This is a genomic window from Streptomyces sp. NPDC056373, from assembly GCF_042262425.1.
In the GTDB taxonomy this organism is placed as follows: Bacteria; Actinomycetota; Actinomycetes; order Streptomycetales; family Streptomycetaceae; genus Streptomyces.
This window is the reverse complement of record NZ_JBHJPX010000011.1, coordinates 159,997-217,027: the sequence shown is the minus strand read 5'-3', so window position 1 is coordinate 217,027 and position 57,031 is coordinate 159,997. Positions and strand designations below refer to the sequence as shown.

Here is a 57,031-nt window from a genome sequence, read left to right as displayed (position 1 = left end):
GCCTGAACGGCGAGGAGACCTCCGGCCGGGCGGAACCGGTGCTGGCGACCGCGGTCGGGCGGCTGCGGTGGGCGGCCGGGCACCTGGTGATCGCCTTCGGCGGCGCCGCCCTGATCATGCTGCTGGCGGGGCTCGGCTTCGCCGTCGGCTACGGCAAGGAGACCGGCCCGATCCTGGCGGCGTGCCTGGTGCAGCTCCCGGCGGTGTGGGTGGTCGGCGGGGTGGCGGTGCTGCTGCACGGGGCCCTGCCCCGGGCGGCCATGGCGGCGTGGGGGGTCGCCGGGGCGGTGCTGCTGGTCGGCTGGGTCGGGCCCGCGCTGGACGTACCGCAGGTCGTGCTGGACGTCTCGCCGTTCGGGCACGTGCCGAAGCTGCCGGGCGGGTCCATGGAGTGGGGGCCGGTGGCCGTGCTGACCGGGGTGGCGGTGGTGCTGGTGGCCGCGGGCCTGGCGGGGCTGCGCCGCCGGGACATGTCGGCCTGAGCGGCGGCCGGAACCGGTCGGCGGCCCGCGTACGTCCATGCCGGGCATGGGACAACGTACGCAGGCCGCCGCGGGATGTCTGACCGCCGCCCTCGGGGCCGGCGCGGGACTCGCGGTGTGGGCCGTCGGTGTCCGGGGGCGGTTCCGGCGGTTCGAGGCGGCCCCGGACTGGAGCGTGCTCTACGCCGAACTGCCGCTGGCGATCCTCGGCGGGGTCGCCGCCGCCCTGACGGCCTGGGCCCTGCTCCGGCGTCTCAGACCACGACGCTGAGGCCCTCCAGCCCCCTGATCACGAAGTTCGGCTTGCGCACCGGCTCCGCGGCGAGCCGCAGCGTCGGCGCCCTCTCCAGCAGCGCCCCCATCGACGCCGCCAGTTCGATGCGGGCCAGCGGTGCGCCGATGCAGTAGTGGATGCCGGCGCTGAAGGAGATGTGGGGGTTGTCGGTGCGGGTGAGGTCGAGGGCCGACGGGTTCTCGAACACCGCCGGGTCGTGGTTCGCGGAGCCGAACAGCATCGCGATCTCCGCGCCCCGTGGAATCGTCGTGCCGTCGATCTCGACATCGTCCAGGACCCAGCGTTCGAAGAGCTGGAGCGGGGTGTCGTAGCGCATCAGCTCCTCGATCGCGGACGGGATCAGCGTGTGGTCCGCGCGCAGCAGCTCCAGCTGGGCCTCGTTGCGGAACAGCGCGTACCAGCCGTTGACCGTGGCGTTCACCGTGGCCTCGTGACCGGCGTTGAGCAGCAGGACACAGGTGGAGATCATCTCCTGCTCGGTGAGCCGGTCGCCCTCGTCGTGGGCCTCGATGAGCCCGGAGACGAGGTCGTCGCCGGGCTCCTTGCGGCGCGCCGCGATCAGCTCGCGCAGATAGCCGGAGAACTCGGCCGACGCGCGGACCGCCCTGGCCGCGGTGTCCTTCGACGGGTTCAGCTCGTACATCCCGCAGATGTCCGCCGACCAGGGGCGCAGCGGGCCCCGGTCGGACTCCGGGATGCCGAGCATCTCGGCGATCACCGCGACGGGGAGGGGCTCGGCGACGTCCGTCAGCAGGTCGCCGCCGCCCGCCGCGACGAGCGAGGACACCAGGTCGTCGGCCAGGGCGCGCACGTACGGCTTCAGCCCCTCCACCGTGCGCGGGGTGAACGCCTTCGACACCAGGCGGCGGATCCGGGTGTGGTCCGGCGGCTCCAGGTCGAGCATCCCGTGGTCGTTCAGCGTGTGGAACGGCTCGTGCTCCGGCGGGGGCGCCGTACGGCCGAACTCCTCGTGCGTGAACCGGTGCCGGTACGTCCGCCCGAGGCGCCGGTCGCGCAGCAGGGCCGAGACGTCCGCGTGGTGCGCGACGAGCCACTGGTTCGTGGGCTCGAAGTACCGCACGCGGCCCTGGGCGCGCAGGTCGGCGTAAGCGGGGTACGGGTCGGCGATGAACGCCGGGTCCCACGGGTCGAAGCCGAGGTCGGAGACAGCTGCCATGAACGGACGCTAGCCCGGCACCCCCCTCTCTGACCAGGGGCGGCGCCCCCGGGTCACCCCGGGGTCACCAGCCGCGCCTCGTAGGCGAACACCGCCGCCTGTGTCCGGTCCCTGAGCCCCAGCTTCACCAGGATCCGGCTGACGTGCGTCTTGATCGTCGACTCGGCGACCACCAGCCGCTCCGCGATCTCCGAGTTCGACAGCCCCTGCGCGATGAGCACCAGCACCTCCGTCTCCCGGTCGGTGAGATCCCCGTAGGCCGCCTGCGCGGAGGGCATCAGGGGCGGCTTCTCGGAGAGCTTGGAGAACTCGGTGATCAGCCGCCTGGTCACCGACGGCGCCAGCAGCGCCTCCCCCGACGCCACCACACGCACCCCGTCGGCCAGCTGACGAGCCGAGGCGTCCTTGAGGAGGAAGCCGGAGGCACCCGCGCGCAGCGCCTGGTACACGTACTCGTCGAGGTCGAACGTGGTGAGCACCAGCACCTTGGCCGCGCCGTCGGCGGCGACGATCTCGCGGGTCGCCTCGATGCCGTTCAGCTCTGGCATGCGGATGTCCATCAGCACCACGTCCGGGGCGAGCTCGCGGACCCTGGCGACGGCCTCCCGGCCGTTCACCGCCTCGCCGACGACCTCAATGTCCGGCATCGCGTTCAGCAGGACCGAGAAGCCCTCGCGCACCATCATCTGGTCGTCCGCGATCAGCACCCGGATGGTCATGACCCGCCCTCGTCCGGCAGGGCGACCGGCAGGAACACCGCCACCTCGTAGCCTCCCTCGTCCGTACGGCCCGCTGTCATCTCGCCGTCCAGCATCGACACCCGCTCCCGCATGCCCGTGATGCCGTGCCCCGCGCCGGGAGAGGGCTTGATCAGGCTCGGGTTCGGCGGCGGGCCGTTGACGATGCGCAGACCCAGACCGCCGAGCACGTACCCGATCTCCACCCGGGCGGTCGCGCCCGGCGCGTGCCGCAGGGAGTTGCTCAGTGCCTCCTGCACGATCCGGTACGCCGACAGCTCCACGCCCTGCGGCAGCTCGCGCACCGCGCCGGTCACCACCTTGTCGACGCCCAGTCCGGCTTCCCGCACGTTGGCCAGCAGCCTCTCCAGGTCGGCGAGCGTCGGCTGCGGGGCGTCCGGGGCCTCGTAGTCCTCGGCGCGGACGACGCCCAGGACGCGGCGCAGTTCGGTCAGGGCCGCCACCGCGTTCTCCCGGATCGTGGCGAACGCCTTCTCCAGCTCCGGCGGCGGGTTGTCGACCCGGTAGGGCGCGGCCTCCGCCTGGATGGCGACCACCGACATGTGGTGCGCGACCACGTCGTGCAGCTCGCGGGCGATGGTCGTGCGCTCCTCCAGCAGGGTGCGGCGGGAGCGCTCGTGCGCGGTGACCGTCTGCTGGGCGGTGACCTCCTGCTCGGCGTTGCGGCGGATGTGCCAGACGGTGACGCTGAGCAGGATCAGCGCCGAGAGGATCAGCATGGCGCCGGAGTTGCTGCCGTACACGTCGTACGGGCCGATGCCGCTGTCCGCGACTACGGCGTACAGCGCCGTCAGCACCCACATCCACCCGGCCGTGCGCGGCCTGGTGCGCATCGCGACCACCGTCAGCACGGTCAGATGGCCGGCGAAACTGCCGGCCGCCCATGGCCATTCGAACCAGCGGCCGCCGAGCACGGCCACCACCGGGGTGGAGACCATGGACGCCCAGAACGCCCCGACCGGCCGCACCATGGTCAGCAGTACCGGTATCGCGCAGAACAGACCCATCAGCGCGGCGGGTCCACCGGAGTCGACGGTGGCGAGTGCCGTGGAGATCAGGGCCGCCGTGACGATCAGGGCGTGCGGCATCCAGGCCGCGTACTCCCGCGTTCGCCCCGGCAGCCGCCGGACGAAGCGCCCGTCCGTGCGCCGGCCCGGCAGCGGCCGGTAGGCGAAGGCGTCGTGGATGAGGTCCTGGCGCAGTCCGCGCAGGGAGTCCACCGCCACCCGGTACTCCGGGCTGCGGGGCCCGGCCCCGTCCCCCGGCGGCATCGTCTGTGTGTGAGTCGTCTCGGTCACGTACAGAACGGTAAGCGCGTCCCGGCCCCCGGTCGTCCCCAGTGAGAGGGGTTCCACAGCGTCCCCCTCAGGTACTACGGGCAGTCGCCGCGCCGTCCCTCAGTACCCCGACGGCCGCACCAGCCCCGACTCGTAGGCGAACACCGCCGCCTGGGTGCGGTCCCTGAGGCCCAGCTTCACCAGGATCCTGCCGACGTGGGTCTTCACCGTCTGCTCGGCCACGAACAGGTGCCGGGCGATCTCCGCGTTCGACAGGCCCTGCGCGATCAGCGACAGCACCTCCGTCTCCCGCTCCGTCAGATCCCCGACGCGTTCCTTCAGGGGGGCGCGGGGCTTGCCGTCGAGCCGGGAGAACTCGGCGATCAGCTTGCGGGTGATGACCGGGGCCAGCAGCGCCTCCCCGGCCGCGACCACCCGGACCGCCTCGGCGAGCTGCTCGGACGAGGCGTCCTTCAGCAGGAACCCGGAGGCTCCGGCGCGCAGCGCGTCGTACACGTACTCGTCGAGGTCGAAGGTGGTGAGGACCAGCACCCTGATGTCCGGGTGGGCGGCGATGATGCGCTCGGTCGCCTCGATGCCGCCGATGCCGGGCATGCGGATGTCCATCAGGACGACGTCCGGCGCGAGCTCCGCGGCCAGGGCGATGCCGCCCTCACCGTTCTTCGCGTCGCCGACGACCTCCATGTCGGGCTGGATGCCGAGCAGCACGGTGAAGCCCTGCCGGACCATCGCCTGGTCGTCGACGATCAGAACCCGGATGGGTTCGCCGGTACCGCTCGTCATGAGGTCCTTCTCCGGGAGGCGGTGGGTGGGTGGGTGCCCGCGGTGTCGGCGGGCGGGGTGTCCGGGAGGAAGGCCGTGACCTTGAAGCCGTCCCAGTGCCACGGGTGGGCCGTCATCGTGCCGCCGAGCATCGCGACCCGCTCCCGCATGCCGAGCAGACCGTGTCCCGCGCCGGTCGACGGCGGGGGCGGCCCGGTGGGGCGGCCGTTGACGATCTCCACCTCCAGGCCGTCCGGCTCGTAGGCGAGACGGACCGTTATCCTCGCGCCGGGCGCGTGCCGCAGGGCGTTGCTCAGCGCCTCCTGCACGATCCTGTACGCCGACAGCTCCACGCCGGGCGGCAGCGGACGCCGCTCGCCCCTGATGTCGGTGACGACCTCGCGGCCGACGGCCCGGGTGTTCTCCACCAGCGCGTCGAGCCGGTCGAGCGTGGGCTGCGGGGCATGCGGAGAGGTCTCGTCACCCGCGTCGGCGAACGGCTCCCCCGGCCCGGGGTGCTCCGAGCGCAGCACGCCCAGTACGCGGCGCAGTTCGATCAGGGCCTCCAGGGCGTTCTGGCGGATGCCCGCGAGGTTCTCCCTGAGCTCGTCGGGCGGGTTCTCCACGAGGTGCGGGGCGACCTGTGCCTGGATGGAGATGACCGACATGTGGTGGGCGACCACGTCGTGCAGCTCCCGCGCGATGCGGCTGCGCTCCTCCAGCAGGGTGCGGCGGGTGCGTTCCTCGGCGGTGAGGGTGGTCTGTTCGACGAGCTGCGCGCGGGCCTCGCGTCGGCCGCGCAGGGCGGTGCCGACTATCACGACGACCGTGAACAGGGAGACCGCGAGCACACCGGTGGTGTCGTACGGCTCCTCGGCCCCCAGGCTCTCCACGACGTAGGTGAGGAGCCAGGTCACCGCCAGGGCGGCCACCGCCGCGCGGGTCGGCACCCGCAGGGCGAGCAGCAGCAGCACGAACAGCTCGGCGATGATCCCGGCCGCGGTCCAGGGCCAGGTGTAGGTCTCCAGGTCGAAGCCCATGCGGGTGCGCACCGTGACGGCGCCCAGGGTGAACAGGCCCAGGGACAGCCACCAGGCCGGCACCGGGCGCCACAGCCCCAGCACCACGGCGCCGCCTTGCCCGGCCGCGATCAGCAGAGCGAGTCCGGGACCGAGATGCCCGTTGTCCGCCATGTCACCCGTGCCGCCGAGCGTGATGCCGAAGGCGGCCAGGCACACCAGTCCGTGCGGCAGCCAGCGCAGCCAGGTGGAGGGCGGCAGCGGATCGGCCCGGACGGTCCACAGGTCCTCGCGCACGCCCCGCAGCCAGCCTTTGACGCGCGCTCGCGGCGCGCGGCCCACCCCCGTGTCCGTCACGCGGCCCAGCCTAGACATGACGCGCCTCCGTCGCCGGGTTCCGGTCGGACGGACGGTGCGCCCGCACCACCCGCGACCCGCGGCCCCGGCCCTCGCCGCTCAGCCCCTTGCCACCGCTCAGCCGCTCGGCGCCGCTCGGCCGCTCGGCGCCATTGACCTCGAAGGAGCGGAAGGCCACCCAGCAGACCGCGAGGGCGAGCAGGAACACGGGCAGCCACAGCAGCCGGTGCCCCACCCAGGCCAGGCCGTCGGGCGGCGTGTGCAGTCCGGGCAGCCGGCCCGCGAGGAGGCCGGTGGCGGTCGTCGCCATCAGGGCCGTCTGGTGCCAGAGGAAGACGGTCATCGCCGTCAGGTTGACGAGTGCCACCGCCGCCCACGCCGCGGGCCGGCGCATCGCGTGCCGCAGCCGCTCGCGCAGCAGCAGGGCGCCACCGCACTGGGCCAGGCCGAACGTGACGACGGCCAGGGTAGGCGGATACAGGTTGGAGACGCTCTGGCCGGGGACGCCGACCATCGAGGCCGGATATCCCGCCCACGCGACGAGTCCCGCGGTCGCCGCCGCACCGCCGACGAGGAGGATCCAGCCTGCGCGACGGCGCTCCAGCTCACCCCGGGTCCAGGCAGCGCCCAGGGCGAAGGGCACCGCCCAGCCGGCCGCCACGTTCACCCAGCCGAGCCAGGCGGGGCCACCGAGGCCGAAGCGCAGCAGGTCCACGTGGAGTACGACGGCCAGCGGCCAGAGCGGGTTGAGCCGGGCGAGCAGCGGAGTGGCCGCCGTCAGGCCGGCGAACACCAGGAGGAACCACAGGGGGGACAGGGCCAGTTTCACCAGTGTGCGGACCGTGCCGTACTCGGTGCCCGACAGCAGCAGCGCGACGGCGGCGACCGTCCACAGGCCGAGGACGGCGGCGACCGGCTTGGACAGCCGGACCAGCCGGGCCGTCAGCCACTGGCGGTACGGGACCGAGCGGGCCCGGGCCGAGGCGTGACTGCGGGTGGCGACATGGCCGCCCACCAGGAAGAACACGGCGAGGGTCTGGAACATCCAGGAGACGGGTGCCAGCCACGGCATGTGCTGCAGCGGGCTCGCCGTGCGCAGGGTGCGGCCGTCGGACACCAGGGCCGTGACGAGCCAGTGCCCGAGGACGACGCCGAGGACCGCGGCGGCCCGCAGGGCGTCCACGGCCCGGTCGCGGCCGGGCGGGGTGGCCGCACCGACCCGGACGGCGCCTCGGTGCGCTCGCTGCCGGAGGGCGCGTACGCCGATGTCAGTCATGGGTCACCGCCTTGGTCTCGCCCAGGACGATCCGGGCCAGGTTGGTCAGGGAGGTCGAGCCGGGCTCGAAGTACGTGCTGTGGCGGGCGTCGCCCGCCGCGAAGACCCGGGCGCCGAAGGCCGGGGTGACGGGGTCGGTGCCGAAGCCGACGCCGGTGCCGAACAGGTCCACGCTGAGATGCGGTACGTGCTCCACCCAGTCGTCACCGCCCCGGGCCGCCCAGACACGGGCCCGGGTGTGCAGGCCGGTGACGGAGTCCGCGCCGGTGCCGGGGCTGCCGACGAGCGCGATGTCGTCGACGGCGAGCCCGGCGGCGGAACGGCCGCAGACGACCGAGCCGTACGAGTGGCACAGCAGCGAGATACGGGGCCGGGGGCCTGCGACGGCCCGCAGGTCGGCGACGAGCGCCCGCAGGTACGGAGCCGCTTCCTGTGCCCTGCCGGTCGTCGTGACCGTCGTGCTGACCGTGCCCGGCGTCTCGTAGCCCAGCCAGGCCACGACCGCGGTGCGGGTGCCCGCCGGGGCCTGCCGGGCGAGCTGCCGGTGCAGGGCGGCTGCCGCCGCGCGGAACCGGCCGTAGGTGTCGAGGCTGGTGTCGGAGCCGGGGACCAGGACGGCGACGCGGTCGGCCCGGGCGAGGTCGCCGAGGACCTCTGTCACCCGGCCGGATCCGCGGCCGTCGAAGTGCAGCAAGTGTCTTTTCGGCGAGGCCAGACGACGGTCCGTCGCGGCGCGGTCCCGGTCGTGATGGGCCGCCGCCATGCGGGCCGCCTCGGCGGCGTTGGCCCGGTTGGCCGCGTAGGCCTCGCCGAGCGTCGCAGCGCGCAGGGGTGCGAGCAGGGCGGGAGCCGGGGCGGGGGTCTGTGGCCGCACGGCCGCGGAGAGCGGGAGCACCACCGCCCCCGTCACGAGCGCGGCGAGCGTGGCCCGGCACCATCGGCCGGCCCTCCGCCGGCGACCGGAGCGGCGCATGCCGTCATCACGGCCGTCATCACGGCCGTCGGCACGGCGGTACTTCGGCGCGGACCCCATGGTCGTCCCCCTCCAGCGCACCCGGCCATCGGGTCTGCGTGAAAGGGAAGTTACGGAGCGGGAGACCTCGCCCGCGTCCCGCCCGGGAACTCACCTGCGGCGTAGCTCTCAGGTACTACGGGTACGACCAGGGGACCGCTCCCACGGGTCCTGCGGACCGTCTCAGGACGCTGTCACGAAGCCGCGCGCAGCGCATCGCGCCTGCCGCGCAGCGCACCGCTCACGCCCCGCAGCTCACCGCTCACGCCCCGCAGCTCACCGCTCACGCCGCGCAGCTCACCGCTCACGCCCCGCAGCTCACCGCTCACGCCGCGCAGCTCACCGCTCATGCCGCGCAGCTCACCGCTCATGCCGCCCGGCGCACCGCTCACCAGGCCAGTTGGGCGATCTCCTCCACGACGACCGCGCACGCGTCCGCCGCCGGGTCGATCAGCGGGAAGTGCCCGACGTCCTCCAGCAGCGTCACCCCCACCATCTCCCCGGCCTTCGCCGCCGCTTCCGCGTACGACTCCGCGACCGCATGCGGCACGTCCAGATCCGCACGGCCCTGGACGAGGGTGGTGGCGATCCCGGTGGGCAGCAGCAGCGCCGGGTCGGCGTACGGCTGCCGCTCGGCGAAGTGCTCGTCCCCGCCCAGGAGTTGGCGGGCGGCACCGCCGCACACGTCCAGCTTGTCGGCGATCGCGAGGTCCGCGATCGGGGCGAGGGCGACGACGCCGCGCAGCGACACCGGACTGCCGCTGCGCCAGGGCGAGTCGGCCGGCAGGACGTGCCGGGCGGCACCCCACAGGGCGAGATGCCCGCCCGCCGAGTGACCGGTGAGGACCGTACGGCGCGGGTCGGCCTGCGGCAGAACCTCCCGCACCAGCGCGGGAAGGGCGTCCAGCGCGGCGGCGATGTCGTCGAAGGTGTCGGGCCAGCGGCCCGCGACGGCGTCGCCGTCGCCACCGCGCCGGTACTCGACGCCGGCCACGGCGAACCCGCGGCGGGCGAGGAAGTCCGCGAAGGGTGTGATGTGCCGCCGGTCGTACGGTGCCCGCCAGGCACCGCCGTGCAGCACGACGACGACCGGGGCCGGACCGGGGCCGCCCGCCCGGCGCGGCGCGAAGAAGTCGATCAGCTGGTCGGGGTGGTCGCCGTAGGCCGCGGTGGCGTCGGGGTCGACGGGCGTGTGGGAGAAGGCCGACTCCTCCTCGGCAGCGGCCCGTGCTGCTGCGACGTCGTCCGTCATGCTCCAACCCTCCAGCGAAGAACCGTACGCGGCGGGCCGGTTGAGGGCCGCGCCGTTGGCCGGGACGGTACCAGGCGCGTGACATGCGCCGACATGCAGATGTCACGCTCGGTGAAGTCCGCACGGCCCCCGCGGGGCCGGGGCATCGCCGTGGCGTCCACCACCCTGGCGTCCCGGCCCCGTCGCGCCGCTCAGGCCAGCGTCTGCGCCAGCACCCGCGCCGCGCGCTCCACGTCGGAGAACCCGACGTACAGCGGTGTGAACCCGAAGCGCAGCACGTCCGGCGCCCTGAAGTCGCCGACCACGCCCTGCTCGATCAGCCGCTTCATCACGTCACCGGCGTCGGCACAGCGCAGCGCGATCTGGCTGCCCCGCTCCTCGTGCGCCGACGGCGTCACGCACTCCACCCTGCCCTCGGGCACATACGCCGCCACGCACTCCAGGAAGAAGTCCGTCAGCGCCAGCGACTTGGCCCGCACCGCCTCGACCGACACCCCGTCCCAGACCTCCAGGGCCGCCTCCAGGGCGAGCATGGAGAGGATGTCGGGTGTGCCGACCCGGCCGCGCAGGGCGCCGGGGGCCGGTTCGTAACCGGTGCGCATCCCGAACGGCTCGGCGTGCGAGTTCCAGCCGGGCAGCGGCGAGTCGAAACGGTCCTGCAACTCCCGCCGCACATACAGGTACGCCGGTGAACCGGGCCCCCCGTTCAGGTACTTGTAGGTGCAGCCGACCGCGAGGTCCACGCCGTGCTCGTCCAGTCCGACCGGCAGCGCACCGGCGCTGTGGCACAGGTCCCAGACGGCGACCGCCCCGGCCTCGTGCGCGGCGGCGGTCAGTTTGGGCAGGTCGTGCAGCCGGCCGGTGCGGTAGTCGACGTGGTTGAGCAGGACGGCGGCGGTCCGCTCGCCCAGCGCGCCCGGCACGTCCGCGGGTGCCACGGGACGCAGGGTGCAGCCGGTCATGCGGGCGGCGGACTCGGCGATGTACCCGTCGGTGGGGAAGGTCGTCGCGTCGACGAGGAGCTCGTCACGGCCCTCCCCGGCCATCCGCACCGCGCCCACGAGTGCCTTGAAGACGTTGACGCTGGTGGAGTCGCCCACGACGATCTGCGCGGGCGCCGCACCGACCAGCGGGGCGATCCGGTCGCCGATCCGCTCGGGCGCCGTCCACCAGCCGCTCTCCTCCCAGGACCGGATGCGCAGCTCGCCCCACTGGCGGCGTACGACGTCCTCGACCCGGCCGGGGACCACGGCCGGCAGCGCGCCGAGGGAGTTGCCGTCGAGGTAGACGCCCGCGGCGTCAGCCGCACGATCAGAGCCGGTGTCGAGCACGAACTCCTGGCGTTTGCCGCGCAGTTCGTCGACGGCGTCCAGCTGGTGGGCGCGTTCCGTCAGTTCAGACATAGGACCGGGCCGTCCACAGCTCGGGGAAGACGTTCTTCTGCGCGCGCTTCTCCAGCCAGGCCACCCCGGCGGAGCCGCCCGTGCCGGTCTTGGCGCCCATCGCGCGGCGGGTGGCGACGAGATGGTCGTTGCGCCAGCGCCACACCAGCTCGGCGACGTCGCTCAGCGCCTCGCCCAGCCGGGCGACCTCGTCGCTCTCGTCGCCCGAGTAGACGGCCGTCCAGGCCGCCTCCACCTCCGGCGACGGCTCGTAGCGCTTCGAGACGTCGCGCCGCAGCACGGCCTCCGGGATGTCGTGCCCGCGCCGCGCCAGCAGCCGTACGACCTCGTCGTACAGGCTCGGCTCGTGCAGCGCCTTCTCCAGCTCGGCGTGCACACGCGGTGCGCCCCGGTGCGGGACGAGCATGGACGCGGACTTGTCGCCGAGCAGGAACTCCATGCGCCGGTACATCGCCGACTGGAAGCCGGAGCCCTCGCCGAGAGCGCTGCGGTACGAGTTGAACTGGGCCGGCGTGAGCTGGGCGAGCGGCTTCCAGGAGTGGTTGAGCGCCTCCAGCTCGCGGACGGACCGCTTGAGCGCGGCGACGGCGGTGGGGATGTCGTCACCCCGGAGCGCGCCTGCGGCCGTCTCCCACTCGTGGACGATGACGGTGAACCACAGCTCCATCACCTGGGTCGTCACCAGGAAGACCATCTCTCCGGGATCGTCGGAGAGGGTGTGCTGGAGGTGGGTGAGTACGTCCGCCTTGACGTAGTCCTCGTACGGCGTCGTGCCGTGGAAGTCGAGATGCGGGGTCTCGGGCTCGTGAGCCTCAAGGGACATCGCTGTCTCCTGCGTATTACTCCGGGTAGCGGTCCGCCCCTGCCGAATCCGACACGGGGGCCCCGGTCCCCAGGGGGCATCTTGCGCAATCGTCCTGCGAAACGCAATCGTCCCCCGAAACCGCGAGGCCCGCCCTTTCGCGGACGGGCCTCGCGTACACCGGCCGGGTCTCAGCCCAGGACCTGCGCCGCCGTCGGCGAGGAGTCCTTCAGGAACTGGGAGCAGCGCTCGTACTCCTCCTGCTCGCCGATCGCCTGCGCGGCGCGGGCGAGGGCGTGCAGGGCACGCAGGAAGCCGCGGTTCGGCTCGTGCTCCCACGGCACCGGGCCGTGGCCCTTCCAGCCGCTGCGGCGCAGCGCGTCCAGGCCGCGGTGGTAGCCCGTGCGGGCGTACGCGTAGGACTCCACGGCCGCGCCCCGCTCGAACGCCTCGTCGGCGAGCTGGGCCCAGGCGAGCGAGGAGGTGGGGTGCGCACCGGCGACGTCGACGGACGCGGCACCCGCCGCGAGCATTTCCCGCGGCCCGGGGTCGTCGGGGAGATGGGTCGGGGGCGGACCCCCGAGAAGGTTCTCGTGAATGGACATGCCTCAAGTCTGAGGCATGAACCGAACCGCGGGCAGCCGCCCAGGTGCGCAGCGCCCTGACCTCAGCACCGACGCCCAGCGGCTAGGACAACCGCTTCCGCACCGGCTCTCCCTCCAGCGGCGGTGCCATCACACCGCCGTGCCGCAGGCACTCCGGCCGCTTGCAGTCCGGCGGGGGTCTGCGGACCACCGCGGCCGCGATCACCGCGCCGGCCACCAGCGCCCCCGCACACCACCCCATGGCCTTGCCGAACGCCGCGTCGAAGGCCGCCGGCTCCCGGTACGCCTCCTCCCCCATGCCCGCCAGCAGCGGCAGCGCCGCGACCGCCATCAGGCCCGCCGCCCGGGCCGCCGCGTTGTTGATGCCGCTGGCCAGCCCGGCGCGCACCACGCTCACCGAGCCCAGCACGGTCGCCGTCAGCGGTGCCACCAGTGTGACCATGCCCAGCCCGAGCACCAGCAGCGCCGGCAGCACGTCGGCGAGGTAGGACGCCCCCGGCCCGACCCGCAGCATCAGCAGCATCCCGGCCGCGCACAGCAGCGGCCCCACGGTCAGCGGGATGCGCGGCCCGATGCGGTCGGCCAGCTCCCCGGAGCGCGCGGACAGCAGCAGCATCAGCACGGTCGTCGGCAGCAGGGCCGTACCGGCGGCGAGGGCCGAGTAGCCCACGACGACCTGGAGCTGGAGCGCGGCGAGGAAGAAGAACCCGCCGAGCGCCGCGTACACGCACAGCGTGACGAGGTTGACGGCCGTGAACTGCCGGGACGCGAAGATGTCCGGCGGCATCATCGGATCGGGCCTGCGCCGCTCGACGACGACGAACGCGACGGCCGCCGCCAGCCCGGCCACCGCCGACACCACCACGACCAGGCCGCCCTCACCGGCCTCGATCAGCGCGTACGTCACCAGCGCGAGCGACAGCGCCCCCAGCACGGCCCCGAGCACGTCGAACCGCCCGTGTGCCGAACCGTCCCCCGACTCGGGGACGTGCCGCAGCGCGACCGGCACGCACACCAGGGCCACCGGCACGTTCAGCAGGAACACCCACCGCCAGCCCGGCCCGTCCACCAGCCAGCCGCCGACGAACGGCCCGACCGCCGCCCCGATCCCGCCGAACCCGGACCACAGGCCGACGGCCCGCCCCCGGTCGTCGGGGTGGAAGGACGCCTGGATCAGCGCCAGCGACCCCGGGGTGAGGAGCGCGCCGCCCACCCCCTGCAGGGCCCGCGCGGCGATCAGCACGCCCGCGTTCGGCGCGATCCCGCACAGCAGCGACGCCAGCGCGAACCACACCACGCCGACGACGAACACCTTGCGCCGCCCGAACCGGTCCCCCAGCGCCCCGCCGAGCAGGATCAGCCCGGCCAGCGTGACCATGTACGCGTTGACCGTCCACTGCAGGGCGGACAGGCTCGCGTCGAGGTCGCGCCCGATGCGCGGCAGCGCGACGTTGACGACGGTCGAGTCCAGCATCGCCATGCTGGAGCCGAGGACGGTGGTGAGCAGGACCCACTTGCCCTGCGGGGAGGCCAACCGGACATCGGGCATGCAGGGAGCATACGGAAGAGCCCGGCACCTCAGGAGGTGCCGGGCTCCGACGTGTGCGAGCGGACCGGAACTACTTGATCTTCGTGCCGGTCGAGCGCAGGTTGCCGCAGGCCTCGACGACGCGCGCGGACATGGAGGCCTCGGCCAGCTTGCCCCAGGTGCGCGGGTCGTAGGTCTTCTTGTTGCCGACCTCGCCGTCGACCTTCAGGACACCGTCGTAGTTGCGGAACATGTGGTCCGCGACCGGGCGCGTGAACGCGTACTGGGTGTCGGTGTCGATGTTCATCTTCACGACGCCGTTCTCCAGCGCGGTGCGGATCTCCGCCTCCGTGGAGCCGGAGCCGCCGTGGAAGACGAAGTCGAACGGGGAGCCCTTGCCGAACTTGGCGGCGACGCCCTCGTTCAGCTCCTTCAGCAGCTCGGGGCGCAGGACGACGTTGCCCGGCTTGTACACGCCGTGCACGTTGCCGAAGGACGCGGCGAGCAGGTAGCGGCCCTTCTCACCGAGGCCGAGGGCCTCGGCGGTGCGGATCGCGTCGTCGACCGTGGTGTAGAGGGAGTCGTTGATCTCGTGGGTGACGCCGTCCTCCTCGCCACCGGTCGGGGTGATCTCCACCTCGAGGATGATCTTCGCGGCGCGGGCCTGCTCCAGCAGCTCCTGCGCGATGGAGAGGTTGTCGGCGAGGGTCTCGGCGGAGCCGTCCCACATGTGCGACTGGAACAGCGGGTTCAGACCGGCCTCGACGCGCTTCTGGGAGAGCGCCAGGAGCGGGCGTACGTACCCGTCGAGCTTGTCCTTGGGGCAGTGGTCGGTGTGCAGCGCGATGTTCACCGGGTACTTCTCGGCGACGATGTGCGCGAACTCGGCCAGGGCGACCGCACCGGTCACCATGTCCTTGCTGTACTGACCGCCCAGGAACTCGGCACCACCCGTGGAGATCTGGACGATGCCGTCGCTCTCCGCCTCAGCGAAACCGCGCAGGGCCGCGTGCAGGGTCTGGGTGGAGGTCACGTTGATGGCCGGGTAGGCGAACTTTCCTGCCTTCGCCCGGTCCAGCATCTCGTTGTAGACCTCGGGAGTTGCGATGGGCATGCGTCCGCTCCTTGTATCTGCGGGTTGACGTACTGCTGTGTCTAACGGCCCTGACCTAGACCTTGGGGTGCGACGTCATCGTCGGCCCCATCTTTCCAGACTTGGCCGGAAGGTCCAGGCCACCGTCCACGCCCTGGTCAGTACCCGGTCAGTCCAGGCCCAGCTCGTCCTTGGAGAAGGCGAAGAGGTACGGCACCCCGGCCCCCTCCTGGATCTTCTCGGCGGCGCCGGTCGCCCGGTCGACGATGGTCGCGACGGCGACGACCTCGGCCCCGGCCTCGCGCACGGCCTCGACGGCGGTCAGCGGGGAGCCGCCGGTGGTGGAGGTGTCCTCGACGACCAGCACGCGGCGGCCCGCGATGTCCGGACCCTCGACGCGCCGCTGCAGACCGTGCGCCTTGGCGGCCTTGCGCACGACGAAGGCGTCCAGGCGCTTCCCGCGCGCGGCGGCCGCGTGCAGCATGGCGGCGGCGACCGGGTCGGCGCCCATGGTGAGCCCGCCGACCGCGTCGAAGTCCAGCTCGGCGGTCAGGTCCAGCAGCACCTGGCCGACCAGCGGGGCGGCCTCGCCGTCGAGCGTGACGCGCCTCAGGTCGACGTAGTAGTCGGCCTCGAGACCCGACGACAGGGTCACCTTGCCGTGCACCACGGCCTTGTCCTTGATCTGCTGCAGCAGCGCGCCGCGTGTGTCCGTCATGCCGCCCAGCTTAGATGCGGCGCCAGCTCCAGGTCGTCGAGGCCTCCAGCGGCTCCAGGGGTGTGACCAGGTGCGGCAGGGTGTTGAGGCCGTTGGGCGGGCCGGTCTGCGGCTCCACACACACGGCCTCCCGCTGCTCGTCGTAGACGACGACCCACTCCTCGCCGCTGGTCACCTTCAGCTCCAGCTGCCCGGGCCAGGTCAGGGTCGCCTCGACGCCGCCGGGCATGCCGAAGCAGTCGTCCCAGGGGCCGGGCTTCGGGTCGAGGCGGTTGCCGGTGGGCAGGTGGTCGTCGCCGCGCTCCTCCTGCCAGGCGGGGTCGAAGTCGAGGGTGACGTCCTGGCCGCCGAGGTTCCGGTTGAACCAGGGGTGCCAGCCGATCTGCGCCGGGAAGGACGAGTCGTACGTCTCGACGGACATGGTGAGCGTCAGCGCGTCCTCGGCGAGGGCGATGATCTGGGTGACGCGACCCGGGTAGGGCCAGGGGTCGACCAGCTCGCAGGTGAGGACGGCCTCGTCCGCGCTGGTCCGGGCGGTGCGCCAGACACGGTCGCGGACGGTGCCGTGGATGGCGTGGGGCGGGGCGTTCAGCGGCAGCTGCCGCACCTCGGCGCCGTCCAGGAACCGTCCGTCCCGGGTCCGGCCGCACCAGGGCACCATCGGGAAGCAGCCGAAGCGCTCGCCCTGGCGCAGCAGTTCGACGCCACCGATCCGCAGTCCTCCGACCCGGCCGCCGTTGCCCGGCTGCACGGTCACCTCCGCGTCACCCGCGGTCAGCGTGATGTCTTCGTCACTCACGGGACGACCCTACTGCGGTGATCAAGAGGGCCTCACCGGTCGCGCGCCGCTTCGGCCACGTGTGCCCGGGGCGGGACGGTCCGGGGCGGGACGGTCCGGGGCGGGACGGTCCGGGGCGGTCCGGGGCGGGGCGGTCCGGTCCGGGGCGGTCCGGCCGCCGCGTGGGTCAGCGGCGTCTGCGCAGGGCCCGGACCGCCACGATGGCCGACGCCAGGGCCAGGGCCGCCGCGGGGGCCGCCCAGCGCAGCGGGGCCGGGGCCGTCACGGTCTGGGGCGCGGGCACGGGGGCGTACCGGCCGCGCGGCGGAGCGTGGTCGACCTCCTCGGCGCTGCGTCCGATCATGGTCCGTCGCGCGTGCGCCGCCTCGGCGATGTCGTCGTCCTCGTCGATGTCGTCTTCCTCGTGGTCCACGGGCCCCGGAGAGGGGGGCGGGGCGTCGGCGCCGAAGCCGGGGGGACGCTCGGGCGCCGGCGGGTGCTCGGTGAGCCCGGGGTCGGAGGGACGCTCGGGGGCCGGGGGGTCCTCGGTGGGACCCGGATCCGAGGGTGCCTCCGCGCTCCCCTCGGCCCGGGGCTCGGGCGGGGGCGGTGGTGCCTCGTCGTCCGCGCCGGGCGTCGTCTCGTGGTCCGTCGTCGCGCGCGGTTCGAAGTCCTGCGTGGCGGGGGGTGTGGTGGTCTCCGGCGCCGCTGCGGCCAGGTGCTCCGCGAAACGGTTCAGCAGCCGGGTGACCGCCCCCTCCACCGCGTCCGCCGGGAGGTCCTTGATCCGTCCGTCCGCGGTGGCCGTGCCCTCGTACACGACGGTGCAGCCGTCCTGCGCCGCGCGCAGGGCGATCCGCAGGGCGAGCTTGACCGAGCCGCTGCCGCGCGACTCCTCCGCCTCGCCCTCGACGGCGTAAGCGCCCTCGCGCCGGGACACCCGCAGGGCACCCCGGTAGGTGACCGAATGGCTGCCGACCCGGATCTTCAGCCGCCCGGTGACGGGCTCGGCGCCGGCGTCCTGCTGGAGCCCGGGAACGGCCCGGGCGACCCTCGCGGGGTCGTCCAGCACCTCCCTCAGCCGCTCGGCCGGAACCGGAACGAACACCTCGTGCTCCATGTCGACGGACTCTACCCAGCACAGCCCGGAACGCACCCCCGGCTGAGGGATTCACCCCCCGATCCACACCCACCAGGCGTATCCTCCCGGCCCGGCCCACCGGACGGATCCCGCGAGGCCGGCCCACCGGACGGATCCCGCGAGGCCGGCCCGGCGGACGGATCCCGCGAGGACAGCCCGGCGGGCACGGCCCCGCTAGGAGATCCCGCGAGGCCGGCCCGGCCGACACTGCCCAGCCCAGCCCAGCCCCTCAGTAGCGCGGATGCACCAGCGTCGACGGCGGCAACCCCGCGATCCGCGTCCTGCGCGCCGCCCGCTCCCCCGCGGCCAGGGACGCCTGGGTGAGGACACGGGGCCGTGGGCCGTCCGGGTCGATCCGCAGCCGCGGGTCCGTGCGGGCGGCCAGGACGAAACCCCAGTCGCGGGGCGCCCGGGAGCGGTCGGCGGGGGTGCGGTCGGGCCCGGCGGCGAAACCGGTGCGGCGGCCGCCCGTGCCGTACGGGGCGGTGCGGAAACCGGCCGCGCGCAGGGTCGCCTCCACCGTCCAGTACACCCGGGGCCCGGCCGCGACCGGCCCGGCGTGCACCACGAGCCGCCCGCCGGGGGCCAGCACCCGCCGCGCGAGGCCGTAGAACTCCTGCGAGTACAGCTTCGTGCTCGCCGTCATCCCCGGGTCCGGCAGGTCCGACACGACCACGTCGTACGTCGCCGGAGTCGCTCCGCGCAGCCAGCCGAAGGCGTCCTCGGTCGTCACGTGCACCCGCGGGTCGCCGAACGCGTGCCGGTTGAGCGCGGACAGGGCGGGGTCGGTGCGGGCCAGCCGGATCACCTCGGCGTCGAGTTCGACGACGTCGACCCGGTCCACTCCGGGATGGTGCAGCACCTCGCGGGCGGCCATCCCGTCCCCGCCGCCGAGAATGAGCACGCGCCCGTGCGGCCCGCTCATCGCGGGGTGGACGAGGGCCTCGTGGTAGCGCAGCTCGTCCCGTCCGCTGACCCGCAGCCGGCCGTCGAGGAACAGGTCGAGGGGCCGCCCGCGCGTGCCGCCGGTGAGGACGACCTCCTGCACCTCGGTCCGGAGCGCCACCCGGACGTCGTCGCCGTAGACAGCCTGCCGCGCGGCCCGTTCGAAGTCGTCGACGAGGACGGCGGCCGAGGCGAGGACCGCGAGGACGAGGACGTTGCCGACCAGCAGCAGCCAGCGGGCGCGCCGGGTCAGGTCCCGGCGGAACAGGCCGAGCACCAGCGCCCCGCCGACGACCGCGTTGACCGCGCCGGTGAGCAGCGCGCCGGTCAGCTGCCCGAGGAACGGCAGAAGGAGGAAGGGGAAGGCGAGACCGCCGACGAGGGCGCCGACGTAGTCGGCTGCGGACAGGTCGGCGACCGCGCCGCCCGCGTCCTGGCGGCGGATCCGCTGGATCAGCTCCATCAGCAGCGGGACCTCGGCTCCGATGAGCAGCCCGGTGGCCAGGGAGAAGGCGACCAGCAGGCAGCGCGGGCCGTTGGCCCACATCCCGCCCCAGTCGCCGGTCCAGGCGAACACCGCGTACAGGGCCATCGCGCTGCACCCGCCGACGAGCGCGAGGGCGGCCTCGACGGCACCGAAGCCGGCCGCGGCGAGCGGGCGCAGCCGTTTCGCGGCGAGGGAGCCGATGCCCATGGCGAACACCATGACGGACAGCACGACGGACGCCTGGGTGACGGAGTCGCCCATCAGGTACGAGGCGAGCGCGACGAGTTCCAGTTCGTACACGAGTCCGCAGGCCGCGCAGACGAACACGCCCGCGAGGACCAGGAACCGTCCGGTGCCGGGCCGCACGGGCAGCCGCGCCGGGCCGGTGGGGCCGCCCGCGGCGCTCCGGGGCGGCGGGCAACCGGGCGGGGCGGGCGCGTGCGACTCGATCACGCTGCGACGTTACGTCACGCCTCGACTGCGGTTCGTCACCCACACGTGTGGTGCTGGTTTACCGGGCCCGGACACCGGTACGAGATCGGGTTCACCGCATGCGGCTCCGCGGGCCGGGCGGCGGTGGACAGCCAGGTGGGCAGCGGGGGCGGGCGGCCGGGGTGGACAGCCGGTGGGCGGCCGGGGCGCCGAAGTCGCCGTCGAGCCGGGTCAGTCGACGAGCACCGCCGCCGGCACGCGCACGCCCACTCTCGTGCGGGTCGCCACCAACTGCCCGTCCTGCGGGTAGGCGTGCCAGGTCCGCCAGTGCACCTGGCCCTCGTGGTACTGGGCGAGCAGGGCCGTGAAGGCGTACGGACTGCCGGGGAAGACACCGGCGAGGCCGTGCGGGTGGTCGGCGACGAGGGCCAGCAACTCCTGGGCGCGGCCCGCGAAGGAGCCGGGCGAGAGGACCTCGACACGGGCCGCGAACTCGTACTCCCAGTCGTCCACCCGCTTGGCGACGCCGAGCGGAAGCGGGGTGCTGCTGCCCGCGATGCACGCCACCGTCTCCGAGCAGATGCCCCGCTCCTCCTCCAGCAGGACCTGGTGGGACGCGCCGAGGAGCCGCAACTGCAGTTTGGTGTCCGCCAGTTCGAGGTCGAGCGCGGCCAGTGCGGGGAGCGGCTCGCGCCCCAGGGCCCACGCGAGATCGGCCGCGCGCGTGTCGGTGTAGGAGGTGTTCAGGGTCGTGAGCATGGATCGGCTCCGCAAGCACACAAGGAGAGGGAGTGGGGCCGCTGCGCCCCGGTGGCACGGCACCGGGGGATGTCGGCCCGGGTCAGCCCGGTCGGCCGGTTACAGGAAGGTGTCCGCAGATCGTCCGAGGGGGCTGCGTCGGTGACTTAGAGGGAATCATGAACGGTGACGCCGCCACAGCGTTTTTACCCAAGTTCGTAGGGTTTCCATCCCTCAGAGGGCTCCACAGCTCAATTGTTCAACCACGGCGTGCGCCGGTGCCGGGGAGGCGTGCGCCGGTGCGCCGTGGCTCACGCCCGCAGCCGGGACGCAGGGGGCGTCCGGGATTCCGGCGAGATCCTGAAATGGCCGTCGAGGGCGCGCAGTTGTCCGAGGCACACCATGCCGGGTGCGAGTTGTCCTACAGACACGGGACGTTGCGGACGCCCGCCCGAAGCCGCCCGACAGACATTCGACGGGTCGTCCGTCCGGGACGACTGGCCACTGGCCCCCTGGCCCCCCTGACCCCCTGGCCCACCGACCACTGCTCCCATGGCCTCCTGCCCGGCCGGCCCGCTGCCCGCCGGCCTCCTTGCCCCTTGCCCCTTGCCCCTTGCCCCTTGCGACACGGCAACGCGGGGGCCGCCCCAGGTGCGGACCCCGCGTTCGGTGGATTGCGGCTCCCCCGTCGTGAGGACGGCCGACGTCAGTCAGCTGCCTCCGCCGCCGCAGCCACCGCCACCACCCCCGCAGGACGACCCGCCCCCGCAGGACGAGCCGCCGCCGCAGGAGTGGCCCCCGTGGTGTCCGCCATGGTGTCCGCCGCCGGACGAGCCGGAGTCTCCCCCGCCCGCCCACCAGCTGCCGCCGGCGCTGCTGCTGCTCGAACCGGTGGACGCCCACCCGCCACGACGCGTCGCCCCCCGGGAACCGCCCCCACGGGCCTTGGAGACCAGCGCCCCGACCAGGACGACTGCGACCACTACCAGGATGATGCCGACGATCATGGCGTCACCCTCCTTCCATGTCCCCCGAAGCGGCCCCCCGTGGGCGCCTCGCTCTTGCGTGAAGCGGTGATGCCCTTCCCGCTCACGGCCCAACACAGAGTTGAGGAACTCCAGAGCTTCGGCGCAGGATGACCGGCATGACCTCCAGCGCGCGCCCCCTCCTGAACCGCCGGCTCGCCGAGTTCGGGACGACGATCTTCGCCGAGATGTCCGCCCTCGCCCTGAGCACCGGTGCCATCAACCTCGGGCAGGGCTTCCCCGACACCGACGGCCCCGAGGAGATCCGGGAGGCCGCCGTGCGGGCCCTGCGGGACGGCCGCGGCAACCAGTACCCGCCGGGTCCCGGCGTCCCCGAGCTGCGTACCGCGGTCACCGCCCACCAGCAGCGCCGCTACGGCCTGGCCTGGGACCCCGACACGGAGGTCCTGGTCACCGCCGGTGCCACCGAGGCCATCGCCGCCGCCCTGCTGGCCCTGGTGGAGCCCGGCGACGAGGTGATCGCCTTCGAGCCGTACTACGACTCCTACGCCGCGTGCATCGCGATGGCCGGTGGGCGCCGGGTGCCGGTCACCCTGCGGGCGCACGAGGACGAGGGCCGGTTCCGTCTCGACCTCGACGAGCTGCGCGACGCCGTCACCGACCGCACCCGGCTGCTGCTGATCAACACCCCGCACAACCCGACCGGCACGGTCCTCACCCGCGAGGAGCTCGCCGCGATCGCCGAGCTGGCGGTGGAGCGCGACCTGCTGGTGGTGACGGACGAGGTCTACGAGCACCTGGTCTTCGACGACGCCGAGCACGTGCCGCTGGCGACGTTCCCGGGGATGCGCGAGCGTACCGTCACCATTTCGAGCAGCGGGAAGACGTTCTCGTTCACCGGCTGGAAGGTCGGCTGGGTCAAGGCTGTTTCGCCTACCTATTGGATGCTGGCCGCGTGAGTACCCGGTCGGGCATCGGCGAGGATTGCCCCGGAGAACCGACGAACACCCGAGTAAGAACGGTGGAGACATGAACGGCAGGCCGCTGCTGAACCGCAGGCTGGACGGACTCGGGACGACGATCTTCGCGGAGATGTCGGCACTGGCGACCGCGACGGGCTCGATCAACCTGGGCCAGGGCTTCCCGGACACCGACGGCCCCGAGGAGATCCGCGAGGCCGCCGTCCGCGCCCTGCGGGAGGGCAAGGGCAACCAGTACCCGCCCGGCCCAGGCATCCCGGAACTGCGCGCCGCGATCTCCGACCACCAGCAGCGCTTCTACGACCTCGCCTTCGACCCCGACACCGAGGTCCTGGTCACCGCCGGCGCCACCGAGGCCATCGCCGCCACCATGCTGGCGCTGCTGGAGCCGGACGACGAGGTCATCGCCTTCGAGCCCTTCTACGACTCCTACGCGGCCTGCATCGCGATGGCCGGCGCGAAGCGCGTACCGCTCACTCTCCGGGCCCCGTCCTTCCGCCCAGACCTGGACGAGCTGCGCGCCAAGATCACCCCGCGGACCCGCCTCCTTCTCCTCAACACCCCGCACAACCCGACCGGGATGGTCCTCACCGCCGACGAACAGAGCGCCATCGCCGCACTCGCCATCGAGCACAACCTGCTCGTCGTCACCGACGAGGTGTACGAGCACCTGGTCTTCGAGGGTACGCACCGCCCTATCGCGGCCCTGCCCGGCATGCGCGAGCGCACGGTCACTATCGGCTCGGCCGGCAAGACCTTCTCCTTCACTGGATGGAAGGTTGGCTGGGTCACGGCGAACAGCGCGCTCGTCTCCGCCGTCCGGACAGCCAAGCAGTACCTGACGTACGTCAGCGCGGGCCCGTTCCAGTACGCGATCGCCGCGGCGCTGCGCCTGCCAGACTCGTACTTCGAGAGCTTCCGCGCCGACCTCCGCCGCAAGCGCGACCTGCTCGGCGACGGGCTGCGCGCGGCCGGGTTCGAGGTCTACCAGCCCCAGGGCACGTACTTCATCACCACCGACATCACGCCCTTCGGCGAGAAAGACGCCTACGCCTTCTGCCGCGCCCTCCCCGAGCGCTGCGGCGTCGTCGCCATCCCCAACTCCGTGTTCTACGACGACCCGGACGCCGGACGCAGCCAGGTTCGGTTCACCTTCTGCAAGAAGGACGACGTTCTCCAGGAAGCCGCCGACCGCCTGCAACGCTTGCCGTCCTGAACTCACGCCCGCTTCGTCCCGAATGAGGTTCGGGCGTGATCATCACCGGCTGGTTTGCTGTTTTGCCTGGTCAGGGCGTTGGGGTGCGGTGGTCTCAGGTGGTCCTGAAGGGGTTTGGGGAGCGGGTTGGCTCCCAGATGGCTCCCAGCGGGACCTCAGCCAACGGCCGCTGAGTCCGCGTTTCGCGCCGTGTCCGCGGAGGCCGACGAGGCGAGCAGGCTTACGGATCTACGTGTCACAGAGGGTGATGCTCCTGGGCGGCTGATCGCCGGACCGGTCAGGGCAGCCCAGTCCTACCTGGAGACTGGCAGACTGCGATCGTGATACGCGAACCAGCAGAACTGCAGATCGATGACGACGGCCGTGTGTCCCTGCCGCTGGGACTCCTCGCGGAGGCTGGCCTGGATGCAGGCGGCCGGATCCTGGCGTTCAGCGACGGCGACGGGCGCATTGTGCTGCAGCGAGAGGCAGACGCCTTCAAGGCACTGCTGCAGGACGGGACTCTGTGAGTGGAGATCCCGCCGCCGCTAGGCCACTCCCGTCGCAGCGGTCGGGAATCGTCGGCGTGCGACCGGGTAGCGTCGGTGAGTGCGAGGCTTGCGGCTGCCCGTCCGCACCATGGGGAAGTGCCGAGAATAGAGCTGGAGGGATAGGAATGGGTCCTCGCCAGGCGGGACGACCCGGAGGAAGCTGTCCCTAAGCTGCTGGAGATATGAGCGAGCAAGGACTACCAGAAGCGCCGGCCGATCAGTGGACACCACCGGAGGGGTCGTGGGCGTCGTCGGCCGCGAGCCGGCGGAGCATGCTTGGCAACCGGAATCGCGATACCGCGCCCGAGCTGCTCCTCCGCTCGCTTGTCCACGCCGCTGGACTGCGCTACCGGGTGGCTGCAAAGCCGCTCCCGAAGACGCGCCGCACGGCCGACATAGTCTTCCGCCCGGTGAAAGTCGCAGTCTTCATCGACGGCTGCTTCTGGCACGGCTGCCCGGAGCACTTCGTGATGCCGAAGACGAACCGGCCGTACTGGGAAGAAAAGATCGGCCGGAACATCCAGCGCGACCGAGACACAGACAACCGCCTCGCGGAGGCAGGCTGGCTGGTGCTCCGCTTCTGGGAACACCTCGAACCAGAGGCGTGTGCCGCGACTGTCATTGAGGCAGTGGCCGCCCGGCGGCAGGAGGTCCAAGCCTCGAAGCATCCGAGGAATACCTCCTGACCGTCGCTTCGCTGGCGGTAGCGGCCATCTGATCTTCGCCGGGTTCAGCGAGAAGAGCTCGTGCCGCTGGTGGCCTTCTTGGCCCCCTGCGAGATGGAGTTGATCAAGCAAGGCGGGGCCTGGTCAGCTTCCGTCGTAGGCCACCTGCAGTCGTATGGTGCCCTTGGCCGTGTGCAGGAAGGCGTCGCCCTGTCCGGCCAGAGCTTCGGCTCCGGTCTCGTCCAGAATGATGCGGCTGTCGGTCGCCGTCTTGACCCGCAGGGCGAGTTGGGCAGGGAAGTTTGAGCGGATAGTCGTCGAGATAACGTCCGCACTCGGTCGCTGTGTGGCTGCGATGACGTGGATGCCCGCAGCGCGGGCCTTCTGCGTCAGGCGCTTGAGCAACGCTTCGATTTGCTTCTTATCTTCGGGATCGCTGGTGAGGTCGGCGTACTCGTCCAGGACGATGACGATCCAGGGCTTTCGGTCTGCTTTGTCGACCTTGGCGTTGTACTCGACGAGCTTGCGTGTGCGGATCGCCTTCATGTCCTTGTAGCGCACGGCCATCTCGTCGACGGTTTCCTCAAGGATCTCGATGGCGTCGGCGGCGTCCATACCGATCATGCCGTCAAGGTGAGGGTCGTCCTCGAAGTCGACAAGCTCGGTGCCCTTGGGATCGACGAGGCGGAGTCGCAGGGTGCTCTTGTCGTACCGGACCAGGCCCTTGAGGATCGTGTCCAGGGCGACGGACTTTCCTGATCCAGTAGTGCCGGCCACCAGCAAGTGCGGGGAGTCTGCGGAGGACAGGTCAATGGTGACGGGGTTGCCTTCGATGTCGGTGCCCAGCGGGGCGATAAGGCTCTCAGGATCGGCCGGGCATCGCTGCCACAGCGCCTTGGCGTCGACCCCGTACTTCTCGTCGTCGATCTTGGGGATCTCGAAGAGCACGGAGCCGCGGTCGCTACGGGTGCGAATGCTGAACCCGGAGGGCAATGCCAGGGCCAGGAAAATCTCGTCGCGTCGGTTGGTCAGCTTATCCACGGTGACGCCAGGACTGGGGATGAACCGGAAGATGTAGAAGCCGGGTCCTTCCTGCCACTTGCCGACTTCCGGAGCGGTGACCGCGACCTTGTGGCGGGCGAAGACGTCAACGACCTTGTTGTATCGAAGCCTCAGCTCCTCGTCGGAGAGCCCACCGCGGTGAATCTTCAGGGGGACAGGATCTACCTCTGCGGCAGGGCGACGCCCAACTACCGGTTCCGGCAGGGATATTGGGGAGGCTACCCGGGCAACCTCGACAGGTGCCGTCGGTTCTTCCGGGGTAGGCAGTTCGACGGGAATACCCACTGAGGAGGTCTTGACGACATCGTCGGGGACCTGAACGGTCCCACTGAGGTGTCCGGAGACAACAAGGGGGTCGGCACTGGTGGGGTCCTGATTGGCGCGCAGAGCCTTGATGAGGTTCAGCAATTCCTGCTTGTGCAGCCTCACCAGGGTGTGCTTGCCGAGGCTTCCGACCGCGGGTGCCGGCTGGTCGTCCTCGGCTGAGATGGCCACGGCAACGCCGGTAACTTGACCGAGCTGGACATCCTCGGAGCGGAGGGCGTCAAGGACCTTCGCCTCGACCTGACGGTGGTCGTCATTACCGATCAAGGTGCGAGCTGGAAGGTCTGCGGCCTGCAGGGCGTTTCCACTGGTCTGGGCGATTGCGGCGGCAAGCTCGTCCAGCCAGAAGGGACGGTCGTGGCGAGCCTCGCCGTCCGAACGGAAGGCATCCTCACACAGGTCGGTGGTGCGGTTGAGCTGTTCCTCAGCCGAACCGACGTCGAAGGTCTGGCGAAACTTGGACTCAGCGACCAGGACATCCAGGCGAACTGTGCCGTCGTCCTGGATGGTCAGCACGAACCGGCCCAGATCGGCACGGGTTTTCTGTCCGCGACCGAACCAGCGGTGGTGCTCGTCGAAGCTGATCCAGGTGACCAGGCTCGTACCCTGTCGAGAGACGGGAAACTGCTGATCGATGACAAATCGCGTCGCGACCAGGCCCACGACTTCGTTGACCGTGGTGCCGATGCCGAGGGAGCGCAGCACGGCGCCAGGGGCCACGTTGCGGCCGACCTCGTAGATTCGCTTAGCGGTGCCTTCGGAGTCCTGCGGGGTGACGACGCCGATCTGCTCCAGGCGGCGCCGCAGTCGCTGGACGACGAACTGCCGACCGGTCTGCGAGCTGACGATGAGAGTGTAGGACTCGTTCTTGCCGACACTGGGCTTGACGAGGATGACGTCAGGGCGGTTGCGCAGGGCATCGATCTGCTCACGGCCGATGAAGCTGTCGAGGGTGACGACCCAATGGGCCACGCGATGCAAAGTGGCGAACAAGTTTTGGTGCTGGTCAAACTGCACCTGCATCTCGAAGTAGTCGATGCCGTCGACACTCTCCCGGGAGACCGGGGAACGGCGGTCGTAGCGCACGCACAAGGTTGACCAGGACTCAAGAGTCTCGTCGGCGGTCTCGGGCAACAGCGCTCGCACGACGTTCTCGCTGGTCTGAGCCAGGTTGTGTGAAGCTGGGTGCTTCCAAGGGTTGAAGGAGCCCGACAAGGACTCCTTCTTGGTGCTCTCCTTGATGCTGGTCTGGGTACCGAACAGTGCCGGAGCCAGGGCGAGGTCGATGGAGTCTTCTAGCCCTGACAGGTCTGCTTCCTGGTCGGGCTCCCATGCCTGCAGGATGAGTTGGACGTCGGGCAGGAAGCTGTCCTCGGACATCTCCGCACCGGAGAACTGCAGGTCGAAACCCTGGATGATCTCGTGATGGGTGGCCTGGGGAGCCAGCACAACCAGATCGACTTTCAGGCGAGGGTTCTTGGCACGCATCTGCTTGGCCACGCGCATCGGCAGGACAGGGTCGCCGTTGCGGTCCAGGAGCAGTACGCGTAGGCCGTCAAGCTTGTGGGGGTAGGTCGTCAGGTAGTCGGTGATGACGCGGACCATCTCGTCGATCGCGGTCTCGTCGACGCTGGAGAGCCAGTCCTTGGACTCGTTTCCGCCGTAGCGGACCGGCGCGTACTCCTCGTGCCCGGCCGATTCGCGCATCGGAATGGCGATCGTGCCGCCGGGCCCGACGAGGACCGCCGGTGTCCCATGTGGGGAGATTCGGTCGATGGCGTCGAAGAAGAGGTCCTCGTTTTCCTGGTTGAGGCTCAGACCTCCCTCCCTGTTCAGGGCGGTCTCGATGCTGCTGGCCGCCTCCGCGTAGTTCCTTGCCAGCCAGCGCAGCTTCAGCGGGTGGGTGGCCAGCATCATCATGCGGTGATCGGCCAGACCGACGACATCGGTCAGGACGACGGCTTCAAGGTCTGGGTTCGGAGCGTTGTCGGGAACCAGAGTGGTGCGAGCTTCGCGGAGTACGCCTTCCCACTCGCGTACGTAATCATTGATCTTCCCGGCGTCAAGCCCGTCGGAGAACCGCTCGAAGTGCTCCAGCTTGAGGCGCTCCAGCTGACCGGCGAAATGTGATGCGGGAACAGGCACCGGCTCGTCGGTCTGCCACTGCCGGGGGTCATTGAACTTCTCGAGGAAGGTGTCGAAGGTCAGATTGCTGGCATAGCCAGGGGGGTTTCGCCAGCCGTGGATCAGGCCCGCCAGTGCGATCTGCCCCGGGATGCCCAGGGGGTCCCAGCGAAAGCGTCGCTGGGTGGCGCCGTCCATCTCGACCAGGATGCGCAGCGGGGCCCACTCGGTGTTCGGGTCAAACGGCTCGTCCTCCTCCGGCAGGGGCGGCATGGTCAGGTCCAGCAGGCAGTCCTTGACCTCCAGGGTCAGACGAAGACCGGTGGAGTCCTGGACATCACGCAGGGTGCGTGCGTAAAGGAATGCGAACAGCCAACGGCTCCACCGCCCGGCTTCCTGGTTGCCTTCAAGCCCGACGACGACGGAGCCTTCCTCTTCATCGGAGAAGTAGGTCAGCTCGCGCAGCAGGGCACGCAGTGGGTCCTGGACGAACTGAGAGTCCGGGAAGGCAAGCTTCTCGACTTTGCGGCGCGAGCGTTTCGACAGCAGATCGGCCAACGGCTCGGCCCCACCGACGGGAGTCTCGTCAAGGAATCGCTGTGCGGCTTCCTGGTCTCCGCGGTCGAGCGCATCTTCGATCATCATGGCGTCGAACTCGTCGACCCGATCTGCGCCGGTCCTCTCGATCTCCTGCCGGACCTGCTGGCCTAGGCCAATTTTCTTGGACTTCTGCTCGAAGACTTCAAGCCAGAGGGTCAGGTCCTGCTCGCGGCGCAGCTGACGAGAATCCTGCGGGGTAGAGCCACTGCGATTGAGGTTGAGTACGAGGCTGCGCATACGCGTCTTGGCAGTCTCGGAGTCCGTGCCGATGTGGTCCAGGGACTCCTCGCTGAACTCGGTGGCGGTGATGCGGTCTATCAGGTCGTCCTCGGTGATCTCCTTGCCTGTGGGTTGCTTGAAGGCACTGACCGAGACGTTCTTCTTGATCCGGGCCGGCAGCGCGGCGGGCTTGATGAAGAGTCCTCGGTCCGGGAACAGGTCAAGAGTGGGCAGGGCAGCAGAGATCTCGGGGTAGACCACGTCAGGGGTGTGGACCTGAGTTGCTGCGACCTTCTGCGCGGTCTCGACAAGGAAGGCCGCCCAGCGGTGCAGGGACCGGGGCTCCTCATCGGTGATGGCACGCCAGATCTCCGGCAGAAAGGTGACCATCAGGGCCGGAACGGTGCCGCTGCCACCCGCCTCGCGCCATGCTTCTGCCATGAACCTGTCGAACCCGCGCTCGCCAGAGGCGTCGTGGTAGTCGCCCAGGATCGTGGCATCGTCGAGGGCGTTCATGGCCGCCAGCCCCTGTGCGTCCGGAGACTGCCCCCACTCGAAGAGCAAGACCGCCTTGCCCTGTCCCGAATTTCGCCACTTGGTCAGCTGGTCTTGCGGTTCCAGCAGGTATTCAACAGGTACGCCTTCGATTGGCTCTGAGGTGCCGACCTTGACGACAACCTGACGATCGGGCGACTCCGACAGCCTCTGGGCCGTGCGACGGAGAGCCTCGGCCACGGTCGGCCGGTCGAACCCGCTGACTCGCAGGACGGCACGGGCTCCATTGATCTCAGTGACCTTGCGGAGTGCTTCGTCGGCGACGAACCGACCGAGCGCTCGGATGCTGCTGTCGGTCACCGGGGCTCCCCTCGAACCATGCTGGTTGCATCTGAATATTGAGTGAGTAGACCGATAGCGGCCAGCTTCTCCCGGAACGCCTTGCCGTTGTGGTCAAGGACCGATGGGTCGACCTCATAGGCCAACGGGCTCGCAGCTGCGACCTTGTTCTCCGCTACGAGCCCGTACTTCTCGTACAGCAGCGCGCAGAACTGGTCGAACTCCATCTCCGTGCCCTGCGGGACGGTGGCAGATACCAAGCCCTCAAGCATCGGCGGCTTCATGGTGAAGTGCCGGCGCCCAACCGTCGCGTTCAGGGCTCCCACAGCAGCGAGGGTCTCGCTGAAGAACGCTCGAGGCGAGCCGACCGCGTTGCCGGCCTCCTTGGTGAATCTTTCGTACCGGCGCTTCCTGGCCTCGTCGCCTTCGGCTTCGAGTTCGTCGATCATTTCCCGAGCCTGGACGTTGATCGCGTTGACGATGTCATTGCGGAAGCCCGTGAGGTTCTTCTGCGACTCTCTGCGCAGCGGAGTTGCCTCGTTGCCGAAGTCCAGCAGGATCGACTCGCGATTGGTAGCACCGAGCTTCGTGCGTGCGAGGTGCAGCTGGTGGCGTGCCAAGCAGTAGGGGACCCAGTGCATGAGGCTCTCGGTGCGCTTGGCCCTGGGGACCGTCGCGATCCGAGAGACGATGTTGCGGGTCCCTTCCCTCAGCAGATCAGGCCACGGGCTTAGATCCTCGTGCAGCTTGATTCCTGCGTCTGAGCCCTCCACGGGCGCTTCGTCGTAGTCGAAGTCGTGCGCGCTGAGCGCCTTGGCAAGGTTGCCCAGCGGGGTGCCGCTGTCCTGCACGAGGTCGCGCAGGCCCTGTCGGGTCGCTTCCTTGCGGTCAGTATCAGGGTCGGTGCGTAGGACTTTGTAGGCCCAACTCCCACCATCGCGGAAGAGGTAGCGCTCGATACTCGGAGCGTTGATGCCGGCAGCGACCTTGCTGGCCTGCTTGCGCTTCTTGGCGCTCCTCTTGGGGGATGCGTCGATTTGCTTGATTCGTCGTTCGACTGCGTCGTAGTGGATGAGCTCACCAACGAACGGATAGATGTGCGCGCCGAACCAACTGGGCTGGCTACGACGTCCAGGGATCTCAACCAACAGGGACGAGAAGAGGGCGTGGAGCGTTTCCATCGTCTCGGGAGAGTCCAGCTCGACGGCCTTGCTGAGTTCCTCGTCGCCCTCGACGATGCGGGCCTTGGTCGCGATCCGCCGGGCCAGGTCGTGCGAGGTCCTCTTGTAAGCCGTGTCGGCTCCGTTGTCCAGGAGCCCTGGGAACTTCTCCGGGTCTTCCTGATGCGCCAGGTAGACGCCACGGGCGATCGCGAGCATCTCAAGCGGGACGTAGAAACCGCGGCCCTGCTGTTCGAGATTCACCCCGAAGAGGCGAAGGACAACCTCGGCCTTGGAACGATCAGCCATCACGCACGCACCGACCTGATCTTGTCGCCGACGTCGATCATGAGCTTCCTCATGACGTCGCCCACCAGCACCTGGATCTCGTCCTCCTTGTTCGACGAGTCAGCCAGCTCTGCCAGGGATCCACTCAGGCCGCGGATCTCCGCCTCGTGCTGGACCTCGCTACGCAGGCCCGCGGCCCACCGCGTCAGCAACTCGAAGCGCAGAAGGTCCGCCTCCACCGAGACTGCGTCCTGGTCAGGTGCGACGGCCGGGATGCGGATGTAGATGGCTCGGTTGAGCCACTCGACGGCGTTCTGCATCTCGGGGGCTGCGCCCGCGCCGGCTTCCCTTTGCCACTGGGTGACCTGGTCGACGACCTCGACCCCCTTGCTGGGCACTCGCCGGGAGATTACGGCCGCACGGGCGCGGTGGGTGAAGAAGGCGGGGTCAAGTATGAAGAAGTCAGGGTTGCTCCCCGCCCGGTGGATGCCCTGGACGGCCTCCAGGCCCTTGAGGAAGCGGTCCCGCACCCTGGTGTCTGCCGGGTCCCGGTTCTCGTCCTGGACACGGACGAAGTCGTCGCCGGCCTGCAGTCCCATGCGGGCGAACCGGTCCGTATCGTCATCGCTGTTGAAGAAGTCAGCTCGTCGCAGGAACGTGTACAAGCCCCGCAACTGCTCGGCCTGCTTCTGGACGTCCCGATTCGTACGGACCTTCTGCAGGTAGCTACTGGCGTCCGCGGGAGGGAAGTCGCCAGCCGTTTCTGGGTCCAGTCGGTCGTCGACCTGACGACGGGAGACCTTGCCCGGGTCCAGCTTTCGTAGCGCGAAGAAGGCAGGAACCAGGTGGCGCTGTTGCTGGGTCAGCCGGTCCCCGAAGAGCGCCTGGTGGTACAAGTGGGGAGCCTGCCACAACTTGTTCGAGTGTGACCGCTGGTACTTGGCATGGACATTCTCGCAGGACAGGCCGCCGGTGAGCATGTAGCTGGTCACCGACAGCGCCTGACGGGTCGTGACTACGGCCCCAGTGCGCTCGGCCGCGGCGAACACGTCCCGGATTGCGTCCCGGCGCTGAGTTCCGCGGGCGGGATCGCTTAGCTCGTTGCGGTTGGCCAGGATTGGGCAGACCTTCCGTGCATCACAGGTCTCGCAGGGCTTCCAGCTCCTCCATTGGTTCGTCGTCCACTGCTTCAGGACCCAAGGGACGAGCCCGCCGTTGGGGTTGTCGGCGGCTACAGACTGGTAGTTGAGGTTGATAACAGTGACTGTGCCATCGGGGTCGGTGACCTGCCCCCGGACTATGCCTTCCGTGAGGGTCTTCACCAGAATCTTGGCGCGCCCGGTGCCGCCTTTGCCCAGGTTGTCATCCTCGGCGACGCACTTGCGCAGTTGGCCCTCGTTTGCGCAGATGATCGCGATGCCCTCGTCCGGAGGGTCAAGAAGTTCCACGAGCTTGTGAGCGCCCGCCTGCGGGCTGAGCTCGCTGAGATCGCTGAGGATGTACAGCGGGCGTCCGCTACGGGTCCGGCCGATAGAGCGGCGGGCATCTCCGGCCCCGGACAGCTCAAGGAATACTGCCTTCCGGACGTCTGGTGTGATCGGCTCGGCATTGACCCGCAGCTCGGCCAGAAGGCTGGCGCACAGGCTCGTCTTGCCATGCCCGGCGTCCCCGGTGAGGACGATGGTCTTCGTGGTTGGCCGTTCAATTGCGTCCAGCAGGTATTTCAGCGTCACGACGGGGAACAGCGACTGCGTCCAGTCTGCCTGCAGCTCGTAGATCATCTCAGAGGTGTCGGCGTCGAACGGCTGGTAACGACGTATCCGTTGGACGTGTTTGTTGACCTCTAGCGGCATGCTGCTGTCCTTCGTCGACCGGGCCGGGAGCGCTGCAGAATTTTAGCTGCCAGCACTCCTGACGGTAGATCAAATTCCACGTCAGGGCGCCGAAGTACGCCTGGTTCGCCAGCGCGTTCCTGTGTCGCGCACCTTAGAATCCAAGATCATCGCGCTTGGTGCTGCGGCGCTCGATGTTGACTGCGATCGCGTTGAGGGAGTGGGGGACGTCGGCCTTGTCGACGCCGTGGCAGCAACAGCGCTGCAGCTCATGGCCGTTGATGAGCTCGTTCAGGGGCCCGTGATGCCGGAAGGCGAGGCGTAGAACCGTCGTGATCGGCAGGTCAGGCCACACTTAGGTATCGGTCTACCGCGCGCCCTCACCCTTGATCGAGTACGATGACCCCTCGTTCCGCCGGTTCTACAAGCAAGCGCACATGGGGGGCACACGTGGGTGAGCGGCACCCCTTGCGGGCCAAGCGGCGGCCGAAGTTTGAGGAAGGTGTCGGCTCCCTGCGAGTCGTGGACCTCTTCGCCGGCTGCGGTGGCCTCACCCTCGGTATTGCCCAGGCAGCCCGCAAGCATGACGTCTCGCTCGATGTTCGTCTCGCGGTTGACTTTGAGGCAGCTCCCACGAAGGTGTTCAAAGCTAACTTTCCCAAGGCCAACGTCCAACAGGGAGCCGTCGAATCCTACTTCGACGGTGACCTTGGCGCCCCGTTGACCGCTCAGGAGTCCGAGACTCTCTCGACGGTGGGTGAGGTGGAGCTCCTAATCGGCGGGCCGCCGTGTCAGGGGCACAGTAACCTCAACAACCACACTCGCCGCGACGACCCCAAGAACCGGTTGTACCTGCGTATGGCTCGCGCCGCAGAGGTTCTGCGCCCCAGTGTAGTCGTCATTGAGAACGTACTGGCCGTTGTCAATGACAAGCAGCAGGTGGTCTCCCGCGCCATCGTTCACCTCAAGAAGCTCGGATACGATGTCGCCACCAGTCGTATCGACCTACTCAAGCTCGGGGTCGCCCAGACACGCAAGCGCCACATACTGCTGGCCGTCCACAAAGATGCGCTGCCTTTTGGCTTTTCGGCTGCTGACCTGCTGCAGATCGAAGACCACCATGCTGCACCCCATGACCTGCGTTGGGCCATCGGCGACCTGCTCGACATTCGACCGAAGTCATTCTTCGATGAAGCTGCCGTACCCAACGCGGATAACCAGCGGCGTATGAAGTATCTCTTTGAGAACGACGAGCATAATCTGCCGAACGAAGAGCGACCCGAGTGTCACCAGGGCGAGCACAATTACACCTCAATGTATGGCCGCTTGTGGTGGGACCGTCCGTCTCAGACCATTACCAGCGGTTTCGCGACGATGGGTCGCGGACGGTTTGTCCATCCTGGTGTCCCCCGATGTCTGACCGCCCACGAGGCCGCGCGTATCCAGGGCTTTCCGGACTATTTCAAGTTCGTCGATGAGAGGGCCAAGCCTCGCTACGAGCTGACTCGCACCGAGGTTCAGCTCATCATCGGCAACGCCGTGCCTCCGCCTCTAACCGAGGCGCTGACCTCCAAGCTCTTCGACGCTGACGTTCTGCAGGCGAAGGACGAGGCTCCCCAATTGCTTGAGGACGACTACGCAGCCTCTGCTGTGGACCTCGCCTGCTGAGCCTGCAAGGGGGCCGGTTCCGTCCGAGGGCATTTGAGGTAGGCGAATCGCCCCCTGGAGTACTAGTTCCCTCACCAGGTTGGCGTGGCCTCTCCCAGTTGTGCACTTGGTTAGCCTCCCTCGGCTGCTCCTTGTGCCGCTGTTACGAATTACTAACCTTGCTGGCGTGATGTCGCGGGTCGACAAGCTGTGGTTGTCTCAGTAGGCCGGTGACATGAGGTATCCGCAAGGGGGGCAGGCTGACCGCGGAGCGACGGGCGTTTCGCGAGCGCATCTGGATGCAGGCGGCCGAGTCATTCGCCCGGGGACACGACAATGCCGCCACCGCCAAGGAGTTACGTGTCAGCGTGCGGTCTGCATAGCGGTGGCGCCAGGCTTGGGAGCACAGCGGAACGTCGGCCTGGAGTTGAAGGGGCAGGTGTCCAGGCCCAAGCTGAGTGAGGCACTGTTCGGGGTGCTCAAGCAGGAGTTGGCTAGGGGGCCGGTGGCGCACGGCTGGCCGAACAAGCCCTGGACACTGGCGCGGATCAAGACCCCTGATCGGGCGCCGTTTCCACAAGAGCATGACGCTGTCGGCCATCGCTCAAATGCTGCACCGGCACGGCTTCAGCCATCATGCCCCAGCCCGGCGCGCGACCGAGCGTAACGAGGAAGACGTCACCGGCTGGGTGAAGGAGAGCTGGCCCAGGTGGAACACGGTGGCGGCGCTCGGGGCCTGGCTGTGCTTCGAAGACGAAGCCGGCTTCTCGATGACGCCGCCCACCGGCTACGTCGTGTCGATCGCCACCTTCTGTGGCGTCACCATGAGGAGCTTGAACTGCCGAACGCTCGCAAGTCAGCCTGAGTGCAATGGGCCGCCACAGCCGCAGGGCTGCGGACCGGGGCACCTGTGCTCTGCGGTGCCCTGCGTCATCTTCGTTATCCACAGCCGTCGACGACTCAGGGGTGATCGGGCTACCGTACGGTACATGTCTGCATCAGAGCCTCTAGTTTCAGCCATTGACTTGTTTTGCGGTGCAGGTGGGCTGTCGCTTGGTCTGAAGCAAGCCGGCGTGAAGGTGGCGGCGGGGGTCGACTTGGATCCGGCGTGTGCCTACCCGTTCAAGCGGAACATTCGTTCCAAATTCGTCCAAGGGGACGTCAGTCGAATCACCGGCGAGCACCTTCAGGCCCTGTGGAAGGACAAGAGCGCGTTCAGGCTGCTCGCTGGCTGTGCGCCTTGTCAGCCCTTTTCGAGTCACCGACGGGGGGCGGACACGAGTTCGGAGGAGAACTGGGATCTCTTGACGCAGTTCTCTCGCCTCGTAGATGAAACTCTGCCAGACTTCGTGACCATGGAGAACGTACCTCGACTGGGGAGGATGGCGGTATTCCAAAACTTTGTCAGCAACCTCCGTAGCCGAGGATATGCCGTAGATTTCGGAAGTCTCTACGGTCCAGATTTCGGTCTTCCCCAAGAGCGGCGTCGCCTGGTTCTGATTGCGTCGAAAGTGGGGGTTGTGCGTTTGCCTGTTGGAAGCACACCCAAGACCAAATATAAAACAGTACGGCAGACGATTGCGAAGCTCCCTGCTCTTCAGCATGGCGAGGGGGATCCTCTGGATCCTTTGCACACGGCTCGACGCCTATCGCCTTTGAATCTGGCAAGGATGCGCGCTTCTCAGCCTGGAGGCACCTGGCGCGACTGGCCGGATGAGCTTCTGGCGCCTTGCCACAGAAAGAATAGTGGGTCTAGTTTCCAGGCATTCTATGGACGCATGGTTTGGGATGCGCCCTCGCCCACGATAACGACCCAGTCCTTCAACTTCGGTACGGGACGATTCGGTCACCCAGAACAGGACCGGAGCCTGACTTTGAGAGAAGCGGCAATGTTGCAAGGGTTCCCTCGCGGTTACAAATTCGTGCCCGAGGGGGAGCGGCCTTCAATGCAGGCAGTAGGCCGGCTGATCGGCAACGCTGTACCGCCGGCGTTTGGTCGGGCAGTCGGGAAGGTCATCGTCGAAAAGGCTGACACTGTCTCTAAGGAGCTGTCGTCATGAGCGTGGCTGAACCGTTTACATTCAGTGTTGACTTGGCCGTAGTCGAATCACTCGGAATCAATTTGTACAGCAACGCGGCAGCTGTTCTTTCAGAGCTGGTCGCCAATGCCTGGGATGCAGACGCTAACAAAGTCAGCATTGAGTGGGGTGACAACGGAGATAAGATAACGATTGAGGATGATGGCGTCGGAATGACTCGGGAGGAGCTGAACGAGCGCTACCTCACCGTCGCCTATAAGAAGCGAGACAGAGAGGGTAAGATTTCACCGAGGCATAATCGGCCATTCATGGGCCGAAAGGGGATCGGTAAGCTATCTGTGTTTTCTCTGGCGGGAGAGGTTGAAGTCTACTCCGCCAAAGGCGGCGAACGTAACGGATTCCGCATCAAGCTCAACGAGCTTAAGCAAAGTATTGCCGAGAAGAAGCGATATCACCCGACTCCCGTTGAAATTCCTGAGGACTTTCCGACCGAAGGGACGCGGATCGTGCTACGGGAACTGAACCGCAAGCGTACCGGAGTCTCTGTCACTGCTTTACGGCGCAGGATAGCGCGTCGATTCGATGTTCTCGGTTACGCGGATGACGATCCAGCACGGTTTGTGATCGAGATCGACGGCCGTCCGGTCACCTACGAAGACCGCGAAGACCTCAAGCGTCTGGAGTACATCTGGCAGCTCGGGATTGACGAGATCGCTGCCAGCGACACTCCCAACGCCAAGCGGCGGTGGGTGATCGCCGACAATGCTGTCGATTCTACGCGTGGCTGGCAGCTTGAAGGGTGGTTCGGAACCGTTCGCAAGCCGGACGAGCTGAACGACCCTGAAGATACTCAGGAGTCCCTGCGGAATATCATAATTCTCGCCCGTCGGCGTCCGATTCAGGAAGGTATCCTCGATCAGCTTGACTTCAACAAGATTTTCGGCAGCTATGTAACCGGGCAGATTCGTGCCGAATTTCTTGATCTCGACGACGGGTCTGATGACATCGCAACGAGTGACCGCCAGAGGCTGATTGAGGACGACGAGCGGGTCAAGCTTCTTGTAGCGAAGCTCCGGGAATGCTTCAACTCTGCCGCGCAACAGTGGTCGGACGAGCGGCCGAAGCAGAAGTTCATCGAGCTGACCGACCGTTACCCGGTAGTCCGTGAGTGGGTCGAAGACCGGCCGGACTCCCAGCGAACGGCTGCTCAAAAGCTGATCAGCACCGTCGCGGCTCTACAGCTGGACGACGAGGAGCAGCGGCCGCAACTCTATAAGTCCAGCATCCTTGCGTTCGAAAGAATGGCTCTCGATGCCACCACTCAAGAGCTTGAGAAATTTGCAGACGGTCTTTATGCCGTTGACATCCTGCCGTTGCTTGCCAACGCACGTTCCTATGAGGATGCACTGTACGTACAGATTTTGCGATCCCGATTGGAGGCCATCGAGAAGCTAGAACATATGATCAACAAGGACGAGTTGGAGAAGGTGCTGCAGAAGCATCTCTTCGAAAACATGTGGCTTCTGGATCCCTCTTGGGAGGGCGCAACAGGAGACGCCGACATGGAAATCAGCTTGTCCAGAATCAGGAAGGGGCTTCTTTTCGGCAAATCGGAAGAGGAGAATCAAAAGCAAGGCCGTATTGACATCCAATATCGCACTGCCGCTGGCGTGCACATGATCGTGGAGTTGAAGAAGTACGGCCGGAAGACCACAGTGGATGAGCTGCGAGAACAAGGAGCTAAGTATCACGAGGCTCTGTCAGAGGTAATTCGAAAGAGAGGCGAGCCAGTAAAGAACATCTCGCTGGTTTTCATCTTGGGGCAGGAGCCTGATGCTGGTTACCTAGGGGATAGGGCTCTGGCCGATGTTATCGCCCGGCAGCTCGAACACATCAACGGGCGAGTTCTGTACTATGACGAGTTGCTCGCCACAGCTCAGAAGAGGTACAAGGATTACCGCGACAAGAAATCGGATACCACTAAGCTGGACGCCATTCTGCGAGTACTTGATGGCGAAGACTGACTGAGGAAGCTGTGGCAGCTAGGTCGGCGGAACGACTTTGGCCTGGAGCTGTTTTGAAGACGCCGCGGAGTTGGGCGGCGGTGATCGCTGTGGCGTCGTCGGCCGGCCCGAGCCGGACGGCGTCCAGCGCGGCGGTCCGTGAGTTGCGTCCTGCCTCCAGGGCGGCGACGAAGGAGTAGGGCCAGCCGGGGATGAACTGATCGGCGCTGCGGCCCTGCCCGTAGACGTGGAAGAACAGCAACTCCGGGCTGGTCGACGCGTCGGGCCGCAGCCAGTTGTTCACGTCCACCGTGAGGACGGTCCGCCCGTCGGCCGCCCTCGGCAACGGAGTGGAGGCCAGCAGGTTGCACAGGCGGCGCGGCTCCGGCCGGCCGTGATTGACCGCGTCGTACATCGCCCCGTGCCCGCGCCGGTGCTCGGCCGTGAGGGCCAGCTCAACCGGGCGACGTCACCGGACCATCGGCAAACAGCATCGCGTCGGTGACTTCGAAGAAGCGCATCCGCACGGCTGTAAAGACAGCCGCAGAACTGGTGGCGAACGTGGTACAGGATGCCCAACGCGGCCTCAGCAGACGGTTGAGGGACAAGACTTTTCACCAGCGGCCGTTCCTTGGCCGCGTTCGTGAAGGAGCTAACCACGCGGCCGAGCCGCCGTGGCGGGCGCTCTGTCCTCCGGGGTAAAGGATCACTGTACCGAACAGATCGGGCGGATCATGAAGCCCAGCCGTGGCTGAGGGGGAGGCGGCCGGCCTGGTGTGCCTCGCGCTGCTCGGTGATCCACTGCTCGACCTGATCCACAGAGTCTGTGACTATCCGGTCCGTCGTATCGAGCACCTGCGTGCGCCATCGGGGATCACCAGCACTCCAACCGGTCCAGCGCCAGACCATCTCGGGCCAGCCGTTGTCGGTGATCACATCGGGCCGGTGAGACGGGTCGAGGGCGTGCTTGCGGTGCCAAGCAGCCCAGCCGATGTACGCGTCCATCGCCTGGGTGTCCCATCGTCCGGGGGCACGCTCGGCGAGGCGAGCGCGTCGAACCGGGTCAGCGACATCGACCAGGCACACGGCGATGCCATCCAGTAGCGGAGCGGAGGGCGCGGCCAGCAATTCGCCCAAGGGGGACTGCGCGCTGAGCAGAAGGTCGATGCCGCGTTCCTGGTAGTCCAACGCGTGTCGCACCCACATCTCGGTCATGCGATGGCGCCAGCGCTGGTCGGCGCCCTCCGGTACACCGATCTCATCGACGTCGTGCACGGCGATCCTCCCGAGCCGACCGGCCGCCGCGAGGGCGAGGGTCGTCTTGCCTGAGCAGCTTGACCCGGTGAGCTTGAACAGCATGGCGCCAGGGTGCCAGCAGCAACGCGCCTTCCACGATCGGTTTCCTCCGGCCACGCACCTCCCCGCCTGCCGCCGGAACTGGGCGTGGGGAGGGCGCTGACCTTCGTGCACCATCCGTTCAGAGACGATCAGCGAGGTCCTGGACGCATCGCTCGTTCTGCCAGGGGGCACGCGTCCGCTGGGCTTCGCAGATACGGTCCATGGTGGGCGCGGGTCATACTCGTTCTGCCTGTGACACAGGGAGGTCAGACGGCGTGACGACGAACGAACGAACCGCGTTCGACTCCGCAACGGCAGAGACCATCTTGCGTAGAGCCTGCGAGCTGGCCGGTTTGGACCCCGACGGGATCGAGATGGTGCGGCTCGGTGATCACGCGGTGTTCCGCGTCGACGGCGGACGAGTCGTTTCGCGAGTCGGCCGGCACGCTGACCGCCTGCCGTCGGTGCGCCGAGAGGTTGCTGTGGCGCGATGGCTCGAAGCTGAGGACTACCCGTCGGCGCGACTCGTCACGGAGGCTGAACAGCCTGTCGTCGTCGAAGGGCATCCGGTGACCTTCTGGGAAGGGCTGGCCAACGGCGAGAAATACGCCAGCACGCGTGAGATGGGTGAACTCCTGAGGCGGCTCCATGGTCTGGAACCGCCGCATTTTCCCCTGCCCGAGCTCCGTCCCTTCGACAAGGTCAGGCAGCGTCTGGGGCGCGCTGAGATCCGTGCGGAGACTCGCGCCTATCTAGCCGGCCGCGCCAAGGAGTTGGCGGCCGAGTACCAGGAGCTGGAGTTCGTGCTTCCGCCGGGGCATCTGCACGGTGACTTCAACGTCGGCAATGTCCTGCGAGACGCGGAAGGCCACCCGCAGGTCATCGACCTGGACGGCTTCGTAACCGGTCCCCGTGAGTGGGACCTCATACAGACGGCCATGTACTACGACAGCTTCGGCTGGCACACGGAGGCCGAGTACGCCGACTTCGCGGACGGCTACGGCTTCGACGTCCGGCAGTGGTCCGGGTACGCCGTGCTCCGAAGCGTCCGCGAACTGCTGATGGTCACCTGGCTCTCGCAGAATGCCGGCACGGATCCGCGCGCTGCCGAGGAAGTCGAGAAGCGCGTCGAGACGCTGCGATCCGGTGGCTCACGGCGAGCTTGGGCGCCGTTCTAGGCGACTCCGGCTTGCAGCCAGAGGCGGAAGCCGCGAGCTCGTTCCGTGAAGTCGCGGAACTCCGCGGCCCGCCGCATGCCGTCCGTGACGCGGCCCTGAAACTCCCGTACGTACTGCAGACAGCGTGCCGACTTCAGGCCCTCACCGAGGCTCAGCGCGCTCAGGGCGATCTCGAAGCCGCGACCGATCTCACCTTGGTTGATGTACGCCTCGGCCTGCACCATCGTCGCGAAGAAGTCACTGCGGGTGTTCATGCCGTTGCCGAAAATGGAGCCTGCGCCCCGCTCCGTGGCTTCGACAGAGCGCCCGAGGTCGCGGAAGCAGTGGCCGATCTCGGCAGCCAGCTCCACCTCGTCGAAGTACGAGATGTATGGCGGGTCGCTGTCGGCTGTCCTTTGGCCGAGTCGGCGTTCTGCCTCCACCAGGGCCAGGTCACAGCCTCGGTCGTCGCCAAGACGAGCCAGAGCCCGCGCCTCCATCGCGCGGAACTGCGCGGCCATCGTCGGCCCCAGGCTTGCGGCCGGGTTCGTGTACGCGGCTCGGGCGAGAGTCACAGCGTCCTGGTACCGGCCCGTGAAAGTGGCCTGATGGCTCATCGCGGACAGGATGCTTCCGCCCAGGCGTCTGTCACCAGCCGCCTGCGTCATGCGAAGGGCTTGGATGAAGTACCGCTGAGCGATGCCGTGCAGGCAGCTGTCGTACGACATCCATCCGGCGAGCAAGAGTGCTTCGGCCACAGCCGAGTACAGCTGCTTGCCTACGGCGTCGGAGTACTTCCCATCGAGCATCGGCCGGACATCCGTGTGCAGGTACTGAATCAGTGCGCGCCGGGCGTGACCACCGCCGAACTTCCCATCGAGCATGCTGAATGCGTCGGCGGTTGAGCGCACCATTTCTACGTCCACGGCGCCGATGGCCCGGTCGCCTGCCCGCGTCAGCACTTCGTCCGGCGGGGCGACGAGCCAGCGCAGGGCAGCGGTGTTCCATGCTGCAGAGTCCAACTGTGCCCGGAGCAACGACTCGGCCTCGGCAAGGTCGGCGCGCCACAGGTCAGCCACGGTCTTGGCCGCGGCCTCAGGACGGTCCGCGAAGTCGAGCCCCAGCTCGGGCTTCACGGCGGACACCGCCGCGTTGCCCATCCCGATGTCGTCGATGGTGAGGCGGCGCCCCAGCTTGCGTCCGATGGCGTCAGCGATGAACTGCGGCATGTTCCCACGCGGGATCGAGCTCTTGAGCCAGCGGGTGACGTACGTGTGATCGCAGGTGATGTCTTCGCCTGCTAATGCAGCTGCGACGACTACCGCGCGGGCCAGCGACTTGTGCGAGAAGTCGGCTTCCTGCATGAGCGCGGCCAGCCGGGCGTTCCGTTGTGTCATCGGACCCCCAGAGAACAGCCGTAGTGCCAGCTTGACGCACGGTCACTCTACGCAGGTCACAGCCAGGGTGCAGGAGGTTTGCACGTAGGAGTGCACGAGTGCACCCCCAAGTGCACGCTCCCGAAGTTGCCTCCGCATGGCGACAGTTGAGTCATCGCCGCAAGATCCGCACGGCCTTGTCGAGGTGGAGGCAGCCAAGCCGCTCTCCTTCGTCTATCGGACGCCTCCACAAGGCGTCGTGGGGTCGTGGATGCCCAGCCGGCCGGAGGACTGGGTTCTGCACAAGATCACCGATCTACTGATGGAGCCTTGCCATGCGCTATCCGCCGACGAGCACCGCCTTGTCGACGAGCCTGTCTGCGGTCAACACACACCCCGTGAGCGACGTACAGCTTGGCGCCTCCCCGGTGCGGAGTTCCGCAATCCGGGCTCCGAAGCCGACCGCGGTGGTACTGGATCTCTTCGGCACACTCGTCGCAGCACCGAGCACAGTCGAACGAAGTGCTGCCGCCGCCCAGTTCGCCGATGTCCTGGGCGTATCCTCGTCGGTCGCCGAGGCGGCACTGTCCGACAGCTGGCGGGCAAGGCACGACGGGCAGCTGAGGTCCACAGCCGAGGTCGCGGCGCACCTCGTGGCGCGCTGCGACGCTCCCGCTTCCCGTGTAGATGAGCTGGAACGGCTCCTGGCGAAACTCGCCCGCGACCGGCTCCAGGCCGATGCCACTCTCCTGCAGGCCCTGAAGGAGCTTCGGCACGGCGGGGTCAGGCTGGCCGTCCTCAGCGACGCATCCCCCGACATCGCCGAGGCATGGAGCCGCAGCGAGCTCGCGCCGCACTTCGACGCTGCCGTGTTCAGCTGCCGGGTGGATGCGATGAAGCCCGCTCCTCGACTCTTCCGTGCCGTGCTCGGCGCACTCGATGCCGCCCCGGAGCGGGTCCTCTACTGCGGCGACGGCGGCGGTGACGAGCTGGCCGGCGCGGAGCGCGCCGGGATGCATGCGGTGCGCGTGGAACGCCGGGGCGGACCTCACGGCCTTGCGTTCGGCGAGACGGCCTGGCCCGGCAGGGAGATACCCGCAGTAGAGGCTCTCCCGTCCTTGCTGAGCACGTGGAGGGAACGATGAGCGTCCCGTACACCTGGGCAGTTGAAAGCGGCGCCCTCCGCCGGCTCCCCGCTCCGGTCGACACGTACCCGATGGGCGACACGACGATCGTCGAGACCCGCTACACGGGCGTGTGCGGGAGCGACGTCGCGAAACTCAGTCACCCATGGCAGGGTCGGCTGCCTGAGCCGTGGTTCCCCGGGCACGAGATCGTCGGGGTCGACACGGAGTCGGGAGAGTGGGTCGCGGTCGACCCGATGGTGGCCTGCCGCTCGTGCCACTACTGCGACCGCGGCTTCGTACACCTCTGCGCGGAGCTGCGACGCATCGGCTGGGACCTGCCCGGTGGTCTCGCCGGCGCTGTGAGGGTGCCCCGCGACAACATTCTCCCGCTACCTCATCTGCACGATCCCGCACACGGCGTCCTTGCCGATCCGATGGCAGTGGCACTGCACGGAGTCCGCTGCGGCCTCCAAATGCCACTGGGGCGGCTCGGCGTCATAGGCGGCGGCGTCATTGGGGTCTGCACGGCGATCTGTGCGGCGGATGCCGGGTGGGACGTCCACGTGCTGGTCAGGGAGCCTTCGCGGTCGCATCAACTGAGTTACGTCCTCGACCCGAACATCAACCTCCACTCCGCCGAACTGCCGCCATGCGACGTCGTCGTGGACGCCGCGTCCGGCGGCAGCGACGCCCCCATACGCCAGGCTCTGAAAGCCGTTCGTGACGGAGGAACGGTTCTCGTACAGAACGCCTACGCGCCCCGGGCGCTTCTCTCGGTCCCCCTGCGGGACGTCTTCCGGCGCTCGATCACTCTGCGTGGCTCCTTCTCGTACTGCCGCGCAGACGGCCACGACGACTTCCGTGACGCCATCGACGCCCTCGCGAAGGACGGCGACTGGGCGGCCCTGATGACCCGGGACCGATTCCCTCTTAGCGACCTGCCGCAGGGGCTGGCAGCCCTGAAGAGCGGGTCCCGCCATCGCCCGTTCAAGGTCCTGCTCACGTCCGACATCTGAAGGAAGGAGCCAACGCCATGGCGGTGACAACGCCATTGCTGGCCCAGAAGATCAACTCGCCCGCCGACATCTCACCCGAGGACATCCACGAGGGCATCCTGAGCATTCTCGCGTTACCGGAGGGTCACACCCGGGACGTGATGCTCGGCAGCGTCCTCACCGGCCTGCTCCTGCGAGGGCCGAGACTGCAGGAGGTCGAGGCTGCGGTCCGGGCCGCGACGGCCCTGGACCGAAATGGCTGGGACTTCCACCGGCCGCCCACGGGCATGCGGTTCGTCGGCTACACGGGCAGCGGGAAGAAGACCTTCAAGACGATCAACCTCAGCACGGCCGCGGCGCTGGTGGCGGCGGCTGGGGGAGCACATGTCGCGAAGCTCGGATCGCGCAGTGCGTCGTCGAAGACCGGATCGCGCGACTTCATCGACGTCGTGGGGGCGACGGGCGACACGGTGCCGCACCAGGAGATGGTGGACATCACGGCGGAGGTCGGCTTCGGGTTCTTCTCCATCGAGAACCGCGTGCCCGAGTTCGACCGCCGCTACGGAGGCAGGTTCCAGGCTGTACACGCCCTCAGCCTGGCGTTCCCCGCTCTCCTGAGCCCGGTCACCTGCCCCGCCTACGTGTACGGGCTCTCGCACCCCGCTGTCGGCGCTTCCGCCCGGCTGCTCTCCCGGCTCGGGCTGCCGGACGTCACGGTGATCAACTCCAGCGTCGGCCAGGCGGTCCAGGTCGACGAACTGCTCCCCGGAAGCACCGTGCGGGCCTGCCGCATCAGCGCCGGCGACGAGGATCTGGCCTTCAACGACGAGGTACGCAGGGGCGCGGCCTCGATGCCGCAGGACCTGATGTCCGTCGCCCAGCACGAGGACCCTTTGGAGAACGTCGCCGCGGTAATCCGCGTGCTGGCCGGTCGGGACACCAGCCAGGCGCGGAACGCGGTCGCCCTCAACGCGGCCCTGCTCATGGTGATGTCCGAGGCGGCCTCCACCATCCAGTCCGGCATCGACAAGGCGCTCGCCATCATCGACGCGGGCGCGGGTCTGGACACGCTCCAGCAGTTCGTTCGGCTCACGGGCGGCGCCCCGCACCAGCTCGACTCGCTCCTGCGGCCTGTCTCTCCGCCGGCCTCCCTGATCAGCCCTGGCATCAAGGAGACAGCTCCATGCTGACGCACGAAGAACTCGGGATCGTCCACCTGGTCCTCAACACCGACTGCAACGCCTGGGACCTGAAGCCGACCAGCACCTCACCGGGCGTGTGCCGCTTCTGCTACCGCGAGCGCAACCGGGTCAGCACCGACGCCGACACGGTCCGTCGCGTCATCGACCGCGTCCGTTCGGAGTCCGAAGCCCGTCGGTGCGTCTTCACCGGCGGCGACCCCGTGATGCCGTACGACAACCACCTGGAGGTCGCCCTCCGGCACGCCACCGAGGTCGGCTTCGAGACGAACCTGCACACCAACGGGCTGCTCCTGAGCGATCGTTACGCCGGTCTCCGCGACCACGTGACCATCTACTCCCTGGCAGTCGATGGCCCGAATGCCGAGACGGCCAACTGGTTCCGCGGACAGGGGTACTTCGAACGGTTCCTGTCCAACGTCGAGTTCCTCACCGCCGACCAGCGACGGCTCGCGTTCAACACGTTCACCACAGCCAGCTCCGTGAAGGAACTGCCTCGCCTGGCACAGCTCATCGCCGGGGTGACCCAACGGACGGACGTCGAGTACTGGCTGATCTCCCAGTACCGACCCATCGGCCGAGCGAACACGCGTAAGGCGGAGATCTACGGCTTCGAGCGGGACGACTTCGTACGGGCCGTGGACGACGTACGCGACATGGTCGACGGGGTGGAGATCTACGCCCAGCCCACGCGTGCCCCGGAGGACCAGTACCCGTTCCGGGTCTGGGTCCTCGCCGACGGAACGGTCACCGCAGACCTCGGCAGCGTCGCGGCTCCCCGCAACGAGGTGCTCGGAAACCTCCTGGTTGACGGCTTCGAGCCGCTGGTCCGCAGGGCCTTCGCCCTCCGCGAGCAGACACAGTTGGAAGGAATCGCATGAAGTTCGACACCGCGTACTACGAGAGCGTCATCGACCAGCACCGCTACGAACGCCTGGGGCTCGGCGCCATCGACTTCGCCCTCGCGGGGATGAGCCCCGACGATCTGCGAACGAAGTGGGTGTGCCATACGGGAGCGCGCGGGTTCGCGGAGGCGGTCGCGGACGGGCAGCCCGCGATCGTCACCACGGGCGTCGGTCTCGGAGGGCCGCCCCACGCCGGCACCCTTTTCCAGCTGCTGCGTGCGATCAAGCTGCAGCAGTGCGGCCTCGACGTCCAGATCGTGCTGGGCGACCTCGACTCCTACAACGCCCGCCGTACGCCCCTGGACTCTGTGCGGAAACTCGCCGACCAGTACGAGGAGTTCGTCCTGGGCCTCGGGTTCGACGCCAAGCGCGGCGTGCTGCGCAGGCAGGAGGGCGAGACCGACGTCCTGGCCACCGCGTTCCTGCTGTCGCGCCACCTGGACGACGACGACTTCCACTGGGCGGAGGAGGACCTCGCCGGTGTCTACCGCAACCACGGGGTCTTCGACCGCCTCAACTACGGCATGAAGCAGGCCACTCTGCTCATGGCCGCGGACTTCGTGCACCTCCTCCGCGAAGGGCGTCACGTCCTGGTCTCCCTCGGAGTCGACGAGCACAAGTACGTCGCTCTCGCCCGGCGCGGTGCGGAACGCTGGGGCCTCCCCGCGGACCACCTCTCTGGCATCTACACCAAGATGATCCCCGGCCTCGGCGGCCTCCCGAAGATGAGCAAGAGCATCCCCGGCTCCGGGATCGACGCCTCCATGTGCGCCGAGGACATCCGAGCCCTGCTCAAGACGGACACCGACACCGCCCCCACCGACGACGGCTCGGCGCTGCTCCAGATGTACGCGTGCCTGCCCGAGGTCGACGGACGGGCATACGACCGGGCCTCGGCCGCGCGCCGCGACGGAAGCCCCGAATGGCGCACCGTACGCGAGCAGCTGGTCGAGCGGATGCTCTCGCTGTTCTCCCACTGGCCGAAGTAAGCAAGGAGTCCCTCGTGCACACAAAGACCGCGACCTCCCGCCAGCCCATCGGCGGCGCCGAGACCTACTTCATCAGGAGCGGCTACCGCAGCCGCACCGAGGTGGAGTACTTCCTCGACGAGACGGACGACACCGTGATCTGGCAGCCCGACGTCTACCCCTACGCCGCCGCCCGGGCGCAGGAACTCGGCCGCGACGTCGTGATCGACATCGGCTGCGGCCGTGCGGGCAAACTGGCCTCGCTGGCCGGCGAGTACCCGGCCTGGTCCTACATCGGCGTGGACCTCGGGGACAACCTCGTGTGGTGCCGCGACAACCACCCCTTCGGGGAATGGATCGACGTCGACCTTGAGTCGGCCGAGCGGCTGCCCATCGACCCCTCCCTCGTGCGCCGGTCCATCGTGGTCTGCTCCGACGTGATCGAGCACCTGATGAATCCGATGCCGGCCCTGTCCCTGATCCGTGGCCTCCTCATGGAGGGCAGCGCCGCCGCCGTGCTGTCCACGCCAGCCCGCGAGTGCCGCAGCGGTTACGACGCTCCCGGCCCGCCCCGCAACCCCAGCCACGTCCGGGAATGGGCGAGCGACGAGTTCCAGGCACTGCTGCGGGCGTCCGGGTTCGAGATCCACTACGCCGGGCTCACCCGGAGCGACGACGCCTCCAACGGCCTGTCCACCCAGCTGCTCCTCGTCGGCTCGGGAGAGGTGGAGGGGGAACAGCGATGAGCGCGGTTCCCCAGTCCGAGGGCATGCGTGTCGTCCACCTCCCGGCTCGCACTCCGTACGCGTGGAAGCTGCAGAGCCGTGACTTCCACATCGTCAACGGGACGGAGATCCCCAGCGGCGACACGGTGCCGGCGGCGGTCACCGCCGCCTGGCTCCTCGAACACGGCCCTCTCACATGGCTCGACGTCCTGCACCTGCACCACATCGACTTCGAGGACCTCGCCACGCTGGAACGCTTGCTCGATGAGTGCCTCAACCATGGAGTCAACGTGGTCTTCACGGCCCACGACACACGCCCCATGGTCGGCAGCGCCGAGGACTTCACCGCGCGGCTGCGAATGCTCCACTCCGCCGAGGTCAGCTGGGTCTGTCTCACCGAAGGCTCTGTCGCAGCGCTCGCAGTGGTTCTCGGCGAGCCCCCGCGGGCAACGGTCATTCCTCACGGGTACGTCGCCGCTCCGGAGTCGCTGGCCGGCCTGGAGCGCGAGTCGAGCAGCTCGGCGGCCCGGTACCTCATGTTCGGTGCCTCACGGGCCAGCCGGGACCAGCTGTCCACCATGGCCAACTGGAGCCTGGGGATCACGGATCCCCACAGCACTCTCCACGTCCTTCTGCGCGCGTTCAGCCCGGCCGACTTCGCCGACGGCGGCCGTGCTCCGCTGCTCCTGGAGACGGCCCGGTGCGATCCCCGCATCCGCCTCACCATGCGCCCATATCCCACGGACGAGGAAGTGGTCAGAGCCGGGCTGGCTTCTGACTCGCTGCTGCTGCCGTACCTCTGGGGCAGCCACTCCGGCCAGCTGGAACTGGCCTTCGACCTGAACCTGCTTCCGGTCTGCTCCCTCACCGGCCACCTGCCCGAGCAGTACGAGCGGCACAAGGGGCTCGTCGAAGAACCCGAATGGTTCGACTGGTCGCAGGGGCACCCCAACCTCTTCGGAGAGAAATTCCTGACCGCGCTGGAGAAAGCGGCAGCGCGGCTCGACACCAAGCCCCGCCGCCTCGACCGCGAGTTCCTCGAATACAGGGCTCAGGAACACAGGACAATCCTGGACGACTACGCCCGAGTGTATGGAGGTGACGGATGAGCACCCCTCCGCTTATTTCGTGCGTGATCCTTTGCCACAACTACGGCCGATATCTCGACAGGGCCATAACGAGCTGCCTGGAGCAGGAGCCAGGAGACTTCATCCTTCACGAAATCATCGTCATCGACGACGGCTCCACCGACGAAACCGAAGAGGTGTGTCTGCGTCACGAAGGCGAGGTCAAGGTCATTCGGAGAAGCCAGCAGGGCTTCGGTCAATCCCTGACCGATGCCTTTCTCCTCAGTTCCGGCGATTGGGTGGCTCCGCTCGATGCCGACGACTGGTTCCACCCGTCGAAGCTGCGCACATGCGCCGAGGCGATGAGGGATGAAACGCTGTTCATCGAGCACTGGGAAAACGTGGTCGACGCCGACGGGAACCCGATGCTGAACGAACCGCATCCGGGCGGAAACACGAGCACACTCGTGGTCCACCGCGATGCCGCCCTCAGCCTCCTGCCGGCGAGCAACGAGATCTTCTTCCACGCATTTCGTGAGGCCGGCCGAGGCATCGCGCTCCGGAACCCGTTGACCTTCTACAGGGTCCACCCCCGCAGCATGACCGACCGCAGCACGCCCGGCGTGTCACAGGACTATCGGGCTGACGTCTGCGTCGCGCTCTCGGATCACCTCCGCGCGATGTACGCAAATCCTCCCGCGTGGGCGAGCACCCGCCAGCTCAGAAGGATCTCCTGGCATTTCCGGGCACTCGCTTCCGGTCACAAGGTGGAATCCGCCATGCAGAGAAAGAGCAGGGTGTCCGCAATGCTCCTGATTCCGGGCATGCTCATCGGCACGCTCCGCGCACACGGCCCGATAGCGCCGTGGCTCAGGTCCCTCTTCAGCACGATCGCGGGGCGGCCACTGGTGCGACTGTCGGACCAGGAACGGCAGGCTGATTCGTGATCATTCCGACGATGTGTCGGGGGTGGCGATGATAAAATCGCTGCTTCCAATCCCTTACTGGTCAGGCCAGTTGTCCGACCCAGGAGCGTATAGGCGCCATGAGCCGTTTGAGTGAGTCCGTCACCCGTGTCATGCACATCCTCGATGGAGCGGACCTGGGCGAGGACTATACGGTCGCGCAGCTGCTGGGCGAGACAACAGCAAGGCGCTCCCTCGACCTCTCCGACCTCTCCCCCCAGGAACAGGCCGCCCTGGTCGAGGGGCGCGCGAATCACCTGATCCCCTCGGCTGCGGTGCTCGCCGAGAAGATCGAGGCCGCGCAGGCGGCGGGACGGCCGTTCGTCGTCAAGTACGGCATCGACCCGACCTCGCCCGATGTCCACCTCGGACACGCGGTGCCGATCATCCTCGCCAGCCGGTTCCAGCGGATGGGACACCACGTCGTCTTCATCATCGGCGACGTCACGGCCAAGATCGGCGACCCGTCGGGACGCTCCTCGGAGCGACCGCCCCTCACCGACGAGGACATCGCCCGCAACCTGAGCGGCTACCAGCAGCAGGTCACGCCGTTCATCGACTTCGAGCGTGCCGACCTGCGCTTCAACGGTGAGTGGCTGAACAAGGTCACCCTGCCGGAGCTCGTCGGGGTCCTCGCCCGGGTGCCGGTCTCCATGTCGCTCCAGCGCGAGGACTTCCGTACCCGGCTCGCCGAGGGCCACGGGCTGTCCGTCGCCGAGTTCGTCTACTCCGTCGTCATGGCGTGGGACTCGGTTGCGATCGACGCCGACGTCGAACTCGGCGGCGTGGACCAGCTGCTGAACCTCCAGATGTGCCGCAAGGTCATGGAGATCTCCGACCAGGCCCCCGAGGTCGTCATCACGACCCCGCTCATCGAGGGCACCGACGGCACGGGCACCAAGATGAGCAAGAGCAAGGGCAACTACGTGGGCCTGACGGCGTCGCCCGATGACGTCTACGGCCGGCTGATGTCCATCCCCGACCACCTGACCGAGCAGTACCTCCAGCTGCTCACCGAGTGGACGGACGACGAGATCCGCGTGGTCACCAAGCGTCTGGAGGCCGGCACCGCGCACCCGATGGCGATCAAGCGTATCCTGGCCGGCGAGGTGGTGGCCGCACTCCACGGCCTGGACGCCGCTGCCGCCGCCCGCGCGGAGTTCACGGCGCGCTTCTCCAAGCGCTCCTTCGGGGACACGCAGAACCTCCCCGTCGTCTCCCTGAAGGACCACTCCGAGGAGACGCTCGGCGCGTTGGTCAGCCGGACGCTGGACTTCGCTCCCAGCATCTCCGCCGTGCGCCGTGTTGCTCAGCAGAAGGGCCTCCGCCTGATCCGCGAGTCGAACGGAGAGCAGCAGCCGACGCCGCTCACGGAGGCGTCTGTTCAGCAGACGCTCGGCGAAGTCGTCGGGGAGGCCGGGGCCCTGGAAGGTGCCGAGCTGTATCTCAAGGTGGGCCGTAAGGTCGCTCGTATCGACGTCTGAGATCACGAACGGGGCCAGCTCACCTGGGTGAGCCGGCCCCGTTCCGTTTGCCCTCTCCGGCGATCTAGGGATCAGTACGTGGCGTAGTTGGAAGCCGCGAGAGTGCCAACTGTCCGTTGTCAGTGAAGTCAGTTCGCTGTGTCAGCAGCTGACCGGGCACCTACCTACCCCAGCAGCTCTGATTGGACCCGGTCCCAGCTCGGTCGCGGACTGTCGACCGGGTGCACGATGGTGAGCAGGCGGCCTTCGAGGAACACATCGAGCCGGTCGTCCGTCCGAGAGGCTAGCTGTCGGCGCTGAGCCCGGTGGTCCACCGGCACGCGCTCTTCGAGGACGCCGAGCAGCACCTCGTGGCGTGCTTGGCCGACAGCATCGCCGCGGATCCAACGGCCGCGGACCTCCACGCCGGAGAACGTGCCGAGTGTGTCCTCGCGGCTGAAGGACCGGTTCATCGCCGCCTCGACCACCGGCTCGGCCCTCCTGATCGCTGTCCTGACGTAGGCCCCGGTTACGTCGGCCGAGCCCTCCACATCGGACGGCGCGGAATCAGCCCGAACCCCGAGGGATCCCTCCGGCTCCAGGTCCTCGCGCCGACGGGGATCAGGCCGGGGAACGCGGAATCGCCAGGGCTGTCCGCTGCCCGGCATGTCGATCCACCCGGTCTTGAGTCCGGCCGTGGCTGGGGCGTCGTCGGGCAGGAAGATGTCGACGTAGATGCCGCCCGTGCCGAGCCAGACCCAGCTCATGAAGTAGGCGTGATCACCGTGGTCGACGGACCACTGCGCGAGCTTCTCCAAGCGCGCCTTCTGCGCCTGGGTACCTTTGCCAGCCGGGAACATCTGCTTGTGATCGCGACGCCGACCCCGCGCCTCCCCAGCAAGCGGACCGGTCGCCAGGTCATACAGCAGGTCGGGTCGCACACCCTTCTTCGCGTAGGTCCCGACAAGTTTCCCGGGCAGGACGTCGAAGCTGCTGAGCCCGTTAGCCCCGGGCTTCCAGTCGAAGAGGGCCTCGCTGGCAGCGGTCATCACCCCGAGCCCGGTGCACTCGCTGACGAAGCGTCGGATATGGCCGGAGCTGGAGTCGAGGGCGGGGCAGTCGACCCCGAGTGAACCAGCGCCCGGGCTGCCTGCGATGTAGCTGAGGAGGAGGCTGATTTCGTGGTCGCGCACACGCTGGTCGACCGTCTTGCGCAAGTCGCAGGCAAGGGCGTTGATGTTGACCACTGCGGCCAAGGACACCGGCAGAGGGCCTTGCCCGATCTCGACAGCCTGGACGGCCTCAGCGCCAGCCTTTCCCTTCTCGACCGTGAAGCGCCACACCCGGGCGCGCACCGAACTCATGCGGGAAGCCTACGGCCGCTATCCGACAGCACGGATCGCTCCGCCTCTGCGGGGCCCCTTCGACATGAGTTCTTCAACGAATTACCAGCCCGGCACACGAGAAGTCGTACACCGCGATGTCGTTAACCGGGCGGTATCCGATCCGCTGGTAGAGGCCGTTGCTGGTGGGGTTGGCCAGGTCCGCGAACAGGAGGACCTCCGCCGCGCCTGCGGCCAGCGCGGCCCTGCTCACCTCGACGGTCACGGCGCCCGCATAACCGCGGCCCCGCAGGTGGGCCGGGGTGTAGACGGGGGCCACCCGGACCTGGCCAGCGACCATCGGGGTCACGCCCGCCATGGAGACGGGAGTGCCGTCCGGCGTCCCCCAGAGCGTGACGCGTCCTTGGGCGATGCGTGTATCCGTCCATGAGCTGTTGTCCGCAGCGGGGGTTCCTCCGATGGCGGTGACGAACTCGCGATGCCAGAGCATGAGTTGCTCGCGGTCCTGCTCGCCCGCGACTCGGCTTCGGCCCTCCGGGAGTGGCTCCGGTGGAGTGAGTGTGCCGAGGCGGTACAGGCGCTCCCGCTCGTGCAGCGTCGGCGTCGCGCCCGTATGCCGCGCCCAGGCACCGGCGAAGGCGGTGGCGGTGTCGTGGTCCGCGTTGACGCCGGGGAGGCGGTGGCCGAGGCGGGCCAGGTGGGCGGCGAGGGCGTCGGCCTCCTCGTGGGTGAGCGGGGTGAGGTAAGGGCGGCGGGGCGGGGTGCGGAAGAAGGCCGCGCGGACCTCGCCCGCCCGCTCAAGACTGCCGAAGACGGGGGCTTCGGCGCCGTACGCGTCCGCCCCGCGCGTACGCAGTGCCTCGGCCACCGTCAGCGGGACGGTGTGCAGGGCAGGGCGCGAGCGCAGGAAGTCTCCGGCTTGAGCAAGAAAGCCGTCGAGGTCTTCGGTGAGGTGCCAGCCATCCGGACGCATGCCTCATGATCCCTCGTGCCTGTCGGCGTGCGCCCGCAGTTTTCGCCGGGGCGAGGCGGCAGGACCTGGCAGATCAGACACCGCCCGAAGCACGGGGAGGTTGGGAGCAGCCCGCCGTCCCGAGTGTCCGTTGATATCGAACCCAGTCGTTTTGCCATCGAACCGAGTCGTGCCGCATCCGGCGTGGCTAGAACCACGAAGCGAACGAGGGCCGACGGCAAGCCGTCGGCCCTCTGGTCAGCTATCCCACAGCACAGCGCACCCTGCAGCTCATCAGCTGCCGAGAGTCCCCATGCACGTCATGCACCGGCTCGTCGCCCGCAGCTGCGCGTTTCCTCCAGTGGCGATGGCTGGGCTGCTTTCGCTGATGCGGTCCCAATCTCCGGGCGACGGATCGAGGATCCAACCCCACTTCGGGGGCCGCACCTCGTCTTCTGTCATGTGATCGCAGGCGCCTGGAACGTGCGCCTTACCATTCTGTTTGATCAAGATGGCGTTGCCGGGGAACCGCCGCCACTCCTGTCGAACACGCCTTTCCTCCGGGTGTGCCTTGGGGACGCTGCCATCAGGAGGGCAGGCGCACCCCATGCCGATGATGTTGTCGCATCGCTCGCAGCGCACCTCTTTCATGTGTACAAGTGTCCCATCCGAGAGTGCGCAGCTCACGGGTGACGGCATGGCCGCGGTGTCCGTTGCGGCGACACCGAGAGATCACCGCTATTCGACTGGGTTGGATGGCAAAGCGGCTGGCTTCGCTGACAACAGACACCGAGGTGGGATCGTGAGCGGCCCAGTCGATGGTGTCCTTTGACAGGGAAGCTGGTAGCCCCAGGTCAGGCGCTGCCACCGAGGAACTTCACTGTCAAAAGGACAAGTTCGCCGGGGGCAGACAGGAAAGACCCCCTGAAGGACTGGTGCGCGGCGGCAAGCCATGTCAACGTACAACGCCTGCTGGACACCACCCCCGAGCCCACGGAGGCGCCCCTGCATCCGCACCACCCCAGCGAACCCTCCCGCCTTGACTTGCCTGACCCGGTGTACTGGGTCACCCCGCGCCACTTGGCCGGAGACAACCACGCGCTCGCCGAGCGGATCGGCGACACCTTGTCGGATTTGGGCTGGCGCATGTGGCCTACCGCCCGCCGCACCCTGCTGTACGTGAGCCCCAACGGGCTGTGCGGCGCCGAATGGGTCCTCGCGGCCTACCCGTTCGAGCTGGGCGGGCTGCCGGTGGCCTGGCAGCTGAGCGCCCGCCCGCATGCCACGTCCGCGATCATGGAGTGGAACGCGTACTTCACCGCCGGCGTCCCGTACGAGGCGCTCGCCGATCTCCTGGTGGAGATCGACAGCCGTAAGACGCCCGACGTCGGCTTCACGGGGCCCGAGACCGTCCTCAACACGCTGAGTGGCCGGGGCTGGATCCGCGACGTGGACTGCCCCCGAACCACCGCCACGGACCCCGGGTTCTCCTGCAGTGTCTCCCTGGAGGTGTTGCCGCCGCTCATCGAGGACGTCGACCCGCGTCCTGACCTTGTGGGCTGGCAGGCGTGGGCGGACCCCGTTCCCGGCGCCCCGTACCTGTGGTGCGCGAGTTTCAGCGCCAGCGTCCCTCATGACCTGGTCGCCGCGTTCGCGTCCTCGCTTGCCTCGCCGGTCCCGGTGCCCCGCCGCACCGTGCCCGGGAGCGCCGAGGGCCGGCTCACCGTCGTCCGCCGCAGCTGACGACCCCTGCCCCATTAGAGCCGCTGGTGTGCGGCTCGTCGCCAGTCTCGCCGAGCAGGGGCACGTTTCCCGTGCCCGCCAGATGACAGAGAGGAAGAGATCTTGTTCTTTCGACGCGCTCGCGAGGACCGCGCATTCCGTGAAGCCCAGCGTGCGGGCTTCGCTCAGCTACAGGCCACACAGTCGTGGCCCGACTTCTCCCAGCAGACCGCACCGGCTCCGGCTGAAGAGGAAGCGGTGGCGCCCGACTTCGTACCGCCGGACTTGAGGGTACCGTCCCGGCAGGAGGTGGCCGGGGTGATGATGCGCTGGCTGCAGCCGCTCGTCATTGGTGGCGGGGTTCGTACGTGCCCCGAGTGCGGCATGTACCGGGACTGGATCATCTCCTGCATGCGCGACGACTCGGTGTGGCTGCGCTGCCGGGCAGGCCACGAGACGAAGGAGCCTGGCCTGGATGCGGCTTGGTTCAACCGCCACTCCGGTCCCGTCGATCGGTTCCATCCCACCCTCGAAGAGTGCTTGCGCCATCTCGGCCACTGAACCCCCGAACCGCACCCTTCCCTTCGCATTGCCGGCGCCCGGAGGACCGGCCTGGTCAACCTGTCCGCTTCGCAGACCACCAAGGGGTTCGCATGCGCCTTCGTACCACGACCGTCCTCAGCCTCAGTGCCCTCGTCGTCCTTTCCCTGACGGGCTGTTCGACCGAGAGCGCTGAGTCCATCGACCCGGCCTCTTCGACGACCGTCTCGGTGCGCCCGGACGGCGAGAGTGCCCCGGCGTCCGCTCCGCTGTCCTCGGCCGTGCTGGCCAAGCATCTCCTGGACGAGAGCGACCTGGGCGA

The 57,031-nt window shown here is 68.5% G+C and carries 49 protein-coding genes and 3 pseudogenes (2 of these 52 running past the window's edge); 23 read left to right on the top strand and 29 right to left on the bottom strand.

The features are described 5' to 3' along the window. Positions 1–482: the final stretch of an ABC transporter permease gene (locus tag ACFCXS_RS24495; protein ID WP_376645463.1), read on the top strand. 1,117 nt of this gene lie to the left of the window's left edge; the window shows 482 of its 1,599 coding nt (coding positions 1,118–1,599); the start codon falls outside the window, past its left edge; the stop codon is at positions 480–482. Positions 483–528: 46 nt separating this feature from the next. Further along, complete coding sequence (locus tag ACFCXS_RS24490) at positions 529–753, top strand: hypothetical protein (RefSeq protein ID WP_376645462.1); 225 nt, start codon at positions 529–531, stop codon at positions 751–753. On the opposite strand, the gene ACFCXS_RS24485 is transcribed toward ACFCXS_RS24490, so the two are convergent. The 20 genes from ACFCXS_RS24485 to ACFCXS_RS24390 form a co-directional block, all read right to left on the bottom strand. Then, entirely contained in the window at positions 737–1,954 is a 1,218-nt protein-coding gene (locus ACFCXS_RS24485) for a cytochrome P450 (protein ID WP_376645461.1), read from the bottom strand. The two genes, ACFCXS_RS24490 and ACFCXS_RS24485, sit on opposite strands and share 17 nt — an antisense overlap. Positions 1,955–2,007: 53 nt before the next feature. After that, positions 2,008–2,673, bottom strand: a complete 666-nt coding sequence (locus ACFCXS_RS24480; protein ID WP_376645460.1) for a response regulator — start codon at positions 2,671–2,673, stop codon at positions 2,008–2,010. After that, positions 2,670–4,010 (bottom strand): sensor histidine kinase, encoded by a 1,341-nt coding sequence (locus tag ACFCXS_RS24475; RefSeq protein WP_376645459.1) that lies wholly within the window; start codon positions 4,008–4,010, stop codon positions 2,670–2,672. Before ACFCXS_RS24475 ends, ACFCXS_RS24480 begins: the two co-directional genes overlap by 4 nt. Positions 4,011–4,109: 99 nt before the next feature. Continuing rightward, on the bottom strand, positions 4,110–4,793 hold the full coding sequence (locus tag ACFCXS_RS24470) for a response regulator (protein ID WP_376645458.1): 684 nt from the start codon (positions 4,791–4,793) through the stop codon (positions 4,110–4,112). Further along, positions 4,790–6,166: a sensor histidine kinase gene (locus ACFCXS_RS24465; protein ID WP_376645457.1), complete on the bottom strand. Its 1,377-nt coding sequence runs from the start codon at positions 6,164–6,166 to the stop codon at positions 4,790–4,792. Before ACFCXS_RS24465 ends, ACFCXS_RS24470 begins: the two co-directional genes overlap by 4 nt. Beyond that, the gene (locus tag ACFCXS_RS24460; RefSeq protein ID WP_376645456.1) at positions 6,159–7,424 is read right to left on the bottom strand and encodes an acyltransferase; all 1,266 of its coding nucleotides are present in this window, start codon (positions 7,422–7,424) and stop codon (positions 6,159–6,161) included. Before ACFCXS_RS24460 ends, ACFCXS_RS24465 begins: the two co-directional genes overlap by 8 nt. Beyond that, positions 7,417–8,397: an alpha/beta hydrolase gene (locus ACFCXS_RS24455; RefSeq protein WP_376645582.1), complete on the bottom strand. Its 981-nt coding sequence runs from the start codon at positions 8,395–8,397 to the stop codon at positions 7,417–7,419. The genes ACFCXS_RS24460 and ACFCXS_RS24455 overlap by 8 nt, the downstream gene beginning before the upstream one ends. A 233-nt stretch (positions 8,398–8,630) precedes the next feature. Further along, complete coding sequence (locus ACFCXS_RS24450) at positions 8,631–8,828, bottom strand: hypothetical protein (RefSeq protein WP_376645455.1); 198 nt, start codon at positions 8,826–8,828, stop codon at positions 8,631–8,633. Next, positions 8,825–9,688: an alpha/beta hydrolase gene (locus ACFCXS_RS24445; protein ID WP_376645454.1), complete on the bottom strand. Its 864-nt coding sequence runs from the start codon at positions 9,686–9,688 to the stop codon at positions 8,825–8,827. Before ACFCXS_RS24445 ends, ACFCXS_RS24450 begins: the two co-directional genes overlap by 4 nt. Positions 9,689–9,879: 191 nt before the next feature. Continuing rightward, positions 9,880–11,091: a kynureninase gene (gene kynU, locus ACFCXS_RS24440; RefSeq protein ID WP_376645453.1), complete on the bottom strand. Its 1,212-nt coding sequence runs from the start codon at positions 11,089–11,091 to the stop codon at positions 9,880–9,882. Beyond that, positions 11,084–11,914 (bottom strand): tryptophan 2,3-dioxygenase family protein, encoded by an 831-nt coding sequence (locus ACFCXS_RS24435; protein WP_376645452.1) that lies wholly within the window; start codon positions 11,912–11,914, stop codon positions 11,084–11,086. The genes kynU and ACFCXS_RS24435 overlap by 8 nt, the downstream gene beginning before the upstream one ends. A gap of 170 nt (positions 11,915–12,084) precedes the next feature. Then, positions 12,085–12,498: a DUF3151 domain-containing protein gene (locus ACFCXS_RS24430; protein ID WP_376645451.1), complete on the bottom strand. Its 414-nt coding sequence runs from the start codon at positions 12,496–12,498 to the stop codon at positions 12,085–12,087. A gap of 82 nt (positions 12,499–12,580) precedes the next feature. Next, positions 12,581–14,047: an MFS transporter gene (locus ACFCXS_RS24425; RefSeq protein WP_376645450.1), complete on the bottom strand. Its 1,467-nt coding sequence runs from the start codon at positions 14,045–14,047 to the stop codon at positions 12,581–12,583. 70 nt (positions 14,048–14,117) lie between these two features. Then, positions 14,118–15,140 carry a class II fructose-bisphosphate aldolase gene (fbaA, locus tag ACFCXS_RS24420; RefSeq protein WP_097218402.1) on the bottom strand — a complete coding sequence of 341 codons (1,023 nt, stop codon included), beginning with the start codon at positions 15,138–15,140 and terminating at the stop codon, positions 14,118–14,120. 148 nt (positions 15,141–15,288) lie between these two features. Beyond that, on the bottom strand, positions 15,289–15,837 hold the full coding sequence (gene pyrE / locus ACFCXS_RS24415) for an orotate phosphoribosyltransferase (RefSeq protein WP_030245666.1): 549 nt from the start codon (positions 15,835–15,837) through the stop codon (positions 15,289–15,291). A 10-nt stretch (positions 15,838–15,847) separates the two neighbouring features. Continuing rightward, positions 15,848–16,636 (bottom strand): aldose 1-epimerase, encoded by a 789-nt coding sequence (locus ACFCXS_RS24410; RefSeq protein WP_376645449.1) that lies wholly within the window; start codon positions 16,634–16,636, stop codon positions 15,848–15,850. Positions 16,637–16,802: 166 nt separating this feature from the next. Further along, complete coding sequence (locus ACFCXS_RS24405) at positions 16,803–17,735, bottom strand: SRPBCC family protein (RefSeq protein ID WP_376645448.1); 933 nt, start codon at positions 17,733–17,735, stop codon at positions 16,803–16,805. Positions 17,736–17,985: 250 nt separating this feature from the next. Further along, positions 17,986–19,641, bottom strand: a complete 1,656-nt coding sequence (locus ACFCXS_RS24400) for a polyamine aminopropyltransferase (protein WP_376645447.1) — start codon at positions 19,639–19,641, stop codon at positions 17,986–17,988. A gap of 210 nt (positions 19,642–19,851) precedes the next feature. After that, positions 19,852–20,379, bottom strand: a complete 528-nt coding sequence (locus ACFCXS_RS24395; RefSeq protein ID WP_376645446.1) for a DUF2617 family protein — start codon at positions 20,377–20,379, stop codon at positions 19,852–19,854. Between the two features lie 689 nt (positions 20,380–21,068). Next, positions 21,069–21,365 (bottom strand): hypothetical protein, encoded by a 297-nt coding sequence (locus ACFCXS_RS24390; protein ID WP_376645445.1) that lies wholly within the window; start codon positions 21,363–21,365, stop codon positions 21,069–21,071. A 128-nt stretch (positions 21,366–21,493) separates the two neighbouring features. Here ACFCXS_RS24390 and ACFCXS_RS24385 point away from each other — a divergent pair. The 4 genes and pseudogenes from ACFCXS_RS24385 to ACFCXS_RS24370 form a co-directional block, all read left to right on the top strand. Continuing rightward, positions 21,494–22,270: pseudogene (locus ACFCXS_RS24385) on the top strand (aminotransferase class I/II-fold pyridoxal phosphate-dependent enzyme); the annotation flags it as partial. A 103-nt stretch (positions 22,271–22,373) separates the two neighbouring features. Next, positions 22,374–23,540 carry a pyridoxal phosphate-dependent aminotransferase gene (locus ACFCXS_RS24380; RefSeq protein WP_376645444.1) on the top strand — a complete coding sequence of 389 codons (1,167 nt, stop codon included), beginning with the start codon at positions 22,374–22,376 and terminating at the stop codon, positions 23,538–23,540. Positions 23,541–23,860: 320 nt separating this feature from the next. After that, complete coding sequence (locus ACFCXS_RS24375; protein WP_125505105.1) at positions 23,861–24,049, top strand: hypothetical protein; 189 nt, start codon at positions 23,861–23,863, stop codon at positions 24,047–24,049. A gap of 203 nt (positions 24,050–24,252) precedes the next feature. Beyond that, positions 24,253–24,756 carry a very short patch repair endonuclease gene (locus ACFCXS_RS24370; protein WP_376645443.1) on the top strand — a complete coding sequence of 168 codons (504 nt, stop codon included), beginning with the start codon at positions 24,253–24,255 and terminating at the stop codon, positions 24,754–24,756. Between the two features lie 123 nt (positions 24,757–24,879). Here ACFCXS_RS24370 and ACFCXS_RS24365 read toward each other — a convergent pair whose 3' ends face one another. The 4 genes from ACFCXS_RS24365 to ACFCXS_RS24350 form a co-directional block, all read right to left on the bottom strand. Continuing rightward, entirely contained in the window at positions 24,880–29,919 is a 5,040-nt protein-coding gene (locus tag ACFCXS_RS24365; protein ID WP_376645442.1) for an FtsK/SpoIIIE domain-containing protein, read from the bottom strand. Further along, on the bottom strand, positions 29,916–31,367 hold the full coding sequence (locus ACFCXS_RS24360) for a hypothetical protein (RefSeq protein ID WP_376645441.1): 1,452 nt from the start codon (positions 31,365–31,367) through the stop codon (positions 29,916–29,918). Before ACFCXS_RS24360 ends, ACFCXS_RS24365 begins: the two co-directional genes overlap by 4 nt. Then, on the bottom strand, positions 31,367–33,199 hold the full coding sequence (locus ACFCXS_RS24355) for a hypothetical protein (RefSeq protein WP_376645440.1): 1,833 nt from the start codon (positions 33,197–33,199) through the stop codon (positions 31,367–31,369). The genes ACFCXS_RS24360 and ACFCXS_RS24355 overlap by 1 nt, the downstream gene beginning before the upstream one ends. Positions 33,200–33,332: 133 nt before the next feature. Then, the gene (locus ACFCXS_RS24350; RefSeq protein WP_376645439.1) at positions 33,333–33,533 is read right to left on the bottom strand and encodes a hypothetical protein; all 201 of its coding nucleotides are present in this window, start codon (positions 33,531–33,533) and stop codon (positions 33,333–33,335) included. A 167-nt stretch (positions 33,534–33,700) separates the two neighbouring features. On the opposite strand from ACFCXS_RS24350, the gene ACFCXS_RS24345 reads away from it, so the two are divergent. The 4 genes and pseudogenes from ACFCXS_RS24345 to ACFCXS_RS24330 all read left to right on the top strand — a co-directional run bounded on the left by ACFCXS_RS24345 (position 33,701) and on the right by ACFCXS_RS24330 (position 38,888). Next, positions 33,701–34,846: a DNA cytosine methyltransferase gene (locus ACFCXS_RS24345; protein WP_376645438.1), complete on the top strand. Its 1,146-nt coding sequence runs from the start codon at positions 33,701–33,703 to the stop codon at positions 34,844–34,846. 563 nt (positions 34,847–35,409) lie between these two features. Further along, positions 35,410–35,466, top strand: a pseudogene (locus ACFCXS_RS24340) (hypothetical protein); the annotation flags it as partial. 348 nt (positions 35,467–35,814) lie between these two features. Next, complete coding sequence (locus ACFCXS_RS24335; RefSeq protein ID WP_376645581.1) at positions 35,815–36,885, top strand: DNA cytosine methyltransferase; 1,071 nt, start codon at positions 35,815–35,817, stop codon at positions 36,883–36,885. After that, positions 36,882–38,888, top strand: a complete 2,007-nt coding sequence (locus ACFCXS_RS24330) for an ATP-binding protein (protein ID WP_376645437.1) — start codon at positions 36,882–36,884, stop codon at positions 38,886–38,888. Before ACFCXS_RS24335 ends, ACFCXS_RS24330 begins: the two co-directional genes overlap by 4 nt. 58 nt (positions 38,889–38,946) lie before the next feature. On the opposite strand, the pseudogene ACFCXS_RS24325 reads toward ACFCXS_RS24330, so the two are convergent. Together ACFCXS_RS24325 and ACFCXS_RS24320 are read right to left on the bottom strand one after the other, a co-directional pair. Beyond that, positions 38,947–39,446, bottom strand: a pseudogene (locus tag ACFCXS_RS24325) (transposase); the annotation flags it as partial. Positions 39,447–39,599: 153 nt separating this feature from the next. Then, positions 39,600–40,226, bottom strand: coding sequence for a hypothetical protein (locus ACFCXS_RS24320; RefSeq protein ID WP_376645436.1), 627 nt, complete (start codon positions 40,224–40,226; stop codon positions 39,600–39,602). Positions 40,227–40,480: 254 nt separating this feature from the next. On the opposite strand from ACFCXS_RS24320, the gene ACFCXS_RS24315 reads away from it, so the two are divergent. Further along, complete coding sequence (locus ACFCXS_RS24315; protein ID WP_376645435.1) at positions 40,481–41,383, top strand: phosphotransferase enzyme family protein; 903 nt, start codon at positions 40,481–40,483, stop codon at positions 41,381–41,383. Here the strand turns inward: ACFCXS_RS24315 and ACFCXS_RS24310 are convergent. Then, positions 41,380–42,759 (bottom strand): hypothetical protein, encoded by a 1,380-nt coding sequence (locus ACFCXS_RS24310; protein WP_376645434.1) that lies wholly within the window; start codon positions 42,757–42,759, stop codon positions 41,380–41,382. The two genes, ACFCXS_RS24315 and ACFCXS_RS24310, sit on opposite strands and share 4 nt — an antisense overlap. A gap of 314 nt (positions 42,760–43,073) precedes the next feature. On the opposite strand from ACFCXS_RS24310, the gene ACFCXS_RS24305 reads away from it, so the two are divergent. From ACFCXS_RS24305 to tyrS, 9 genes are all read left to right on the top strand, one after another. Next, entirely contained in the window at positions 43,074–43,883 is an 810-nt protein-coding gene (locus ACFCXS_RS24305) for an HAD family hydrolase (RefSeq protein ID WP_376645433.1), read from the top strand. After that, entirely contained in the window at positions 43,880–44,881 is a 1,002-nt protein-coding gene (locus ACFCXS_RS24300) for a zinc-binding dehydrogenase (protein WP_376645432.1), read from the top strand. Before ACFCXS_RS24305 ends, ACFCXS_RS24300 begins: the two co-directional genes overlap by 4 nt. Before the next feature lie 17 nt (positions 44,882–44,898). Then, on the top strand, positions 44,899–46,050 hold the full coding sequence (locus tag ACFCXS_RS24295) for a hypothetical protein (protein ID WP_376645431.1): 1,152 nt from the start codon (positions 44,899–44,901) through the stop codon (positions 46,048–46,050). Beyond that, positions 46,044–46,940, top strand: a complete 897-nt coding sequence (locus tag ACFCXS_RS24290; protein WP_376645430.1) for a radical SAM protein — start codon at positions 46,044–46,046, stop codon at positions 46,938–46,940. Before ACFCXS_RS24295 ends, ACFCXS_RS24290 begins: the two co-directional genes overlap by 7 nt. Then, positions 46,937–47,953: a hypothetical protein gene (locus tag ACFCXS_RS24285; RefSeq protein ID WP_376645429.1), complete on the top strand. Its 1,017-nt coding sequence runs from the start codon at positions 46,937–46,939 to the stop codon at positions 47,951–47,953. The genes ACFCXS_RS24290 and ACFCXS_RS24285 overlap by 4 nt, the downstream gene beginning before the upstream one ends. Before the next feature lie 14 nt (positions 47,954–47,967). Further along, positions 47,968–48,678, top strand: coding sequence for a methyltransferase domain-containing protein (locus ACFCXS_RS24280; protein WP_376645428.1), 711 nt, complete (start codon positions 47,968–47,970; stop codon positions 48,676–48,678). Beyond that, positions 48,675–49,766: a hypothetical protein gene (locus ACFCXS_RS24275; RefSeq protein ID WP_376645427.1), complete on the top strand. Its 1,092-nt coding sequence runs from the start codon at positions 48,675–48,677 to the stop codon at positions 49,764–49,766. The genes ACFCXS_RS24280 and ACFCXS_RS24275 overlap by 4 nt, the downstream gene beginning before the upstream one ends. Then, positions 49,763–50,671 carry a glycosyltransferase family 2 protein gene (locus ACFCXS_RS24270; RefSeq protein WP_376645426.1) on the top strand — a complete coding sequence of 303 codons (909 nt, stop codon included), beginning with the start codon at positions 49,763–49,765 and terminating at the stop codon, positions 50,669–50,671. The genes ACFCXS_RS24275 and ACFCXS_RS24270 overlap by 4 nt, the downstream gene beginning before the upstream one ends. A gap of 98 nt (positions 50,672–50,769) precedes the next feature. Continuing rightward, complete coding sequence (gene tyrS, locus ACFCXS_RS24265) at positions 50,770–52,173, top strand: tyrosine--tRNA ligase (RefSeq protein ID WP_376645425.1); 1,404 nt, start codon at positions 50,770–50,772, stop codon at positions 52,171–52,173. Positions 52,174–52,337: 164 nt separating this feature from the next. On the opposite strand, the gene ACFCXS_RS24260 is transcribed toward tyrS, so the two are convergent. Both ACFCXS_RS24260 and ACFCXS_RS24255 read right to left on the bottom strand, forming a co-directional pair. Further along, entirely contained in the window at positions 52,338–53,516 is a 1,179-nt protein-coding gene (locus tag ACFCXS_RS24260) for a hypothetical protein (RefSeq protein WP_376645424.1), read from the bottom strand. A gap of 73 nt (positions 53,517–53,589) precedes the next feature. Continuing rightward, positions 53,590–54,468, bottom strand: a complete 879-nt coding sequence (locus ACFCXS_RS24255; protein ID WP_376645423.1) for a GNAT family N-acetyltransferase — start codon at positions 54,466–54,468, stop codon at positions 53,590–53,592. 1,035 nt (positions 54,469–55,503) lie between these two features. On the opposite strand from ACFCXS_RS24255, the gene ACFCXS_RS24250 reads away from it, so the two are divergent. From ACFCXS_RS24250 to ACFCXS_RS24240, 3 genes are all read left to right on the top strand, one after another. Beyond that, positions 55,504–56,190, top strand: coding sequence for a DUF317 domain-containing protein (locus tag ACFCXS_RS24250; protein ID WP_376645422.1), 687 nt, complete (start codon positions 55,504–55,506; stop codon positions 56,188–56,190). 102 nt (positions 56,191–56,292) lie between these two features. Beyond that, positions 56,293–56,730, top strand: a complete 438-nt coding sequence (locus ACFCXS_RS24245; protein WP_376645421.1) for a hypothetical protein — start codon at positions 56,293–56,295, stop codon at positions 56,728–56,730. Positions 56,731–56,822: 92 nt separating this feature from the next. Continuing rightward, a protein-coding gene (locus ACFCXS_RS24240) for a hypothetical protein (RefSeq protein WP_376645420.1) crosses the window boundary here: on the top strand, positions 56,823–57,031 show its 5' portion. It continues 499 nt past the right edge of the window; the window shows 209 of its 708 coding nt (coding positions 1–209); it begins with the start codon at positions 56,823–56,825; its stop codon lies off the right edge, out of view.

What these genes read in the sequence shown, in the direction of transcription:
- ACFCXS_RS24490 (WP_376645462.1), top strand. Translation starts at nt 529, where the DNA reads ATGGGACAACGTACGCAGGCCGCCGCGGGATGTCTGACCGCCGCCCTC.
- ACFCXS_RS24485 (WP_376645461.1), bottom strand. Translation starts at nt 1,954, where the DNA reads ATGGCAGCTGTCTCCGACCTCGGCTTCGACCCGTGGGACCCGGCGTTC.
- ACFCXS_RS24480 (WP_376645460.1), bottom strand. Translation starts at nt 2,673, where the DNA reads ATGACCATCCGGGTGCTGATCGCGGACGACCAGATGATGGTGCGCGAG.
- ACFCXS_RS24470 (WP_376645458.1), bottom strand. Translation starts at nt 4,793, where the DNA reads ATGACGAGCGGTACCGGCGAACCCATCCGGGTTCTGATCGTCGACGAC.
- ACFCXS_RS24465 (WP_376645457.1), bottom strand. Translation starts at nt 6,166, where the DNA reads ATGTCTAGGCTGGGCCGCGTGACGGACACGGGGGTGGGCCGCGCGCCG.
- ACFCXS_RS24460 (WP_376645456.1), bottom strand. Translation starts at nt 7,424, where the DNA reads ATGACTGACATCGGCGTACGCGCCCTCCGGCAGCGAGCGCACCGAGGC.
- ACFCXS_RS24455 (WP_376645582.1), bottom strand. Translation starts at nt 8,397, where the DNA reads ATGCGCCGCTCCGGTCGCCGGCGGAGGGCCGGCCGATGGTGCCGGGCC.
- ACFCXS_RS24445 (WP_376645454.1), bottom strand. Translation starts at nt 9,688, where the DNA reads ATGACGGACGACGTCGCAGCAGCACGGGCCGCTGCCGAGGAGGAGTCG.
- kynU (WP_376645453.1), bottom strand. Translation starts at nt 11,091, where the DNA reads ATGTCTGAACTGACGGAACGCGCCCACCAGCTGGACGCCGTCGACGAA.
- ACFCXS_RS24435 (WP_376645452.1), bottom strand. Translation starts at nt 11,914, where the DNA reads ATGTCCCTTGAGGCTCACGAGCCCGAGACCCCGCATCTCGACTTCCAC.
- ACFCXS_RS24430 (WP_376645451.1), bottom strand. Translation starts at nt 12,498, where the DNA reads ATGTCCATTCACGAGAACCTTCTCGGGGGTCCGCCCCCGACCCATCTC.
- ACFCXS_RS24425 (WP_376645450.1), bottom strand. Translation starts at nt 14,047, where the DNA reads ATGCCCGATGTCCGGTTGGCCTCCCCGCAGGGCAAGTGGGTCCTGCTC.
- fbaA (WP_097218402.1), bottom strand. Translation starts at nt 15,140, where the DNA reads ATGCCCATCGCAACTCCCGAGGTCTACAACGAGATGCTGGACCGGGCG.
- pyrE (WP_030245666.1), bottom strand. Translation starts at nt 15,837, where the DNA reads ATGACGGACACACGCGGCGCGCTGCTGCAGCAGATCAAGGACAAGGCC.
- ACFCXS_RS24405 (WP_376645448.1), bottom strand. Translation starts at nt 17,735, where the DNA reads ATGGAGCACGAGGTGTTCGTTCCGGTTCCGGCCGAGCGGCTGAGGGAG.
- ACFCXS_RS24395 (WP_376645446.1), bottom strand. Translation starts at nt 20,379, where the DNA reads ATGCTCACGACCCTGAACACCTCCTACACCGACACGCGCGCGGCCGAT.
- ACFCXS_RS24390 (WP_376645445.1), bottom strand. Translation starts at nt 21,365, where the DNA reads ATGATCGTCGGCATCATCCTGGTAGTGGTCGCAGTCGTCCTGGTCGGG.
- ACFCXS_RS24380 (WP_376645444.1), top strand. Translation starts at nt 22,374, where the DNA reads ATGAACGGCAGGCCGCTGCTGAACCGCAGGCTGGACGGACTCGGGACG.
- ACFCXS_RS24370 (WP_376645443.1), top strand. Translation starts at nt 24,253, where the DNA reads ATGAGCGAGCAAGGACTACCAGAAGCGCCGGCCGATCAGTGGACACCA.
- ACFCXS_RS24360 (WP_376645441.1), bottom strand. Translation starts at nt 31,367, where the DNA reads ATGGCTGATCGTTCCAAGGCCGAGGTTGTCCTTCGCCTCTTCGGGGTG.
- ACFCXS_RS24355 (WP_376645440.1), bottom strand. Translation starts at nt 33,199, where the DNA reads ATGCCGCTAGAGGTCAACAAACACGTCCAACGGATACGTCGTTACCAG.
- ACFCXS_RS24335 (WP_376645581.1), top strand. Translation starts at nt 35,815, where the DNA reads ATGTCTGCATCAGAGCCTCTAGTTTCAGCCATTGACTTGTTTTGCGGT.
- ACFCXS_RS24330 (WP_376645437.1), top strand. Translation starts at nt 36,882, where the DNA reads ATGAGCGTGGCTGAACCGTTTACATTCAGTGTTGACTTGGCCGTAGTC.
- ACFCXS_RS24320 (WP_376645436.1), bottom strand. Translation starts at nt 40,226, where the DNA reads ATGCTGTTCAAGCTCACCGGGTCAAGCTGCTCAGGCAAGACGACCCTC.
- ACFCXS_RS24310 (WP_376645434.1), bottom strand. Translation starts at nt 42,759, where the DNA reads ATGACACAACGGAACGCCCGGCTGGCCGCGCTCATGCAGGAAGCCGAC.
- ACFCXS_RS24305 (WP_376645433.1), top strand. Translation starts at nt 43,074, where the DNA reads ATGCGCTATCCGCCGACGAGCACCGCCTTGTCGACGAGCCTGTCTGCG.
- ACFCXS_RS24300 (WP_376645432.1), top strand. Translation starts at nt 43,880, where the DNA reads ATGAGCGTCCCGTACACCTGGGCAGTTGAAAGCGGCGCCCTCCGCCGG.
- ACFCXS_RS24295 (WP_376645431.1), top strand. Translation starts at nt 44,899, where the DNA reads ATGGCGGTGACAACGCCATTGCTGGCCCAGAAGATCAACTCGCCCGCC.
- ACFCXS_RS24290 (WP_376645430.1), top strand. Translation starts at nt 46,044, where the DNA reads ATGCTGACGCACGAAGAACTCGGGATCGTCCACCTGGTCCTCAACACC.
- ACFCXS_RS24285 (WP_376645429.1), top strand. Translation starts at nt 46,937, where the DNA reads ATGAAGTTCGACACCGCGTACTACGAGAGCGTCATCGACCAGCACCGC.
- ACFCXS_RS24275 (WP_376645427.1), top strand. Translation starts at nt 48,675, where the DNA reads ATGAGCGCGGTTCCCCAGTCCGAGGGCATGCGTGTCGTCCACCTCCCG.
- ACFCXS_RS24270 (WP_376645426.1), top strand. Translation starts at nt 49,763, where the DNA reads ATGAGCACCCCTCCGCTTATTTCGTGCGTGATCCTTTGCCACAACTAC.
- tyrS (WP_376645425.1), top strand. Translation starts at nt 50,770, where the DNA reads ATGAGCCGTTTGAGTGAGTCCGTCACCCGTGTCATGCACATCCTCGAT.
- ACFCXS_RS24260 (WP_376645424.1), bottom strand. Translation starts at nt 53,516, where the DNA reads ATGAGTTCGGTGCGCGCCCGGGTGTGGCGCTTCACGGTCGAGAAGGGA.
- ACFCXS_RS24255 (WP_376645423.1), bottom strand. Translation starts at nt 54,468, where the DNA reads ATGCGTCCGGATGGCTGGCACCTCACCGAAGACCTCGACGGCTTTCTT.